Here is a 56,181-nt window from a genome sequence, read left to right as displayed (position 1 = left end):
GAGACCGTCCCAGAGCAGGTCGACATCTTCCCAGACCTGACCTCCCGAGAAGGCAACCACCGGGCCTTCGGGCGCGAACTGCTCGCGGCGTTCCCGTGCGCGTGAAGCCAGATAGTCGCGGGCGTCGACCATCGAGGCGGTCAGAGCGGACGAGACCCGGCTTCCCCGGACCGGCGAGAAGGGCTTGCCGGTTTCGACGCGGTAGACCTCGGCGGCATGGTCGCGCATGCACTCCATCGCCTCGCGGCACCCCTGCAGCGTCTGGCAGAGAAGCTGCGTGTCTTCGAGTTCGAAGGCGTAGCTTTCCGAGGGGTCGTAGTTACGCGCCAGGTCACCGAGCTTCTTGGCGGCGTCATCCTCGCGGCCTTCGATCCGCTTGGCGACGACATGGAAGCTGTTGGCGAACCCCCAGGCGAGATCGCGGGCGAACTCTTCCATCCGGGTGTCACGCAGCACATCGAACATCGTGGCCATCATCATTTCGACGGCGACGCGAACCTGATCCGGATCGGGCATCTCAGCCTTTTCTGCCGGATCGACGATGGTCATCTTCGCCATTTCATCATGCTCGAGGAACGCACCCTCGTAAGTTTCAACCTGGGCATCGTTGCCGCGGCTCGCTGCGATGTGGCTGGCAAGGTCTGCGAAGTTCGTGAAATTGGTCATGATAGCCTCCGTTGGATCTCATCCACTCGATGAGGCTCTCCTCAGGACGTGCGGTGGTCGGGGCAGTCAGGGACGTTCACCGGGAAGCCGGCGCAGCCGGACCCCGGTTAACGCCGCGCCAGCGGGGAGCGGGGGAGCCGATTTTCTCGGGTCTGGTGCGAAGCGAAGCGGAGGACCGGGCGCGTGAAAATTGGGGGGACCGCTCATCCTTGACGGGCTCGGATTCCGCACGTCATATCTAGGAAGTCATAAGAGAGAGATTTTTTAGGGCACTCCCCTCGCCCCCGGACCCCGCAAGGTGATCGTCACCCGGCAGGGCGGAGACCCGGAAACCGGGGCTCCGGGAGCCGCAGGCGAGTAGAGCGCCGGGCCCGTCCAGCGGACGGGATGCCCCGCCTCTTCCCCGGTTCACGCTGGTGCAGCGAATGTTGGTCGAACCCTGCCCACGAATCTGGCAAGTGGCGGACATGACGACGAACAATCCCTTTGGGCCAGGAAGCCCTCTCAACGATCTCTACAAGCGCCAGCGCGAAATGGCCGATTTGCTCAAGCTCGCGCGGGGGCCAGGCTATGAGCTGGAACAGCGCATGAAGGCGCTCGAAGGACCGTTGGCGGCCTATCGCGACCTGGAGAAAACGGGTGTGCTGGCGCAGATCGCCAGCATTCAGAACAGCGGAGTGCTGAGCAACCTGCTTTCGAACAGTACCTTTCATGCGGCCAATATGGCCGCGCTGCAGGCCCGCTCGACGCCCTCCTGGATGCTGGCGCTTCAGAGCACCGCGCTGAGCGTGGCGCGCAAGGATCTCGCCATCCTCAAGACCCAGCAGCTCCTGGCCGCGTCGACGGGCGCCGATATCCTCAAGCTCGCCGGTCTGGTCGACACCAACCGGACCTTTATCGAGAAGATGATGGCGGGCTCGAAATGGACCGAGCAGTTCCGCGCTCTCTCGGATCGGTTTGCGCCGAACCTCGCCGGCATCAAGCTGGCCGCCGAGCAGGCCCGCATGCTCGATATGATGACATTGCGTGCCAGCGCGGAGGTCGTCGCCAGGAGCACGGTGGTGATCGTCGCCGAACAGGTGCTTGAGGCGCACGGACTGATCGAGGCGATCGGCCATGCCGACAGCCAGGCGCAAAGCATCGGCCTGTTCGCACAGCTCCTGTCGCTGGTCGGCACGATCTTCTCGGGGCTGCAGGAGAATACGCTCAAGGAGATCAAGGGTGTCGGCGCGATCAAGCTGATCGAACTGGTGCTGATCGCGATAACGATCTGGCACTTGATGGTGCCTGCCGACTTGTCGCCGGCCGAGCAAAAGGCGTTCACGGAGATGAACGTCAAGATCGAAGCGGTGCAGGACAAGCTCGACAAGATCGTGACGGCCAACGAGGCGGCCGACGCATCCTATGTCGAGGGCCTGCCGCGGGCCGAACTGAAGCGCGACGCGGCGATCCGCCGCGAGCCGCAAGGAAAGGCCCCGGTGCTGATGCGCGGGGTCGAGGGAACGCAACTGGCGGTCAAGGAAGCCCGCGGGAAATGGCGCCTCGTGGTCTACCGAGATCTTCTGACCGACCAGCTCTCCGAAGGCTGGGTCTATGCGCCCGCGGTGCAGATGCTGGACGAGCCCGCTTCCTGACGAAAAGGTGGATGGGCGGCGCCGGAGCGCCGCCCTTACTGGTCAGAAGAAGTCGATCTTGTCGGCCCGGATCTCGCAGCCGTAGCGGGTGATGCCTTCGCGATCCTCCCAGCTCGAATAATGCAGGCTGCCGCTGATCGCGACAACGTCACCCTTCTTGCGGGAGGCGCCGGACCGGGCGAGGCCGTTGAAGCAGGTGACCTTGTGGAATTCGGTCTCCTTGGCGGTGTAGCCGGTGGCCTCGTCGACATAGGTTTTGCCGTCCTTGAGCTTCACGCGGTCGGTTGCGACGATGAGGGTGGTGACGCTGCCGCGGGTCTCGGGATCCTTGGCGACACGGCCGGCGAGATTGACGTTGTTCATGGTTGTGCTCCTTATTGGTCCAGCGGCCTTCCCGCCGGTGACACCGAAGAGCGGCGTGCGGGATCGGCGCGCACCGCAGCGCAAGCGAAGGGGAACCCCTGGAGGGAGCTGGCGCGGGCAGCCGCGTAGCGGCAACACGGGCGACCGGACGGGGTTGCGGGCCGGGACCGTTCGCCGCAGGTGTCGGGAACAGGCGAAGGAAGGACGCTGGACTCAATGGGGCACCGGCCCACGACGCATCGATCGCCGGCAGCGCATGACCAACCTGGAACCTGGCTGCGCTTCAGACCCCGGTCATGACGCCGGGTGGACGAGGATGGTGACTGGCCTCCCGAGGAGAACCCCGGCTCAGCCGGGGACGATCGTCCACAAGGACAATATGCCGTCCTTGCCCTCCCAGTCGCTACCGACCCGGGTGAAGCCGGCGCGCTGGAGGTTGTTCCTCATGGTGTTGCTGGAGGTCGTCGCGAAGGTCGGTTCGGCGATCTGCGCGACAATGGCGTCCACGAGCCCGCCCGAAAGGTGCCTGCCGCGCATATCGGACGCGATCACGACATAGCCGAGTTCGGGCGCAGCCTCGAACCCCGCGATCGGCACGGCGGCCGCGGCGAAGCTCTTGCGCCGATAGGTCGCGGCCGGGGTCTTCCATGCGGCGGCAGCGACGATGCGGTTGGTGTCCGTCTCCCGTAGCAGCGCCACACAGCGGGTCCGCTTTAGGCGCATGAGAAGGTCATCGACCGTGCCAGTGACGGCTTTCCCTTTCACGACAAGCTCGGCGACCGCGCGCTGATCCATCGGATCGAGAGCGTTGAAGTCGCCGGACCAGGGATAGGGATCGTCAGCCATGCACGTTTCTCGGTTTCTGGGATGGTAGCAATGCCGGTTATGTGGTGGGCGCGTAGTAGATTGCATCGAGCATGGCGACGCGCGCGTCCCACAGCTCCATGTCGCGGCCCGTGGGCCGGGCGGCATTGTACCAGGGCGCTTGGCGGATCGGCTCGATCACCCAGTCCCAATAATTGTCGAGCGTCAGCATCGTGGGACGAAAATCGAGCGCCACGGCCAGGCCGGGCTTGTTGCCGCCGTTGACGCAAACGAAGACGTCCGGGCGTTTCATGGCAAGCAGACGGGTCGCGGGCCCGAGCCGGGCGGTCCGGGACGAGCCGGAAAAGGCGTCGGTGAACGCCTGGACATAGTCGCTGAACTGGGTTTGCGTGACGGCTCCGCGCTTGGGGATCGAATCCAGCGCCGCGGCGAGGGCCGCGTTCTGCTGGCCGATCCGCTCGGCGAATGTGCCGGCGCCGCCCATGGATCCGAACCAGCCCCAATCGAAGTCGTCGAGACCGGCGGCCTCGGCTTCGATCCCGCCAAGTACGCCGGCGATCCCCTTCCATTCGGAGACGGAAAGATCGGCGAAGGACGCACTCTTGGCGAACATCTGCTGGATCTCGCGAACGAGCTTCATGCGTTTTTTGAAGTCGTGGTGCGTGTCCTTGCGGGCGAGCTTGACGAAGTCCCGCCAGGACATGATCGCGAGCGGCGAGGTGATACGTGCCCAGTCCTTGGCCTCGGCGGGCAGGACCGGGTTCTTCGGCCTCGGCGCTTTGCGCGCGGCCTCGGCCTGAAGGCGATAGCTATCCGCGAGCTTGCGGGTGATCGGCAGATGAAGCGGCGCATAGCCCGCGAGCTGGTCACGCACCTGTTCGAAGAAGGCATCGTCGGCCGGGCCCTTCACATGGACGCTGGCCTCATGGTTCGGTCCGAGACCTCCTTTGGTGAAATTGGCGCTGCCGACGATCGCCTCGGCCTTGGCGCCGGATTGAAAGTAGAAGATCTTCGGATGGAAGCAGCCTGGCCGGTTCTTGGCGACGAAGGCGCCCGGAACATCGACAAGGCGGTCGATCAAATCGGGATCGGTGGCCGAGAAGTCGGCGCCAAGAAGGACGGACTCGAACTTGGCCTTGGCGGCGAGCAGGCTCTCGGCGACATCGGTCAGGTCGCCCCACGCGACGGCAATGGAGATCCGTTCATGCTTTTCGATGAGCGCGGTCAGACGGCGCGCGATCTTCTTTGCGTCCAATAATGCGATTTGCATGCCCCGCCCTGTACCCCTGCTCTATTTGGTTCGTACTTAGCCAGGTGTTGGGGACACGCATAGAAATTCCCGGAGATTTACCGGGATCGGGCCAATCAAACGAAAAAAGGGCCCGCTTCGCGAGGAAGGCGAAGCGGGCCCGAGAGAGGAGCGGTTGGCGAGGGTCAGTCAGCCATTTCAGGCGTGCGACCACGGCGACGACCGCCGCCAGCCGGTGCCTCGCCGCCGAAAGCGCCTTCGGCCGAGGACTCGCCCAGACCGTCACCGGAGGCGGGCGGAGCGGTTTCGCCGGCACCCGGCAGCGGCGGCAGACCGTCGTCGGCGGCAACCGTGTCGGTGGGCGCGTCGCGCCGGCGGGTGGGACGGGACCAGACGACGTTGTACGAGCCGTCCTCCTGGCGGAAGGCCGAGATGTAGAGCGGCTTGTCGAGGCTGGGATCCTCGATCTTGCCGTTGAGGAAGCTCTCGCCGGTCGAGTTGGACGACAGTTCGAACAGCGATCCGACCTGGACCCACTGACGGGCGGCCGAGAGCGCGAGAATCTCGAATTTGGGAGCGCGCGGATTGGCGGACTGGACGGTGCGCAGCGCGATCACGATGGCGAGAGTGAGGGTCGAAATCTTGCCAGTGTAGGTGCCGCTGGCGTTCTGCGTGATGGTGCCGATGTTCATGGGTCGTCTCCTGAGAAAGTTCGCTCGAACCCCTTGTCCGAACACCTTCTCTCACCCCCCTCCTCTCCTCGGCCGTTCGGCCGAGCAAGGCGCGCCAGCGCCGCTCCGATTGGCGCCACTGCGGCGCCATCGGGTTGTTTCAGGTCACCTACGAGCTGTCCCGGGTCTCAGGTCCCTGGCCGCGATGCCGGCGAGCGCCACAAGGCGATGATGTCCTGCATCTCCTCGGCAAATCCGAGGCTATCGATATAGACCGCACCGCGATCGTTCTGGCCCAGGAAGCCGATGACGGTCGTGATGTCGTTGGCGATCGCGACGTCGAGCCCAAAGATATCGGCTATCTGGAAGTGGCCGAGGTCGGGTCCATTCCACCAGGCCACGAGAAAATCGGCGACGCGCTTCGACTGCCCGGTGTCGCTCATCGCGATCGGGATCAGCCGGGTCAGCGCGGCCCGCGCTGAATCATAATCGGTCGCAACGGTCGTCATCGACGGTCTCCCCGCTGTGGCTCAGACATCTTCGTAGTCGATCGAGAGACTGGCCGCGAGCTTCTGGATCTCGTCATGGCAGACGGGATCGGCGATAGCGCGCTTGCTCAAGCCATCCAGGATATTGTCCGGCACACGATCGCCGAACAGGAGCACCGCGAACTCGGGACCATATTGGTAGGACGTGTAATAGAGCCCTTGGGCGGACGGACAGGCGGCGTGAATCTTTTCCGCCCAGCCCCGCGTGACCGGATAAGTGCTCCTTGGACCAGCCAGGAGGGCGTTGCCATTTACGCCGATCTTGCGTTGACCCGTCGTCGTGATGCTGACCAGGTTGAGGTCATGCTTCGTGCGCACATGACTGTGGGCGTGTAGCCGATAGTCATGGGGATAGACGATCTCGGGGGGCGCGACCTTCGTGCGATTGCGCTGCGGGCTGTCAGGGCAGCGCAGGATGATCTCACATGCAGCACATTCGAACGATTGCGCCGCATAGATGGTCGGGATGATGGCGCCGCCAGCATCGCGGATCGGCGAGAAGCGCGCATTCCCCTTGTTCGTGCCGTTGAACTCGGCCGAGCCGAATTCATCGAGATGAACGCGATGCAATTCGGTCCCGGCCTTCAAGAGATGATAGTCCTCCTTCCCAACCTTCATCGTGGCTGGGTTGGGGATTTTCAGGCTGATCCTCATCAGCCATGGACCTCGGGCTCGATCTCACGCTCGAAGGCTGCGATCACGGCCTCGGGTTCACTACCAAGCGACGCGCCAGGCGAGTCCTCGAAATCGAGATGAGGCCGGGTTAGCCAATGGAGCAGCCGAAAGTTGGTCCAATGGTCGGGCTTCCTGGCGATGATTTCGCTCAGAGCCGGATAGATCCGGCGACCCTCGACATCGAACTGCAGCAGCGGATAGGCAGCTCGACCATCGATTGTGAAGCGGAGCAGCTCGTTCTTCTCCTCCTTGCGCTTCATCGTGGCCGAGGGATTAGCGCCGGAGAGACCGAGCAGCTCACAGGCCTGGGCCTGATCCGCCATCTGCGTGCTCGCGAGGATCCGCTCCTGAAGGCGAGCCCGATTGAGCGCGGCCTTGAGTTGCGCGTCGTCACCCGTCGCGAGATTCTCGCGGAGCATCAGCCGATATTCCGAGATGAGTTTTTCGAACTCGGTGGAGAATTTGTCCTGGAGATAGCGTGTGGCAACATTCTCGAATGCTGTGACAAGAAGCTTGACCGCAGCTGCAGGCAACTTGGCGCCGCTCGCTTTGGGCGCGGCCTCGGACGCACTCAAAGCGAGTGCTTCCCTGAGAACGACGAGATTGTCTGGATCCTGTCCAATCGAGAAATCGACCACGACGTGACCATTGTCGGCTGCCGCGGCGATGCGCGGCGACGCGTAGAAGGCGCGCTTCTTGCCGCGCGCCCGGCGCGGCGTGCCGACACGGGCCTGTGTATCGAGAGTGGATGCGGCTACCATCGGTGAAATCCTAGTTTCGCTATATCGTGTAATCCATATAGCATAAATAGCAGAGATTGCGAGTCCATTGTAATCGGCGACATGGGACTGACCATCGTTCAACCGGCAAGACGTCTCGCTAGTGGACCGATCCGAAGAGGCTACGCTTCGCCGCGGCCTGGTGGGATCCGTCCTTGACGCCGATCGTCTCGCGCATCTCGGCCCCTAGCCTGACGGCGAGATTTTCCGGGACGATGGCATGCGGCTCGACAATCGCGATCGCGGCCTCTGGTGTCAGCAGCTCGCCAGGCTCGGTGCCGATCCAGATGAGAGCCTCCCCTTCCTCGGGCTCGTCCTCCGTGACGAAGAAGACCTGCGCGAAAAACGTCTGCAATGGCCGGTCCCAACCGATGATGGCGCGCACGACATGGGGCTGATCGGCCTTGGGCTGGAGATGGTGACGGCTCATCCACATGTCCTCCGAATACGAAGCTGAACATGACGCGCAGCGCCCTCGGCGCTGCTGATCGCCTTGCCTGCGGCCGACGCAGCCTGACGGGCACCGGCCTGGCGCAACAAGGTACGGGCTTCGCGCAAACGCTCAACTGCAATCGCTATGGCTTGCCCATGCTCGGGCGTCGCCGGCGTGATCCGACGCATTGGATTTCTCCTGATAATCTGTTGGAAGGGGGAAACGAGGCAACCTAGTCGTCGCCGGGAAGCATGATCGTCATGACCCGTGTGGTGACGCTGGGGTCGGCCGGGTTTTCGGACCCCCATTCGAGCGCCCGATCGTAATAGTTGATCGTGAAGCGGACGGTTCGGCCTCGAAGGATCAGCTCGCCGCGCGCGCGCTCGGGGCCGTCCTGAGGCGCGAAAGCGTAGCGGCGAACGGCCCCAAGCACCTCGGCCTGGGCGAGGACCTCTGCTTCGCGCCCTTCGGCATCGGTCAGTGCCGCGAGACAGGTGGCGGTGATGACGGTCCTCGCCGTGCGGTCAAGGCCGAGCCGACAAAGATCGTTGAGCTCGGCGATGCGGGTCGTCTGGTCGGTCATGCTGCCTCCTTGAGCCGGCATTGAAGGTGTCGATCCAGGCCTCCACGGGCTAGCCAGGTGTCAGTCGAGCAGGGATCGAAGGGCGAAATATTCTCGGCACGGATCGTATGCTCGGCCTCCTTCGACGTCAGGCAAAGAGGCGCATGGGCTGTTCGACCGGCGAGGTGAGGCGCAGGTCGCGCACCAGGCGGGCGGCGAAACGGTCGGGCGCCATGAGGTCATTGACCGATGCCCAATGATTGCGATCGCCGCAGTGGTCGTCGCGGCCGCGAACCCGGCGATAGAGGACTTCCCGGCCTTGGCCCGAACAGCCCAGCGAGAGCTGCACCCAGGCCTCCTCGCCATGGAGCGTGATTTCGCCGGAGACCGCGGGGCCGCCCTTGTTGGAGCGAATGTCGTAGCTTCCGTCAGAAAGACCCAGGGCGTCGGCCAGGCGCCGCATCGCGGAGCGGCCTTCGGAATGGAAAAGCCGCTTGGCAGCCTCGTCATAGCTGACACCGCGATAGGCCAGGTTTCGTAGTAACGGGGTCCGGCGAATTTCGGCGATCTGGTCGATGCAGGTGCGGCGAAGCTCCAGGCTGGACGGCCGATCCTCGCACACCGCATTGAGATGGCGAACGAGCAGGATCACGGCAGGATCGGTTTCGGCATCCTTGCCAGCGTTGCGGCAGTCCTTGATCGCGGCGCCGATGGCGTGGAGAGTGGTGCCGACCGTGATCAGCGAGCTAGGATCAAGCGCTTGCTGGTGGCGCATGGCAACGTCGTAGGTCATGGGGAGGATCTCCGGTCTCGAGCACAAATCGGCTCAACCGCCCCTCCCCCTCTCTCCTTTCTCCCCGGTCAGCCGGCGAAGCCGTCCCGGTAGATGTCGGCCGCCCATTGCTCGATCCACGGGAAGGTCAGCTCATCATGGTCGAGATCGCCGGACTCGATCAGGGCGCGGATTTCTGCGCGGGCTTGGGCAATCGCCGCTTCCCACGGATCGCTCGGCGTCACGTCGATCGACAGATGCCCGATCGACGGAAGGCGTCGCGGCCGCCGTGAGAGCCGGTTGTGCTGGGCGCCGACCCAGTCTTCCAGGTGTTGGGCGACAAAGCGGTCGGTCTTCGAGACTCCGGCCTTGCGTGCCGACTGGCGGGCGCTGATGCCGTAAGCTTGGCTGTCGATCGAAGCGACCCTGTGGCTGAACGGGAGAAGGAAGGGCAGAACCTCGCCCTTGGCGCCGAAGACATGAAGACGCACGCCCACCGGCAGGATCTGGTCGAGATGATCGATAACGGCGATCAACCCTTCGGGTCCGTGAACGGGCCGGCGGCACATGCTGCCGACCCCGATAAGGGCGCCGGGTTTCATCGCCATCCATAGAGCGTCGACACAACGCCCATAGTCCTCGGGCAGACGGCCTTGGATGACAGGCATCAAGGTCGCGCCGATACCATGATCTTCGGCGAGTCTGCGACAATCGCGATTGGCACGGATGGTCCGCGAAATGCGGTCGATGACTTCATCGCGATCGCGTGCGATCTCGGCCTCCACGCAATAATCGGCGCTGGCCCACCAGCGGAACGGGTAGGCCGCGGCCAGCGCGACATAGTCGCGAAGCGACCAGGGAAACCCGCCATAGCGGGCGGTGGCGACGAAGCCGGCGGAATCGAGACAGAGTGCCGCGAGACCATCAGCGTTGGCGAGGTCGCGCAGCCGCCATCCGATCCATTCCCGCCAGCCCCGTTTCTCGGACCAGCGCGAGAGGCAGTTTGCGGAAATGAGAGCGGCTTGGCGCAACGACCGTGTCCGCGCAAGGATTGGGCCCTCACCGAGATGCGGAAGTCCGACGATGATCTCGATCGACATGGGGTGCTCCATGGAATGGCGGTCGCGGTTGACGGCCTCGTCTGTTCACGTTACGTTCCATCGCGCAGGAGATTCGCCATGAGGACAGACAAATTTCGCGACCGCTTCGACCTCGACATCACGCTGCGTGACGCGGCGCTGGATGCCGAGAACCGGCCGACGCGCCGGATGATCGCAAACGCGTCGATTGGCATGGACGTAGAGGACGCCTATTATTCAGTGCGCGAGCTGCGGCAGGCGGTGGCCTGGGTCCATGAGGGCGAGCCCTCGGGCAAGGCAAAGCTGACTGCGATCCTCGCGAACGACGGGGCGGACGATTTCCAGCGCTGCGTCTATTTTTGCCTCGCGGGACGGGGCGTCGTCGCGATGCTCGACGATCTCGAATGGCTTGAAGACCTTCTTGAGCGCCGTGGCCGGGTCGCGGGCGAGCAGAAGCGGCGGAAAGGTTCGCGGATGCCGCTGACCAATCCCTATGTGGGCGATTCGCCAGACGGGCCGATGGTCAAGTTGGATGCCGATTTCGAGCAGGGCCCGTCCTGGTGGGCGGATCCCGCGCTGATCGACTGAATCGTCAGCGCTCGCAGCGCAGCCTTTCGCCATGCCGCCAACGGGACGGTTCGAGCCACGTCCCGGCAAAGGCGCCTGCCCTGCGGGCTTTCGCCTGGGTGAATGCCGACTGATATCGCGCCGCCCGGGCCGAATCGCCGCGCAGATATTGGGTCTCGGGCACGGCGAGGCCGGCACGGATCATCCGCTCGCCAAGATCCTGTCCATCGACGGTCACGATCGCGACTGGGCGGCCGTAGCTGGATGAGGGCGTCAGCTGGATCGTTGCTTTCTTCGAGCGGAGCGCAATTGCCGCGAAATCCTGTGCGGACTTGCCGCATTGCCAGCAGCCGGCGACCTTCTGACAGAGCTGCCGGCGCTCGAACGCATCAACCCCAAGCAGCCTGAAATCGACCGCGACCGTATCGCCGTCGAGGGCTCGAGCCTGCGCATCGAAAGTTTGCGGCCTCGCCGGCGAGCCCGCGGCGGACATTGCAAGCACTGCAAGCATGAGGCCGGTCGTGTGCCGCATCACGAAATCAACTCCACCTCGACCATGTCGGTGGCCGACGGCGAGCTGCAGACGCGGAAGGGTTGGAGCGGATTGACCGTGCGCACGATGCTCAGCGGCTCGCACCGCTCGTCGAACAATCGCGACGCCACGCGGTTGGCGTTCTCTCGGCTGCAGAGCAGGAAACGCTTGGGTGACAAGCCGTCAGTCTGGGCGAACATGGGTGCTCCTCGTCGATGGACGCCTGATACAGGCTAGGCGCCTCAGGCAAAGATGGTCTTATGGACCTTGGTCACCGGGACCAACTGCCATGCCAGGTCACGGAAGCCCGTGATCCGGTAGCGTTGGCAGGTCTCGGGATCACGGAAGCTGAGCCGTCGGCCGCGCTTCTCGACGATGAACTCCGACCCGGTATGTCCGTCGACGAACTTGAGCGGCGTTTCGAGCCTGATCCGGTCGCCATCCTCGATCTTGCGGGAGCGGCGCTCGAGCCGGGCGCGGCAACGGCGACGCCAGTCCTGGGCGTGGTCATTCTCGGTCGGGGTCAGGAGATCGAGGATGCTCCGCGGACAATCGTCCTCACAAGGGCCCATGGATTCCTCCAGTCGGGTAGGATTGGTGCTGCTCATGGAGTCAGCCCTGATCCCCCCGCCGAACCGCACGTGCAGCTTTCACCGCATGCGGCTCTCCACTGTGACGAACCATCACTTTGCCGTAGATCGGGCAGGCGGCCTCTGTGAGTATCCCAGTGGCATTGCTCGCACAGGACCACCGTCCTGCGGGCGCGTGCCACCTTCATTCTCACGACAAAACCGCGGTGCGAAACATCGGCCATCCCCCGGATATGGTGCACCTGACACGGAACATCGGATCGACCGCAAGCCTCGCATTGCTTGGCATTCTGACGATCAACCCAGTCCGTACGTGAGTGGGTGAACACCTGCGTCCAAGGCTGGATATCAATCCTGGACGAGGTGGCCGGATCACGTTTCAGATGAGCCAGTTTCCAGACTTTGACCGATCGGGGCTGGCCATCGACGTCGTAGCCGATGGTGAATTCCTGCCCCGTCCTCATGCGGGCCACGACCGCTCGCACATTGGTTTTGTGCTTGCTGGCCAAGGTCTTGAACAAGCTCCACCGCTGGAGAAACTCAAGCCTGTTCAGCTTGAAGCTCACATCCTTGGCGAGAGCATAGTAGTTCGCAAAACCCCGCAATTCGGCGTTGTAAGCTAGGACGATCTCAACGTCGCTGCAGCTGAGCAGCAGGCTACGATGACGCGGCTTCAACACCGACAGATCACCATAACCTTTTGCAGAAGCGAACGCGTGGACCTTCTCCCAAGGGACATGCAGCTGCATCACTTCCGACGGCGGCCTACGAAGGAAGCTGACGGAACCTTGTCGGCTCCGGACAACCCGTTGGCGTGTCGTATATGTGCGGACCTCATATCCAAGGAAGGCGGCTCCATCGCTCGCCTTGCGGATACCGCTTTTCTCCTCGGACACCGTGAGCGCCAGCGCCTCGGTCAGGAATGCCCTGACTTCGGCGAACACGCTTCGTGCATCCTCCTTGCTACCGATAACCCCAATCATGAAGTCGTCCGCGTAGCGACAGTAACGAAGTCGGCGATAACCGGGGTCCATCGCGTCTCTCGACGGGATGGACCGCTTTTGCGGCAGTAAGGTTTGGATTTTGGCCAAGGAGGCCGCAACCTTCACCTCGTCGACATTGTCTTTGGCCCGCAGCATGGTGACGCGCTTCCGTTGTTTCTGGATGCGCCCAGCCAGTCGCCCATATTCCGGGTTCGTGGCACGGACCTTCCCCCTCTCGAAAGCCGCGATCCGTTCCGCCATGAACATATCGAGTTCATGGAGGTAGATGTTGGCCAAGATTGGAGAGACGATACCGCCCTGCGGAGTGCCGCTGTAGGTCCGGGTGTGAACCCGGTCTTCCATAACACCCGCCTTAAGCATGCTGCCGATCAAGCCGATGAATTTCTCGTCATCGATCCTTTTCCGCAACAGCCGCAGGAGGATGTCGTGGTCGATGTTCTCGAAGAACCCCGCGACATCCACATCTACGAGCCATTTCACCCCCGTCCATACGGCTTTGACGTGTTCAAGCGCCGTATGACACGACCGGCCCGGCCGGAATCCATGGGAGGCGTTCGAGAACACCGGTTCATAGATCCGTTCGAGCAGTTGCCGCGCCACTTCCTGAACGAGGCGGTCGTCGCGCGTGGGAATGCCCAGCGGACGCCGTTTGCCCTTGCCTTTCGGGATAAACACCCGACGCACTGGTTTGGGATCATAGGTCCCTGCCGTCACGCTGGCGATAATCGGGTCGAGGTCTTCCGGTCCGAAGTCCGCGAAGGTCTCGCCGTCAATACCCGGCGTCATCGCACCCTTGTTGGATCCGATCTTCTGGAGCCCCTCCTCCCAAAGGAGGCGAGACCCCATCAGACGATAGAGTCCATTCACCCTTTTGCCCGACGCAACGAGCGCCGGAATGGCCTCCAACCGGCCTTTCACAGTTTCTGGCAGCATCAGCACACCCCATGATCGGTGGTTGAAGAATCACAGCTGCCGCCCTTCCCCCGGTCTTCCCCGCTTTCGGCCCGATCGCTCGAGACCTTATACAGTTGCACCGCCGCCTCCGAAGAGGTCGATGTCCCGGGCATTACCCCGGGCATTTGAGTAATATGGCGGCTCCGTACCCATGCAGGCCGGCAGAAGCCGCCTGTTTAGGGCATCCCGTAGTTACGCTGAATGGAGATGCGGCGCGGTTAGGTGTCCCGTTCGTCCACTAAACCCCTCGACGAGAGGCGCACCGGATGGGCTGAGAAACAGGCGGCCAAGACATGAGACCGCTGTCATCATCCGGACCTGGCGTGACAGTCGCTTTCGCCAGTATCGCTATATAGATTGCTGCAGACTGGGATTTAAGCAGTGTAGCCTTCACCATACGCACCTTGCCCTGACCGTCATCGCCTCCATTTGCGACTAAGACGCATCTGGCCTTTTCCGAACATGCTATTGTTCCCCGTCCCTTTCGGGATTTCAGACCTTGTGAGGCCCGAGGTTAGTCCGGCGAGCAGAGGCATTCTCAACTTACCTCATCATCACTGATACTCCATTTCAGCGCCGCAACGGCGCACTGTCCTTATAGCCGAACTGTTCGCCGCTCTTGCTGCCGGGGCACCAGTGGATCTTGCAGACGATAGCAAAGATCTCGCCGCCGACGCCATTGGTCATGACCTGGGTGGCCGCATAATAGGTGCGGTTCTGGGGACAGGATGAAGCCAGAACCCGCAGTCCTTTGGAGCCGCCATCGACCTCGCGCGTGTAGGTGAATTGGGCATCGAGATAAGCCTTGGCGGTGGGGTGTCCGCCCATCGAGGCGAAAGGCATGGTGAGCCATCCCATGGCTGAACTCCTTGTCGATCGGATGAAGGAAGGCGCCGCGTCAGGCGGCCTCTACGAGTTGCTCAGCGGCCCCGGGCCGAACGTCCGCGGAAACGGTTCCGACCCCGGTCGCCCGGAAGGCGCGCAGATAGTTGAAGGCCTGCTCGGCTTTGGAAGCGGCGTGGATGATCGCGGTCTTGTCGGCGCGCAGGATGCCGAGCCAGTGGGCAACATAGCTGGCATGATTGTCATGCAGCTCGTTCGGTAGCCCGAGATGGGCGCAGACGAGGCCGCTCCCGATCTCGGCGACCAGCTCCTCGAAGCTATAGGCCCTGTCTCCGAACCGCCTTCCGAAGGTTCGGGCCAGACGGGCCGTCCCGCCCGACCAGTGGACGGTCTCATGAGCCCGGGTCGAGGCATAGTGGTCCATGGTTTTGAACGACCGTTGATGCGGCATCTGGACATAGTCGAAGGTGGGGTGGAAAAATGCCCGGTCTCCGCCATGGCGCACGTCCGCAGGGATCGCGTGGAAGAAGTCATCAATCTCAGCCTGGCGGGCAGAAGGATCGGTCGGTGCCGGATCTTCGTCAGCGGGATAGAAATAGGCCGGCAGACCGTCGATCTGATCGGCGTTGAAGACGATGTAATGGCGCAGGAAGCGGATGCTTCGCTCGGTCTCGGCGCCAGTAATGGGGTCAGCTTCGGTCTTCTTGAAGCTGGAATAGTAGACCGAGAGGGAGCCTTGCTCGCCTCGACGGACGTTCCCGCCCAAGGTTTCCGCCTGGCGATATGTCATCCAGTAGCGCGAGCGGTAGCCCTGCGCGTCCGCAATCGCCCAGAGATAGAGGACATTGATGCCGGTGTAGGGCGTGCCGCAATGACGGAGCGGACGGCCGCCGGCACCGCTCACCCGCCATGGGCGACTCCAAGGTGCAACGCCCTCTTCGAGCTTGCGGATAATCAGGTTGGTGATTTCGGCCGCGACATCGCGGCTCGGCTTCTGCTTCGTGGGCATGTCGGTCGATCCCATGGCTGGAAAGGAGGACCGCCGACGCTGGGGAGCACCGGCGGTCTGTCACTCAGTGGGGAAATGGCCGGCGGCGAAACCGGACGGCCCGCCGGGTCGGCACCATGATCGCGGATCAGGCGGCCACAGATTCCCCGAGCTCTTCGTCGGCGATGGGCGCTACCTCGTCAGTTGCCGCCCCGTCAGTGGCCGCCTCGTCCTCGGCCTCGGGAGCCTCGTCAGCTCGTTCTGCGGTCGGATCGACGGGGGTTTCCGACGTCCGATCGAGGAACCTCATCGCATTGGGCACCCAGGCAAGAGCGGCTTCCTTGACCTCGGGCTCGACGATCACCTCACCGGCGAACAGCTTCTGACAGCTCTCCGAGATCTCGGTTTTCTTGAGAGAGGTGTGACGAACGGTCAGCGCTGGACCGCCGATCTCCGTGAGCAGGCTGAGGATGCTGCCCTTGTTGACCCGGTCGAAGAAGTTCTCCGAGGTCGGCCGCCACCAGCTCGCGACGTCAATCTCGAGGATCGAAGCGAGGCGGTTGTGCAGCGCGATCTGCTCGTTCGAGTAACCGGGTTTTGCCTCGAGCGAGAGCGCGACGATGTATGCGAGCCAATTAGCCTTGCTGTCATCGTCGAGCGCCCGGAACGCCTCGAACCGCTCGACCTCGCACTCGGGCTCCGTCCATGCTGCGTCCAGCCCGTCCCGAGCCTCGGCGAGATAATCGCGGGCGCGGGACGCCGGCAGGTCGCCCGAGACCGGATCCTGAGGGCTGCTCGCGCGGATGGTGGTCCCATATTTGACCGAGCTGAGATAGCGCGACGCCGAGTTCGTTCGCGCGTCGACCATGACGAACAGCGCATAGTCGAGCGCGAGCGCCGGTTGGGCGAGGATACAGGACGCGAGGATGTCGCGGCGCTGGACCGAGAGCTCGTCGTAGAGCCGGGCGCTGAGCGGCTTGCCACCGGGCGCGACGGCCTCGGGTCGGTATTTCGGCTCGGAACTGCTGTTGCCCCGCTCGCGGGCGCCCTCGCCCTCACCGTCCCCCTGATCGTCGTCGTCCTCGCCGTCAGGTTCGTCGATCACCAGCTCCTGCTCGCTGTAATACTGGGTATCGAGCCGCATTTCGCCCTGCGGCGTGAGGAGCAGGAAGGCGCCGACATGGCCCTTCATGGCTTCAGGAAGGACCGGAGGACGGTTTTCGATCGTTTCCGCCTCGGCGATGAGGCGATCATCTTCCTGATCCAACAGCTTGAACGCCTCGTCGGAGAGGTCGCCCTCCTCCATCTCGGCTTCGAGCATGGTCCGCCGCTCCTCGATCTCGGCCAGGCGCGCTGCCTGCTCCTCCGTAAGGGGAGGCTGCTGCAGGATCGCTCGGTACAGCCCATGTGCGGCGTTGTGGGCATAGTTGCTGGCGATGGGCCGGATCCAGGCGAGACCGGTCTCCTCGCCGATACGCTTCGCTTCGGCTTCCATGATCTCGCCGGCAAGACGATGCGCGATCTCCGGATCAATCCAGCGGTCGTTGCCGTCGGTGAACAGATCGCCATCGATCTTGCCGCCGGCCTCCCGATAGCGCGCCTCGCCGACCAGGACTGCGATCGGATCGCTGGCCTTCATCGTCTCGTTCGCGATGACGCGGCGGATCGTGTCGGCCGTGACATAGTTCGTGTGATACCCATTCCAGACGAGGAGCTGCTTCTCCTGGTTCTCCGTCGAAGCATAGGCCTTGGCGATGTCGAGGGTGATCTCGCCGCGACTGAGCGCTTCGAAGATCGGCTCGGCGAGCGACGCCAGACGCAAGCGACCCTCGACGAACCGACGCGTGACGCCGAAGCGCTTGGCGACGGCATCGAGATCACCGGTCGCGCCGATGAAATGTTGGAACGCACGGCATTCCTCGGCGGGTGTCATCTTGAGCTGGTGGAAGTTGGTCGCGGTCGACTTCTCGGAGAGCTCCGCATCGTTGCCCGTCAGCACCATGACCGGGACGTCAAAGTCGGCGTCCGAAATCGTGCCGCGATCGGCAAGGAGGCGCAGAGCCCGCCACCGGCGGCCGCCGTCGAACACCTCGAACATGCCGCGCGGCTTTTTGGCCGGCGTGATGAGAAGGTTCTGCAGAACGCCTTCGGCTTCGATGCTCGCCGCCATCGGTTCGATCTGAAGCTGCTCGTCCGGCGCGGTGCGGACGTTGACGGGCGAGAGACGCAGTTTGTTGAGCTTGATAGTCCGGATCACTGGGGTCACTCCTTCTAGCGTCCGGCAAATCCCGGACACCATCCCAGCTCCCCCTTCCCTTTCTCTCAGGCCTGCCTGAGGACGACGATGCTCACGCCCCGCGTAGGGCGGCTCGAACCGTCAAACCTGGAGACCGGACTAGCCGGTCCCGGCAATAAGCCGCTCGACGACGTCGGCCGCGCTCGGAACGGGCAGGAATACCCGTGTGCGATACTGGATCACCTCGGTGAAACAGCCGAGCGACTTGAGCCAAGCAAGCTGGCTGGGCGGCGCGCCGACCAGTTCGATGCGCGACGAACCATTCACGAGCGCACGCTTGATGGTCATCGGGAACGGGCGCGTCAGATCGACGCTTCGACCAGACATGGCCGATTTGACGATATTGGGTGCCGGCAGGGTCTCGGCCTGACCGATGCCGAGTTTCGTGAAGAGCTGAACGACGTGCTCGTCGAAGACGAGACGTCCAAGCCAGGAATTGCCAGCCTTGTCGGCGATCCTGTTGACCACGAGATGATCGCTCGGAAGCGCGGACCAGATTGGAAGGAGAAGACCGGTAGCAAGGCGGATGGTTTCGGTGTCGACCGTGTTCGCGGCCTCTTCAGTTTCTTCGAGCCATTTCGCACAGAAGGCCTCGCGGTCGATCGGCGCCCAGGCGCTCTCATAGAGGTCGTCCTCGCGCATATATTCCCGGCGAGTCGGACGCGTGAGCTCGATGCGCGGAATGGGCGTGCCCTCCTTTTCTTCCATGAGCGCGCGGGCCCGCGTTTGTAGTGCCACCTTTCCGGACTTGGCGTTGACCATGAACTCGGCCGTGCCGTCGCAGTCTCCGATCCTGAGTATCCGGTCCAGTGAAACGGGCGTCCGGCGCCGGGCGATCTCGATCGTAAGGAGATGGGAGGTCGCGCCGCTTACCGGATCGGTCCGCAGCAAGGTGTCGTCGATCAGGGTTGCCGTGTCGACGAGGATGGTCTCAACGCCGACATCCAGGCGACCGGCCTCGCGCGCGGTGGAGACACGGGTCTCGACGAGCGAGAGGAACTCGTCGAAGATCCTGTTCTGCAAAGCGATCGGCAGCGCGAGTATCCGGTTGAGCCACCGCTGGATGGGCGGGAGATCGTCCTTCATGACGCCATCCTTGTCACAGAGCTCAAGGCCGGTGCGACGCTCGAACTCAGCGTGGGAGATGCTGGTCAGCTTTCCACCGACAAGCAGATGGAACCAGCTCACCAAGGCCGCGCAGGCATATTCGCTTTCAAGGTTGTCGGCGGGATCGAAGAGGTTCTGACCGCCGGTCTGGCGCTGCCCGCGCGTCAATGCGCCCAAACTGTCGAGGCGGCGGGCGATCGTGCTTGTGAATCGCAGCTCACCCTTGCAGTCGGTAGTCACCGGCCTGAACAGCGGTGTGCTCGCCTGGTGGGTGCGATGGGTACGCCCCAGGCCCTGGATCGCGCGATCGGCACGCCACCCCGGCTCGAGCAGCAGATGAACACGCTGCTCCTGATTGGGGACATCGCGCGAGGCGTGATATGAGCGCCCCGTCCCACCGGCATCCGAAAAGACGAGGATCCGCTTGCGGCCCTGCATGAACGCGGCAGCTTCGGCCTGGCTGGTCCTGGCTGAGCGGTTTTCGAGCTTCTGCCGCCCGTCAGCGGTCGAGACGAGACGCTTGGTTCGTCCAGTCACCTCGGCGACGTCGTCGTGTCCGAACTGCTCGAGGATGCCATCGAGCGCGGAGGTAATCGGCGGCAAAGCGCAGAGATGTTCGATAAGGCGAGCTCGCGCGGCCTCGGCCTCGGGATTGTAGACAGGATTGCCCGCGTCATCCTCCATCGGGAGCGAGCGCTGCGCGCCGGTATCGTCCGTGAACACCCGCATCTGCCGTGTCGGAAAGGCGCGTTCGAGATAGTCGATCACATATTCGCGGGGAGACAGATCGATCTCCAGTTCGGCGCGTTCATCCGGACTGAGCGAACCCAGGCGCCGGTCGAGGATGGATTCGGCGGTGGTGACGAGTTGCATCACGACCGACTGGTTCGCCTTCAGGTGCTCCCGGACGGCGGCAATCACGGTTGGCAGCTTCATCGAGAGCAGCACTTGGCCGAAGAAGCGCTGCTTGGTGGACTCGAAGCGCGAGCGGGCGGAGGCTTTGGCCCCGCTATTAAGTGTCGCATTTTCCAGTCCGTCGACCACGCCCGTCAGTTCGAGCGCCCGCTCCATGTTCTGATGGATGATCGACCAGGCGTCGGCGTAGGTGTCGTAGATCTCGATCTGGGCGGGGGTCAGCTCGTGCCGCAGGATCTCATACTCGACGCCAGCGAAGCTGAGGGCCCGGGCCACATAGAGACCCGTCGCCTTGAGGTCGCGCGCGACAAGCTCCATCGCTGCGATACCGCCTTTGCTGATCCCGCTGATGAATTGCTCGCGATCGGGAAAGGCCGTGCCCGGTCCCCATAGCCCGAGGCGCACGGCATAGGCGAGATTGTTGACGACCGACGCGCCGGTGGCCGAGGCATAGAGAATCCGTGCCGCCGGTAGATGGTTCTGTAGCAGCACCCCGCAGATGCCCTGCTGGGATCCGTCCTTGGCGCCAAGAGCCCCCTCCCCGCCTGCGACGCCGCCCATCTCATGAGCTTCGTCGAAAGCAATGACACCCTCGAAGTCAGCGCCGGCCCAATCGATGATCTGCTTCAACCGCGTCGAATCGCCCCGCATGGAGCGCAGGGTCGGATAGCTTACGAACAACACACCCTGATCGAGGGCGATCGGCTCATCGATTTTCCAGTTGGAAAGTGGCTGAATGTCACCGCTGAGCCCACCCAACGCCGTCCAATCGCGGCGCGCATCTTCGAGGAGAGGGGCGTTCTTGGAGACCCAGATATTGCGGCGACGGCCCTGCAGCCAGTTGTCGAGTATGCAGGCCGCAATCTGGCGTCCCTTGCCGGCGCCGGTGCCGTCGCCAAGAAAGAATCCTTTGCGATAAGTATGACCGTCCTCGGCGAGGATCAGGCCGACGCCCTCTTTGTCGGGTTTGAAGTTTCCGGGGATCCATTGAGCCCAGGCGTGGCCCGCATAGACAACGGTCTCGAGCTGCGAGGCCGATAGAAGACGTTCGCTGACGGTCCGTTCGGGGAGAGATGGCACGTAGTCCGGGATCGGTGCCGGGATCGACCCCATCGCAACGGATTCGACGAGGGCTGTCGGATGCTCACCAGCCTTGGCGAAGCTAATGCGGCTCGGGCGGTAGGGTAGATAGACGCCGGTCTGCTCGAGCAGCGGAGCAGCAACCTCGAGCTTCGAATATTCGACCGGTAGGACGTTGTTGCGTGTCGGGGCGTGATAGGCACGAGGCCCTGGTCGGCTGCTCTTGACCGCGCGGAAGAGGGCCACCCCCGTCGATCGCTTCGGAGCGGGCACCGCCACATTGGGCCGTGCGGACGATCGTTCGGGAATGACGAGGACATCGATGAGATCGGCGATCGACGCGCGCTGGATGACCGCGGGCGGCGATTTGCCCGGGACCTTGTCGATGACGAAGATGCGAACCGCGATCGAGGTCCCGTGCTTCTGGTAGCATTTTTCCAGGCGAATGGCGCTTCGGACGGTCACGTCGCGCAAAACGGTTTCGTACTGGTCGCGCATCCGGGCGCCCGGGCCAAACCAGTCGGGCATGATCGCAACCAGTCGGCCACCCGGGACCAGGCGACGCAGTGCCGCCTGCAGATGGCGAACAGCGGCATAGTCGTCAGCTCCGCGGCCGATGGACCGTGAGAACGGCGGATTCATAAGGATCAGCGTTGGCCGATCAAACGAAGCGAGTGTCGAGTTGATCGTTGCTCCATCGTGGCCTGTGACGATTGCCGAGGGGAAAGCGGCGTGAAGCCTGCCTCGACGAAGCGGGTCCAGTTCGTTGAGATGGAGCGCCTTGTGGGTCGGGAGCTGCGCGACCAGGAGCCCGTTACCGGCGCTCGGTTCGAGGATGACATCCTCCGGCTGCACGTCGGCCAGCAAAGTGAGGATGCCCGCGATATCAATCGGGGTCGAGAATTGCTGCCATTCGATCTGATTTTCGCTGCGGACGGTCTGGGTCGGCAAGCGCTCGGAGAGGGCGATCAGGGGACGGATATCCGCCATTCCGGAGAGAATTGACCCGCTTGCCTGCAGATGGATGGAAAGCGCGTGCTCGAGGAGTTCAAAGCTATCGCGCTGGGTCCAGTGACCATCGGCATCGGACCCACCGAAAGCCGCCGACATCGCTTGGTTTAGTACCCGGCGGTGGACGGGATCGCCGGACTGGAGATGAGGAAGGAGGAGGCGGACAGCCTCGCGATCAGCCTGGGCGGCCGTGTCGAAGAGATTGGACATTTTTAGAGGCTCCTGCGTGGCTGCACCTTCGGCAGCGACACATTCCCGGTCCCCCTCCCCTTTTCCGGCGCTCGGCGCCTAGATGCGGCGAAGCCGCTCGTTAGCATCAAGCGCCTTGGCCCAATCCTTGTAGATGGATGGTGGCGGCGCACGTTCGATCGAGAGACCTGGCCGGATGTAGCGCTGTTGAGCGTTGGCCGCGGCTCGCCGTCCCTCCAGATCGTTGTCTTCGGCAATCAGGAGCGTGGTGACGCTGGGAGGAATAATCAGTTGGTCGAGGCGGCGGGCCCCGAGCGATGCCCAGCACGGGATGTCGTGCATTCGGCTGAAGGCGTCCGCCGTTTCGAAGCCCTCGGCGATGGCGAGGATCGAACCCCCTGCCCTGCCCCGCCACGCGCCGCTGCCCGGGACGCCAAGCATGACCTTGCGCACATAGTCGGCGGACGCGGGGTCGAGGAAGATCCGCTGAATGGCGACGAGCTGGCTGATTTCGCGCACCGCGACGAGCAGAGCCGGTTGATAGACCGTTCTCGGCTTCGGCATATAGGGGCATCGCGGGTGATAGCGGACGTCGGGCGGCGCCGGAAGCAGATTGCGTCGATCCAGATAGCGCTCAGCAAGCGTTCCGGTAATCTCGAGAGCCTGGTCCCAGATGCGCGCGCCGGTCGAGGGTCGGTGGTACTGGCCTTCATCGGGAATCGGATAGTGATGGCCTGATCGTACACGCCTGAGTTCGCGGAGCACATCTTCACGGGCGCAGCCTGCGAAACAGGTCACGAGGATTCCGCGATCACCCTGTCTGATCGAGAGGCTTGGGTCGCTGTCGTTATGCGCGGGGCATCGGCACATAGCGACATAGCCGGACCATTTGCCGCCGAGGGTTCCGACAAGGTCGACGAGTTCTTGGGTCGGGCGCTTTGCTGTGAGGGGCATGGTTCATCCTCCTTGCTCGCCCACGGCAGCCCCCCTCCTCTCTTCCATCTGGAGCCATGGGGTCATCATGGCCTATCCTGAGGCGCGATCGTGGAGGTGGGGCGAGTCGGGGAGGCGTTCGCCGACTCACTTCTTTCAAATCACATTTTGAAAAACGCCCGGCGCGCCAGCGGCGGGGTGATTCTCAGATTCTAATGATTCATAGATTCAGGGAGAGCAACTGATTGTATTTGTTAAGGGAATTGACGTCATTCCTGACCTGATGGGGGCAATTGGCTGCCTTCTTGGGGGCTTTATCCTGTCGGCATGGGGGACTTATCCTGTCCCCTTGGGGGCTATCCTGTCCTCTTGGGGGAGGCCTTTCCAGGCACGGTAATGTGGGTATTTTCTTGCTGTTTGACCTGTCCAATTGGGGCGTGCCCTTCGGATTGTGCGACTCAGCAGAATCGCTGGAATTTCGACCGAGTCTGACAGCGATTCTATCCTGACCTCCTGGGGGCGATTTCCGCCAATTAGCCTGTCCTGACTTGACGAGCGAGGTCAGGACAGGCAACTTTCCCCGCAGATTGGGGTGAATCGCATGGGAGAACCAGCGGAAAACGAGCAAGACGTTGGCGGCGATGAAGTTTCGACCGCCCGGTCTATGCGCGTGGCCGCTGCCCTCGCCCACAAAGGCGGCGACGAGTTCGTCAAACCCGGTAGGCTCGTCGAGGTTCGATTCGTCAAGGGCCAGTCTCTCAGTCTCACCTCCTCGCGCCTGCTGGCGCTGATGATCCTGACGGCGGGCGGCGATGCGTGGCAAGACATAACCCACCGGATGCGAAAGGCGGATATCCGCCGCGGCCACAAGGGCAACGAACGCATCGGCGATATGCTTGAGGAGCTTCATCGCACGCTGTTTGCCGAGGACGACAAGTCTTGGCGCGGGAAGCGGACAACCAAGCGTTTCAACCTGATCCAGGCTTCCTGGGAAGAAGTCGAGGAGGTGGGAGACGGCGGTAAGGAGACGGGCTGGATCGAATGGCAGTTCACGCCGGATGCTCGCCGCCTGATCCAGGAGTCCGAAACCTATGCGGTGATGAACCGTCAGGCCGTTCTGGGTTTCCGGTCGGCCTATGCGCTCAAGCTTTACGAGGAGGGTGCGCTTCGTCTGCATCGGCGTCAGCCGGTGTGGAAGGTCGATATGGTCGGCCTGCGTGCGGCGCTTGGGATCGATCCGGATAAATACGGCGACTTCGCCCAGTTACGGCGAAAGGTCCTGACCGTTGCCAAGACAGAAATCGATCAGCTCGCCCATTACACGGTGGAGTGGCAGGAGATCCGACGCGGCCGCGCGGTAACCGAGATTGAGTTCCGTTTCGCGCCCAAGGACGCGCCTGCGCAGATCGCGACGGTCGATGAACTTGGTCGGCACTCAACCGGGCGGAAGGCGCGCCGGGAGGATGCGGTCGAAGAAGTCGTTGCCATTGAGAGCGCCCTCCCCCGCAGCGACGCAGTAGATAGTGCGGCGGTGGCTGACGTCCTCAAGCGCGTGACCGCGTCTCTTGCCACCCCAGAAAGTTCCGCTGGGGTGAACGCTGAGCCATGGGCGCGTTTCCCGCGGGGTAAGCTGCACTTCGGCGTGACCGAGAATGCGGCGCGCGAGATAGGGTTGCGCCACGGCGGTGGATGGGACGTCGACCTGATCGCAGACGCATACCGTGAGCATATGGGGGATCGTCTCAACACGCTCTCGGGGTCGAAACTCGAGAAGTCTTGGAAGGGATTCTGCGAGGCCTTCCTTACGCGCCGGGGACGGCCGAGCTAGGAAATTGCACGCGTGCAATTTTCCCGTAGCCCCCACCGAGTCAGGATAGGGCCGCAGGAGGGCGAAAATACACGAATAGCGGATGCTCACTTTCGCAATTCGCGATTTTCTTGACCGAAAAGCGCAAGTTGAAGTACCATCTGCTTGATTGCGAAAGGTGGGCATGTGTCTAACGGACTCGATATTGAGGAAGCCGAACGTCTCGTCTCGGTTGCGACGCTTGCCGCGCGAACGTCGTCGGTGCTGGAAAAGCTGAGGGATTCAGCGCGTAGCGCTCGAGCTGATGACCGGCGTGAACCGACTTTCACTATCAGCAAGGCTGCGGAACTGGTGGGCCGCACACCGGCTGCGATTCGCGACGCAGAGAAGGACGGTCGCCTGCCAGAGCCGTCGCGCGGCGATAATAACCGGCGTGAACGCTATACGCTGGCACAGCTGAATGACATGCGGGGGGTCTTCGGGACCCGGCCATATCGGGCACCAGGAGATCCGGCCTGCGTCATCGCAGTCCAGAACTTCAAGGGCGGCGTCGGGAAGTCGACCGTTGCTGTCCATCTCGCCCAGTATCTCGCGATCAGAGGCTATCGGGTGGCGCTCGTCGACTGTGACAGCCAGGCCTCCGCGACGACTTTGTTCGGCTATGTGCCTGACCTCGATCTGACTGAAGATGACACGCTTTATCCGTTCCTCCGGGAGGATGAACGGACCTCACTCGATTACGCGCTCCGCAAGACTCATTTTGACGGTTTGGAGCTGATCCCGGCCAATCTGAGGCTGTTCAATTCCGAGTATGAGCTTGCTGCGAGGATGGCGAGGGGAGGGTTCGATGCGCTGTTGAACCGCCTCAAGGTCGGTATCGACAGTATTGCCGATCGCTTCGACGTCATCGTGATGGATCCACCGCCCGCGCTCGGGGCGATCTCCCTGTCCGTGCTTCGCGCCGCGAACGCGCTGGTGGTGCCGGTCCCGCCGACGGTCATGGACTTCTCCTCGACCGCCGCCTTCCTTTCGATGCTCGACGAGACGATCGAACAGCTTGCAGAGCGAGGTATGGCGCCGCAGCTCCAGTTCCTCCGATTTGTTGCCTCGAAGGTCGACGAAAACAAGTCGATGCAGAAGGAGCTGTTACAGTTGATGCGGACCTTGTTCGGCCACGCGATGGTCCGCACGCCGCTCAAGGATTCGGCCGAGATTGACAATGCGACCGCACGGCTCATGACTGTTTATGAGCTCGACGGACCGGCCACCAGTTCGGCCGTTCGTAACCGATGCTTGGGTTATCTCGACGGCGTAAACAGTGAAATCGAAGTCGATATTCGGTCGATGTGGCCGAGCCACCAACCGGCTCTGCGAAGGGCTGCGCTGGCATGAAAATACCGAATTGCACGCGTGCAAGATCGGAAGAACGGAGAAAATTGCACGCGTGCAATTTCGGTGAAGGGAGGCTCGCTTGAGCAGGAAAAACAGTGGCTTTGCGGCCGATCTGGCGGCAGGGATCGATCTGTCGGATGAACCTGCGCCGCAGCGCCGGACCGGGATCGCATCAAACGTCCTGACCGGCCGATCGAACCGGCTGTCAGACCTCGCGTCAGGGGCGATTGTAACCCGAACCCACGAGTTGGTGGACCCTGCGCGCTGTCGCATGTGGATCGGTCATAATCGCGACTATGCGCTCCTCACTGAAGAACGCTGCGCCGATCTCATCGAGAGTATGAAGGCGCAAGGGCGCCAGGAAATGCCCGCGATCGTGCGGCGCGTGTCCGGCCACGCGGACTATGACTTCGAGGTAATCTGCGGGGCGAGGCGGCATTGGACGATTAGCTGGCTGCGCTCGCACAATTATCCGGACTTCAAGTTCCTCGTCGATATCCGGGAGATCGGCGACGAGGAAGCATTTCGCCTGGCCGACATCGAGAATCGGGCGCGCGACGATCTTACCGATCTTGAGCGGGCGAGGGACTATCTCCGGGCGCTGGACCTCTATTATGATGGGCGACAGCGGACGATGGCGGAGCGATTGAAGGTGAGCGAAAGCTGGCTCACCCGATATCTCGATCTTGCCCGACTGCCTACCGAACTGACGCGGGCATTTTCCAATCCACAGGACCTCGGAGTCCGCAATGCCATAGCGCTAAAGGGCCTGCTAAAGCCGGATGAGCGGAAGGCGAGGGCGTTCGCCGAAGCAGGCCGGATCGCGGATGCTCGGGAAGCCGGCGCTCCAGCCCAATCGATCCTTGATGTTATCAAGGCGCTAAGCCTGGCGGTCGACGCCCCCAAGAAGACAGGATCCCCCAAGAAGACAGGAAAGGCCGAGACGGTCTCGACCGCGGCCGGCAAGCCGGTGCTCCGGATCGAGAGTGCCGACCGCAAGGGCGTCCGTCTAACCTTGCTGAACAGGGGCGGAGCGACACGCCAGGATGCTGAGGAGGCCATCCGATCCCTCCTGGACCAGCATTGGCCTCAATAGCGGACTGTAACCGCCGATCGAGCCTGCGCGGCCAGTTTCGCCGCGCCTTGTGGAGATATGCCGAGCAAGCGGGCGATCGCGGGCACGCGCAGCCCGGGGTATGATGCCTCCAGGCGCATGAGTGTGGGCAACTTGCTCCGCCGCGTAACGCCAAGGTCTGAGGGCAGGGTGGCTACAATGCGCTCAAGCCTGTCGAGCTCTGTGAGCCCCAACGCGGCTGTGCGCCCGAGCGCGGCTTCGAGTTCCTCCGCTAGCTCGGCAGGGCCGCTCGACAGAAACTTTGGGAGCCACACAAAGGACGGAATATGCTGGAGCGTGAAGCCAGCGGCAGCCAGCGCGCTGGGGAGCATGCAGGCGAGAAGCCAGACCGTTCCGAAGCTTCTCGGATCGACGTGGAGCGTGCGCCCGTCGATGGTCGTGACGCTGCGACCCTCCGTCGGACTGATTTCCAGCTCCTTGTGGACTGCCAGGAGGCGCTCAGCGACTGATAGAAGGGTAGGGGAGGGGTATGGGACGCAAAGTCTCTTCCGGGCCTCTCTGAACGTCTGTCCGAACCGGACCAGATCATCTCCGCCCCACATCTCGGCCTGCGCGCGATCATCGAGCAAGGTGCGCAGCACATTGAGCGAGGCGCGGGCGACGGGATCGCTGGAATCGTCGGCGAGCAACAAGAAGTGCATGAGCGCGGCGATAGAGAGTGGATCGTTGAGGCCCTCGCTATGGCGGGGTGGAGGGGTTCGACTGCAAATCCAATCGAGGAGGGCCGCTGTATCGACCGGGACACCGGCGATGCCGGCGACCGTCGCCGCGGCCTTCACGCGGGCGCGGGCGAGCCAGATATCGCGCGCCGGGCTTCCTAGAAGGCGGCCGTCGAGCCGACCAATAAGCAAAAGGGGAGGTGCTGGGGCAGGGCGAGCCATGGTGTTTGCCTATCTCGTATCACAACCAAAGTCATCGGTTGGTTGTGGTCTCTCGTGTTCCCTGAGAGTGGATAGTTGATAATTGCAGTTATCACATAAGCGGAATTGACGCCTCTTTATAAGGTGCGGTACAGATGGCGCCGAGGAGCGTGGCGCATCATGGGCACCCAAACCGCCCGGGAAGGGCTTAAAACCGCTGTAGCGCTGCCTGACGCGACCCTGGCTGCCGTCAGAGCCCCGACCGACCTTGCCTGGACGATCGTGCAGATGCGCGTCGGCGAGCGCATCACCGTCGACGAGGCGCTGATCGTCGCCTATCAGGCTGCTTCGTCGCCCCACAGCATCCGCGCGCTCAAATCCGACGTCGAGGCGTTCGACGCCTGGTGCCGGCGCACCAACCGGATCGCCCTGCCGGCGACGGCCGAGACGGTGGCCGATTATCTCGATGCGCGGGCAGGGAAGGGGAGCCGGCCCGCATCATTGTCCCGCTACAAGGCGTCAATCGCGAAGATCCACCAGCTGCTCGATCTCAAGGATCCGACGCCGGCTCCGCTGGTCAAGCTGCGCCTGCAGGCGGTCCGGCGCGATAAGGGGGCGGCGCAGAAGCAGGCACGGCCATTACGATTCAAGGGGCCGGTGCGCAATGTCGAGCGCGACGCCCCGCGCGGGCTCAACGTGCGGGCGCTGCTCGAGAGCTGCGCCGAGGATCTGCCGGGGCTGCGCGATCGCGCCCTCCTGTCGGCCGCCTATGACACAGGACTGCGGGCTTCCGAGCTGGTCGCAGTCGCGGCCGAGCATATCGAGGAGGCGATCGACCCCGAGGCGCGGCTACTGCAGATCCTGCGCAGCAAGGGCGACCAGGACGGGGAGGGGGCCACCGCCTATCTCAGCCCGCGCACCGTCGCGGCGATCGCAGCCTGGACCGAGGCAGCCGAGATCACGGCGGGGCCGCTGTTCCGGCGGGTGCAGGTGCGGCGCTACAAGGCCCGCGCCGCCGTGCGCGGTCGGCCGATCGACAGCATCTCAGGCCGCGAGACGTGGGATTTGCGCAAGACGCTTTCCAGGCCCGCCGTGAAGGCGCGGATTGAATATGACATCGGCAACGTGGCGCTGCATCCGGGATCGATCGGGCCGATCTTCCGGTCGATCATCCAGCGGGCGTTCAATCTTGGGGCATTGCCCGACCTGATGGCGGAGGACCTAGCGCGGCTGCTCATGGGGATCAGTGCGCACTCGACGCGGATCGGGCTGAACCAGGACCTGTTCGCGAGCGGCGAGGATCTCGCCGGGATCATGGATGCGTTGCGGTGGAAATCGCCACGGATGCCGCTCGCCTATAATCGTAATCTGGCCGCGGAGCAGGGGGCCGCCGGTCGGCTGATGGCAAAACTCTGTTGATTGATAGATTGCCGATAGTGCGCCCGCGGCATCGATTTCCCGGGTGGACCTGCGATGTGATCAACCTAAGACGATCGATGAAAAAAGGGAAAGGCGTTGATGTAAGGTCACTCTTGCGGACGCGGCAAAGCGTAGAGCAGCAATACCGCCGTTAGCGAAAACCCCGCTCCGACGAGAAACGTCGCGTCCGCGCCAACACGATCCCAAACCAGCCCCGCGATCACACTCGCCAGAAGCAAAGTGATTCCGGTGGCCAGATTAAAGAGGCCGTAAGCGGAACCGCGCAGGTCGAAGGGAGAATGGTCAGCGACGAGCTTGGCTAGAAGCCCCTGCGTCAGTGCCATATGGGCACCCCAGAGCGCGATTCCGGCGAAGGTGCCAGCGATGCCCGGCAAGAGCGCCAATGTAAGGTCGGCGAGGACGAGGCAGGTCATTCCAGCTGCCAGGAGCGTTCGTGCGGGAACCCGATCCGATAATTTGCCGGCACGATAGGCTCCCAGTGCATAGACCAGGTTCATCACAACCAGAACCAGCGGCGCGAGCGCAAATGGAAGCCCTTCGGCGCTGGCTTTAAGGATCAGGAACGCTTCGCTGAAACGAGCGAGCGTGAAGACCACGCCGATGATAGTCGTTTCCCAGAAGGGGCGCGTAAAACGCTTCAGATCTACGACACGGATTGGCGGTCGCGCGGCGACCTCGGTATGAGAGGTCGGATTATCTTTAACTCCGATCACAACCAGCAACACAGCGATCATCGCCGGGATAATGGCGAACCAGAATACCGATCGGATGTTGTTGGCAAAGACGTACATAAGGCCAATGGCCAGTAGCGGTCCCGCGAATGCACCGATTGTATCCAGTGACTGGCGCAGTCCGAATGCCTTCCCGCGGATTTCGGAAGACGTGACATCTGCTACCAGTGCGTCTCGAGGTGCCCCCCGTAACCCCTTGCCGATGCGATCGGCGAAGCGCGCGCCAAGCACCACAGGCGCGCTCCCGGCGAGCGCGAACAGCGGCTTGGTCAGCGCGGCCATCCCATAGCCTATAAGGATAAGCGGACGGCGTTTGCCCATGCGATCCGAAATATAGCCAGAGAATACCTTGGTGATCGACGCGGTCGCTTCCGCAACGCCGTCTATCGCCCCAACGACCGCGACACTCACGCCGAGCGTCGTCGTGAGGAACAGCGGCAGCAGCGCGTGGATGATCTCCGACGACAGGTCCATGAACAGGCTGACGAACCCGAGCACCCAGACAGCGCGCGGCACCGCGGGCGGGCTCGGCTTCATGCAGCTGCTCCCTCAAGGTCACGATCGAACTGCCCGAACGCGAGCGCCAGCGTCGGCAGCACCAGCAAGTTGAGCACCATCGATGTCATCAGGCCGCCAAGGATAACGACCGCCATCGGGCCTTCGACCTCGCGTCCCGGGTCGCCCATGCCGACCGCGAGCGGAAGCAGGCCGAGTGCCGTGACTCGCCTGGTGATCGCCGCGTTACTTGTGATGACGAGAGCAGCCGCGCTGAAACACTCGACGGCCGCATGCGCCCCCTTGAGCAGCACACTGCCTTCGAAGATCTGGTGAATTCGGCGTTCTTTGATACGTCGCATGATAGTGAATGGCCTGGGGTTTACACGGCGGAGATGGTCGCAGCCTCGTTGGCTTTAGGCCGCTGCAGAGTCCGAGCCACCAGCGAACAAAGTGCTGCCCAGCTGGCACCGACGCACCATCCGCCAACGACATCGCTTGGCCAATGTACGCCCAGATATACGCGCGAGAAGCCGACCGTCAGGGTGAGAAGGATGGCCACGGCCATCAGGAATATTCTCACGGTTCGGTCGGCTTCCGCTCGCGCGAGGAGCGCGCCAATCGTCAAATAGGTGATCGCGGAGTTCATCGCGTGGCCGCTTGGAAAGCTCAGGCTGTGAACGTCGACCAAATGTGCAACGACGTCAGGTCTGGGCCGCGCATAACCAAATTTCAGTAACTTGCTCAAAAGGGCGCCGCCGGAGATAGCCAAGACCAGAAAAATAGCCGTTCCAGTCTTCCTCGAGGCAAGCAAATATCCAGCGGTCAGCACCGTCAGGAGCGTGAGAATCGTCACGCCGCCCAAAGCGGTGAGATCGATTATGGCTGTACGCAACCATACCGGTCCAATGGGGACCGCGGTATTGGTTGGCTCGCGGAACGCTTGAAGGATTAGCTTGTCGAGCGCGAAACTGTCCCCTTCCCGGATTTCTGATCCGAGGCGCAGAAAGATGAAGGCGCCGACCGCTGCACCCAAGAAAACGATCAAGATGCGGCTGTCGATGCGGTGGCGTGCGAAGAAAGGGGCAGAGAATAGGGGCATCGCTGTCCTCGCTTAATGCGTTGGGAGGTTTGAAGGTCACGCGCGTGGGAGCGCAAGCTTTGTAAGAATAGGCATCGCAATCAGAACCAAAGGGTATTGGAGCAGCAAGCCGGCAATGATTGCGATCGCCAGCGGTTGCTGAATGCCTGATCCTTGGCCGATCGCGAGCGCGAGCGGAAGCAGGGTCAGGATCGCCGCCAGCGTCGTCATCGTGATCGGCCGCAGCCTGTTGCGGCTCGCCTCGCGCGCGGCGTCGCGGGCTGGCATCTCGTGGGACAGCTCTTCGACTTCGGACATGTAAAAGATCGCCATCTCGGTGCCGATGCCGATGATCATTGTCATTCCCATCAATGCGGTGATGTTCAGCTCCACGCCGGTTGCCCACAATGCCGTGAACACGGCGGTGGTGGACAGCAGCGAGCACACGATGATGATCGTCGGCCGCCAGAACTGGCGGTAGAGGATCAGGAGCAACACGAACTCCGCGATCAGGGCCGCGATGAAGACCTTGGCGAGGCCAGCGAACGCGATCTGCTGCTGTTGGTAGAGGCCGCCCAGCTCATAGCGTATCCCGGGCGTCAGCGAACCAGGCGTGTCGAGCAGCGCCTTCACGTCGCTGACCGCCGCGCCAAGCCCGCGGCCTTCGATTCGGCCGGTGACGGCCACCATCGGTTCCAGATTTTCGCGTGTGATCTGCGGTTGCCCGGTTTCCCTCTTCACATTAGCTACGCGGCTGAGCGGGAAGACGTGACCGTCAGGCGCACGGATCGGCAGTTGCGCGAGTTCGGCCTCGGTGATCGTCATCATGTTCGGAAGTCGCACCCGCACGTCCACCACCTTTGTCGCCTGCGGCAGCGACGTGGCGATTGAACCCGTGAGCGCGGTGTTGAGCGCCGCTTCGATATCGGCGGGAGCCATACCTTCTACGCCAGCGCGAATTGGATCGACACGGATGTTGAGCGCATCGCCTGCAAGCTGGACGCCGCTCTTGACCTCGACCACGCCATTCAGCTTGGAAATTTGTGCGGCGGTTTTCTCTGCCTGAGCACGAAGCGCGGTCGGGTCGGACGAGAAAAGCTTGATTTCGATCGGCTGCGGGACCGAGGTCAGATCGCCGATCAGGTCTTCCATCAGCTGGCCGAGCTCGACCTGTACGCCGGGCACCTTGACCTCGATGGCGGATCGAACGTCGCTCATCACATCATCGGTGGTTTCGGTGTGCCCGGGTTTGAGGCGCACAAAATAATCACCATGGTAGCTTTGACCGAGACCTCCGCCGAGATCGGTGCCCAACCGCCGCGAAAAGGTGAGGACCTGGGGGTGGTGGCTGACGATTGCGTCGACCTGCGCGATCTGTCGGCTCGACTCGTCGAGCGAAGTGCCGGGGACGGTATAATAGTCCATGTTGAAGCTGCCCTGATCGACCTTGGGCATGAACCCAGTCGGGACCTTCGAGTAGCTCAGATACCCAAGCGCCAGCAGGGGAACGAGCGCGATCGCGAGCACCCACGGCCGGCGTGCGAGCCCATCGAGAGCCCGATCGTGTTGCCGGGCCAGCCAGCCTTGACCGGCACCGCCGGGGTCGCGCCATTTGCTAAAATCGACGATCCGGCGGGTCAGCACCGGCACCACGAACGCCGTCATCGCCCAGGAAATGCCCAGGGCCGCCGCCATCGTGATCGACAAGGCCTTGGAAAAGGCGCCGGTCACGCCGCTCAGGAAAGATAGTGGTAGGAAGACGATTAACGTGGCGAGGCTGGAGCCCGCGAGAGGAACCATGAACTCGCGCGCCGCGGGCAGCACGGCGGCCTCTCCGGTCTCCCTGTGTTCTTCGTTTGCGCCCGCTCGTCGGGCAATGTGCTCAACCATCACGATCACGTCATCAATGAGCAGCCCCACTGCCGCAGCGATCCCGCCAAGCGTCATCAGGTTGAAGCTCATTTTCATCATGCTGAGTACGAGAACGGTTGCTGCCAGGGTCGCAGGAACGACGATTACGGCGACTAAAGTCACACGCCAGCTGCGCAGGAACATCAGCAGCACGCCGGCCGCGAGCACCAGGCCGATCAATACCGCGTCGCGCACGCTCGACACCGATTGTGTGACGAGCTCGCTCTGATCGTACCAGTTGATGAGCTTCACCCCCGGGGGCAGGTGATAGTTTGCAAGTGTCTGCGACACGGTCTTGGCGATCTGGACCGAGTTGCCGTCCGGTTGCTGGTAGATGTTGAAAAGCACCGCTGGGCGTCCGTCCTCAACGACGCGTATCCATTGCGGCACCACTCCATCTTGAACAGTCGCAAGGTCGCGTACGCGAACGATGCCGGCGGGATCGGATCGAACGACGATATCGCCGACCGCCGATGCGCTGATGATGCTGCGATCGGCTAGAACCAGCGAAAGCCGACCGCGATCCTGAATCTTGCCAACGGCGCTCAGCACGTTCCCGGAGCTGATCGCTTTCGTTAGGTCACTCATCGCCAGACCGTAGCTGGCGAGCCGGTTTGGATCGGCCAGCACTTGTACTTCCGCCTTGTCCCCACCCTGAACCTCGACGCGGGCCAGCCCAGGTATAGATGACAGAAGCGGGGTGATTTCGTACCGGGCCAGATCTTGCAACGCGACCGGCGAGATGGACTTTGAAACGAGCGCGTAGGAGATGACCGGGAAGACCGTGGGGTCCATCCTTCGCACATTGTAGTTGGTCCCAGGCGGAAGCGAGCCGATCGTGCGCGCAATGGCCGTGTCGACCAGGAGCGTACTGGCCACCATGTCGCGACCCCAACCGAAATCGATCGAGATCTGGGCTGAACCGCGGGTCGTTTCCGAGCGAACGTCGCGAACGCCAGGGATGCTGCGGATTGCCTCCTCAACGGGGCGGGTGACGATAAGCGCCATCTGATCGGCGGGCCGGCTGCCAGCATCGAGATCGACGAGCACGCGCGGGAACGATACTTGCGGGAACAGGCCGAGCGGCAGCGATAGCGCAGCAGCAATGCCGGCCAGCGCCATAGCCATAGCGATCAAGACAAACGCGCGGGCTTGCCGGCCAAGTAGCCTTTCAAACATCAGCGCGCGATCGAGCGGACGGCTTGGCCGTCCTGCACTTGATAGGCTCCGTCCACGATCAGGGGACGGTTACGAAGGATTGGCCCTTCGACCACATCGATCTGCTCGCCCGCCAAAAGCAGATTGACCTTGATGAGGTGCGCTTTGCCGGCGACGAGCTGGAAGACGCTCGTTGGTCCGTTGGCGGTGACGACAGCACGGTGGGGTACGATCCATCCGGCGACATCGCCCACGGCGATATCGCCGCGCAGTGCCTCATTCGGAAGCACTGCGCCTGCCGGTAACGAGAGGTCCACATTGATCATGTGCGTCTTCGGATTGAGCACTCCGTCTACCCGGACCACGCGAGCAGGTATTGGAGGGCCACCATTCAGGCGAACAACCTTGGCGCGTTGGCCCACTTGGACGCGGCCCGCTCTGGCGGGATCAAGCCCGACGGTCGCAACGATGCTTCCCGTTCGCGCCAACGTTACCAACGGTGCGCCGCTCTGGGTTCGATCACCTTGCGCGACCGAGACTGTGGTGACAACGCCGCCGAACGGCGCGGTAAGGATTCGTGTCGGCTGTCCCGCACCCGATTGGCGCAAGGCCGCAATGGCGGCTTGAGCATCGCTGACGGCCTTCTCCGCCTGAACAAGTTGATCGCGCGTTGCGAGTTGCTGCGTGAGCAGCTGAGCGGTAGTTGCCCGCTGTTTCTGGGCTGCGGAGAGCGTCGTCACCGCCTGCTGATAGGCACTTACCGACGAAGGGTCGGTGGTGAACACCACGAGCACTTGTCCCGCGCGCACCGTCGAACCTGGCGTCACCGCGAGGCGCGAGACTTGGCCTGGTTGGGGAACGCTGATGGTGTCCGAGCCGCTGACCCCCGGCGCGGCGCTGCCATAGGCCGTCACCCACTCGGGTGTGGAGCCCCGCTCGATCTTTTGCAGGCTCACGAGCACCGAAGGCGTTGGAGGCGGATCGGACGGGGATGAACTACCGCACCCAGTCAGCAGTACCAGAGGTAGGAGGGCGAGCGTCTTCATTGCCGCACCTTGGCGTTGTCCAGACCTGGCAAGATTTCAACCGGCGGTAGCCCGGCTCCCACCAGAGTTTGTAGCGCCACCTGCCGGTCGAGCAGTCCCAACTCCAAAGTTACCACTTCCTGCTCCTTGGTGTAGCGATTGACGACGAGATCGACATAGCTGCGCTCGTCGAGATTGGAGGCGCCGAAGGCAGTGGCCGCGCGCTTCGCGGCGAGCCGTGCCGCCGGAAGATCACGCCGCAGGATTACAAGTTGATGAGACAAGAGATCCATTTCGGAGAGGAGAGCGCCGACCTGACCGGCGGCTGCCGCCAGACGCGCCGAATAATCCGCATGGAGCTGCGCCCGGGTCGCATTGGCGATGGCGACATTGCCTTGATTGCGATCGAAGATCGGCAATCCGATCGTCGCTTGCGGCCCGCCATTGATGACGCTGCTGTTGTCGCTGCTGGCGGTCGCCCCGAGAATCAGATCGGGAAACTGCGACAGGATTGCAACCCGGACATTGGCGTCCTGGGCATCATAGCCAAGCCGGAGCGCGACCAGGTCGGGTCGGCGATCGGCCAATGTTGTCAGATCGACACGGATCGTGGCGGGATTGAACGGAGGCAGATCGATCGTGGCCTCCAGCGGAACAACGGCATCGGGCACGAGGCCGAGCAGTGCATTGAGCTGATGCCGGAGCGAGAGTTGCCGCTGATCGAGCGTTTGCAAGGCGGTCCGCGCCGATTGCAAGGCGACGAGTGTGGGTGCCGCCGTGACCAGAGTGACGTTGCCGGCAGCGAGCGCTTGCTGGAGAACGGCATTGCGGCGGGAGAGCAGGTCGAAAGCCTCGGTCAACATGGGCCGACTTTGCTCACCTGCGATTAACTCTACCGCGAGTTGCCGCGCCTGCCCGGCGATCTGCCATTCCTGCCAGATGATTTCGGCATCGATTTGTTGGGCAGCAAAGCCGGCAGCCCGCCGCCGCGCCCGGTAGGTGATGAGCGATTTGATATCCTGGGTCAGGCCGACATTCCACGCCGTCACGGTGCCGGCTCCCGAGATCAGCGGGAGTAACGCGCCGGCAAACGAAGGGTTCGGCAGGATGCCGGATTGCAGGAGTTGTGCTTGCGCGAGGCCGTGCCGTGCGCGCGCTGCGCGCAGATCAGGATTGTTTTGAAGCGCGAGCGCGGTGACTTTAGCGACACTAAGCGGCGCTCCCGGCACGAAACCGGGGAGCGCCGCTACCGAAGGCGCCAGAGGGGGCGTCTGCACCAACGGGAGGGAGGAATAATGCGCGCAGCCCGCCACCACCAATGGGGCAAATACTAGCAGGGAGCGCGCTAGAGCGGCCCGGTTCGTCGGCAGTGGCAGTGACATTGGTCCTCCCGTTCAGCGCCGTGCCTTCGACCCGGGCCTCGCAGCGTGCAATGCTGCGATCAGCTATAAGGTGTGCTCAGTCGGGGTGCGCACCTTCGGCCTGGTTCTCCAGGACCCTGCCGGTTGTCGCATCGACGCCGACTTCATAGGTCTTGCCATGGCTCACCACATCGAAGGAGTAACGCAGACCCGTGCCGCCCGCTTCCTTTTCCAGCTCCTGGTCCGTGATCCTGCCGGGCCGCGCGTGGAGCGCTGTTGCCCGCGCCGTCGCCAAGGACACCTTCGCCGTCGACATAAGCTCGGACCCTGCCATGTGCCTGGGCGCCGCCTGCGCGCCGCTCGCAACCAGCGTGGTAGCGGCCAGCGCGATGAGATAGTTACGCATCGTCATTCTCCTGAGGCTTCATTGCCTCTGTGATCCGGACTACACCCTTCTACATTCGCGGAAGCTCAATTGGACATTAGGAATTCCTAACTTGTGCGGCGAAGATTCATTAGCACCATAGGCGCACTCGCTTAAGGAAGGCGGCCCTGACGATGAAGCTGCTGTTACTCGAGGATGACGATGCGACACGTTCGCATATTGAGAAGGCTCTGACCGCGGCCGGCCATGTCGTCGATATATGTTTGACCGGACTGGATGCAGTATTTCTTGCGAGTAGCAACGAATACTCGGTCATCATTCTTGACCGCATGGTGCCAGAACTTGATGGCCTCTCCGCGTTGAAGCAGCTGCGCGCTCAAGGCGTCTCCACGCCTGCCATCCTGCTGACCGGAATGGACGGCATCAGGGATCGGGTCGAAGGCCTCGAGGGCGGAGCTGATGATTATCTGGTGAAGCCCTTTGCGACCACCGAACTTGTCGCCCGCGTGGCGGCGCTCGCCCGGCGCCCGCCCTCTGTCGATGCCATCACGATGCTGAGGGTGGGAGACCTGGAGCTGGACCTCCTGAAAAGGACGGTAAGCCGCGCGGGACGCCGCATCGAGTTACAGGCCCAGGAGATGAAGCTCCTCGAATATCTCTTACGCCACAAGGGCGAAGTCGTGACCCGAACGATGATGCTTGAAAATGTGTGGTCGTTTCACTTCGACCCACAGACGAATCTTATCGAGAGCCACATGAGCCGTTTGCGGGCGAAGATCGATCGCGGGTTTGGCGCGGACCTCATTCACACGGTTCGCGGCTCCGGTTACCGGATCGAAGCGTCGCCGCCATGAAAAAATCAAGCTCCTTCAACAGCGCCGCTTTTCGCTTTGCTTTGCTGATTGCAGGCCTGTTCGCTGTGGGGTCGATCGTCTTGCTGACGATCGTCGAACATTCGCTTCGCGCCTATGCGGCCGAGGCGACGGCAGTTGGGCTTCGATCTGAAACAGCCATTCTGACCGAGGATTGGCCAGATGGTGGCAAGCAGGAGGTGATCGATAGCATCCGCCGTCGCCAGCGATCAGCTTTCGAGCAACCGTTTCACTTTCTGCTTCTAGACGCGGGCAACAAGCATCTGGCGGGGGATTTGCCTTTGACGGCCGCCCGGAAGGGTTGGGGGCAGGTGACTTTTGTGGACGACAAGCCTCAACCTGGTGAGTCGGGCGATCCCGAGACGTTCCAGACCCTAGGGACGCGGCTGTCGGACGGTTCGCTGCTGGTGGTGGCAACCGATACATTCGACGTACAGCGGGTTCGGCAGCGCCTTGTTGCATTCACGATCGGATCGAGCATCGCCTTGACCGTCCTGGCGCTGATCGGCGGCTATTTTATCGGGCTGATGTTCCTGCGCCGGCTTGATCGCGTTAACGGCGCGGTGGCCCGGATCATGTCGGGAGACATGGCCGAACGCTTGCCCGCGATCGGCATGAGTGCCGAGTTCGATCACTTGTCCACGAACCTCAATGCGATGCTGGACCGGATCGCCGCGTTGATGGAAGGGCTTCAGCAGGTATCGACTGATGTCGCCCATGACCTGCGGACGCCGCTTACCCGCCTTCAACAGCGCCTGGAGGCGATGCAGGGCAATAATTCCGAGGCTGCCTACGAGGCTGGCATCGCGGGGGCTTTAGCTCAGATCGACGAGATACATGTCATATTCAGGGCCTTGCTTCGAATTGGCCAGATTGAAGGCGGTGAGCGACGCGACCTTGCTCATATTGATCTTTCCGAATTGTTGGGTCGAATATCTGAAGCGTACCAGCCCGTCGCCGAGGACGCAGGCAAGTCGTTGCGAGCCTCGATTGATGAGGGTGTTGCGGTCCTCGGTGACGCCGAATTGCTTGCCCAGCTGCTCACCAACCTGATCGACAACGCGCTTGTCCACACGCCCCAAGGCACGAATATCACGATCGCTCTTCACCAGGAGGCTGCGTGTGCGGTTGTTACCGTCGCGGACAATGGGCCGGGCGTACCTGCCGATCAGCGTGGCAAGATTCTCCGGCGATTCTATCGCCTCGACCAAAGCAGGCATACGCCTGGCGCGGGCCTGGGACTGGCGTTGGTCGCTTCAATCGCCGCGTTGCACGGCGCAGAGCTGATGATCGAGGACAACGAACCCGGGTTGCGGGTTCGGCTACGGTTCGCCGCCGTCGCGTGACCATACAAGTAAATTCGACTGTCAGGGTACAAGGAGCCATTGCGTGAAATCTTCGATCATCGCCGTCGTGTTTGCCGCAACCGCGCTGGCTGGGGCCGCCCATGCCGATGCGGTTTTGGACTATTCGTTGACGAACAGCATCGCGCTCGGGTCTCCAGACCGGTGGGATTATGCCGTGTTCGATGGTCCTACGAAGCGGGTCTACGTGGCGCACGGCGATTGGCTCACCGTTCTCGATGCGCAGACAGGAGTGGTTATCGGACAGGTTGAGGGGATAGCGGGCGGCACCCATGGCACCGCTATATCGGCGCGCGATGGCTTCGGCTTTACGGACGACGGCGAGAAGGGGGAGGCTGTCGCGTTCAACCTCAAAACGTTGAAGGTAATTGGCCGTATCCCCGCGGGGGCGGATGCCGATGGCATGGTCCGTGATCCCGCTACCGGGCATATATTCGTGATCGAGGGCGACCCAGGTACCGTAACCGTGATCGATCCGGTGCAGCAGAAAGCGATTGCGACGATTAACGCAGGCGAAAAGATGGAATATGCCGCTGCGGACGATCAAGGTCACGTCTTCGTGGCGGGCGAAGCCAACAGCGACGTTCTTGAGATTGATGCGCGCACCAATAAGATCGCGGCGCGCTGGCCGACGCCGAATTGCAAGAGCCCGCATGGTCTTGCGCTGGACAAGGCAGGGCAGCGCCTGTTCATGGGGTGCGCTAACGCCCGGATGATGGTGGTCGATGCGCATACCGGGCATGTCGTTGCGGATCTTGCTATTGGCGCAGGAAGCGACGCGGTTGCCTTCGATCCCGTACGGATGCGGGTGTTCAGTTCAAACGGACGCGATGGGACGGTCACTATCTACCAGCAAACCTCCGCTGACGAATATACTGCGCGCGCGCCGATACATACGGCAGTGAGCGGCAGGACGATGACCCTCGACCCGGCGACAGGACGGCTGTTCGTTATCGCCGCCGAGACCGATCCCAGCGCGACACCGGGTGGCCGCCCGCATGTGCGGCCGGGAACCGTTCGCGCGCTCATCTATGATCCAGTTAAGTAAGCATGGATCAGCCTGCCACGAAGGAGCCACATGGCATGGCGAACCAAACCGACGCGCAAATTGCCTTGAGCAAGGTACCAGAAGTCACACTGACTTTCTGGATGATCAAAATCTTGGCAACGACGCTTGGTGAGACCGGCGGCGACACGGTGAGCATGACCATGAAGCTCGGCTATCTGGTCGGGACTGCGATATTCGCGACGCTTTTGGTTGTCTTTGTCGTGTGGCAGATCAAGGCGACACGTTTCCATCCCGCTCTTTATTGGGCGACCATCATAACCTCCACCACTGCGGGAACGACGATGGCCGACTTTGCCGATCGGTCTCTGGGCATCGGCTATCCCGGTGGTGCGACTCTGCTCCTCATCTGTGTGTTGGGCTCGCTCGCGGTCTGGCATTTCACGCTCGGATCGGTCTCGGTGGACACGGTTCGGACGCCGAAGGCGGAGATTTTCTACTGGGTCACCATCACCTTCTCCCAGACGCTCGGCACCGCTCTGGGCGACTGGATCGCTGACGCCGGGCTCGGTTACGAGGGTGGGGCGGTGGTGTTTGCCGCCGGGCTGCTGCTGCTCGTTGCCGCCAATTATTGGACAACCGTGTCTCGGGTTTTTCTCTTCTGGGCAGCGTTCATTCTTACCCGGCCGCTTGGCGCGACCGTGGGTGATTTGCTCGATAAGCCCCTCAACCAAGGCGGGCTTGCGTTCAGTCGTCCGCTCGCGTCAGCTGTCCTCGCCATTGTCATTGTCGGGTGTATCCTGCTGCTCCCGCAAAGGGCGGGGCGCCACCCCGGCGAAGAGCGAAAGACAGGCTCGTAAGCACTTCGCTGCCCAGTCCATCGGTGGCAACACTTGGCCTGGAAGCTCACCTTCAAGAGGCGGTGTCGTTTCCCATAGTGCTGGCGCTATTGCTCCCAATTGGAGTTCTAATCATGATCAGGCCGTACGAAATTCGAGACTTTTTTGTGATTTCAATACTTGCGATGACTCTTACAGGGTGCGTTACAGCAGCGGCTCATGATGACGCCATCCGGTTGGTATCAAATGCAGATATAGTAGTCGTGCGCGCGACCGCTCACCGCAAAAAGGACGGCATTCTAATTGGCGGAGACGTGCGCAGGACAAATGGTTATGCGGGAGCGGTGCCCGGTCATCTTGAAGTAATAGCACGTGACCGATCCGGGAGCATCATCGCGGCCGTGAAAGCGACTTGGGGAGAATTCATGACCCGCCGTTTTCGGTTGGCATATTTCTCGGCGTTTTTGAGAGTCAGTGATCCATCGGCAATAGCGACAATCAGCATCGAGCCTGTCACAGCGCGACCTGAATGACAGGGGCCCCTGGTGCGGGGCGCTACTGGACAAATCCTGGTGGTGTTTGGGCACGCATCCCAGCGTGGGTGCCCGCTCTCCGGTGTACGCCATCCGACGATGCTGAAGTCGCCGTGGTACGATGTCCCTCCTCATTCTCAAGCATGCGCATGACCGGCAGATCACAGGGAATCGGTTTCCGTTGCCATGTGCGAGTTCACGCAGTGGTGCGGGTGGGAGGTAGCGCTTTCATTCTGCGATCCGCAGCACCACTGGCAGGATGCCATGCATATTGGAGGCTGCAGTGACACTTAGGCCGCGGTCAAAGCGATATTAAAGCATCCTTTTGTTCGTGGTATAGATAGGGTAGGTAGGTATCCTATGGGACATCTGGTAATTAGCAATGACGAACTTCTGAAGCGGGTCCGCCGGATCGCAGGCCAGGTCAAAGCGATCGAGAAAGCGCTGGCGGCAGGCACGGATTGCTCGACGACGCTGCATCTCGTCGCAGCGACACGGGGCGCCATGAACGGTCTCATGGACGAGATTATTGAAGAGCATGTCCGAGCTCATGTAGCGGACCCTGACCTCTCTCCCGAGGATCGCTCTGCCGGCGCAGAAGAATTGATCGCGGTCATACGCCGCTACGCCAAATAAGGCTCAGATATTGACGACGACCCGCGACATTGATGCCTTTACGCACGACCATGGGGTCGGTACATAGAACAGACCCAAATATACGCTAAGCGCCGACAGCCCCGCTCCGGGTGTCGGGAAACACCCGTTTGTCGCGCATCTGCGATGGCGATAGGGTTTTCCGTCATCCCTGGTGCCTAGCGACGACTTTTGGGACAAAGCCGTCGTAGCAAGCTCAGCCACATTGAGTCGATCTACGGGAAAGGCTGTCTTGCACTCGGCGCCTCTTGCGCGACGGCATGGCGATCGCTCCCCCCGTCTAGAAAGGGATAGGCTATCGAAAGAGTCTGGGTGACATCGTCCAGCCAAACGATCAATTTCGCTATTGATTTCATCATGGTAGGCCGCTTGCATGACCGCATCCGATCGCGCCGAACAGAATCTAATCCTCCGCTGTCCGGAGCCGCTCAATGCGGAAACGCCTCCGGATAAACTGATCACGTCCTTCCTGACGCCGCAGGCGAATTTCTACATCCGCAGTCACGGACCTACGCCGGAGCTGGCCGACGATCATCGTATAGCGCTGGACGGCTTGGTCGACCGCCCGCGCTCCTACACGGTCGCCGAACTTCAAACGGCATTTGCGACCCGGACAGTGACCGCGACCATGCAGTGCGCCGGCAATCGTCGGGCACATCTTCAAGACGTGGAAAAGACTTCGGGCGATCCCTGGGACGTGGGCGCGATCGGCAATGCGGCTTGGACCGGCGTCGCACTGTGCGACGTACTCGCCGCGGCCGGCATCCAAGATGGCGCGTCGTTCGTCGGCACTACGGGGGCCGACGACGTGGATGTCGATGGTGAGACGGCGCCGTTCGGTGCCTCGATCTCGATCGCCAAGGCGCTAGAGCCGGACGTGCTCATCGCCTGGGGCATGAACGGCGAGGTGCTGGCCCCCGAACATGGCGCACCGCTGCGGCTCGTCGTGCCGGGCTATGCGGGCGTTCGTAGCGCCAAGTGGCTGACGCGCATCGAGGTGCGCGATCGCCCGTCCGATGCGCCGATCCAGGCCAAGGACTACAAGCTCTTTCCGGCGTCGGTAGCGAAGGAGGACGCGGATTGGGACCGGGGCCTGACGATCGAGGAGATGCCGCTCAACGCTGCGATCTGCGCCCCCGTGGACGGCGCGCATATCGGCGCCGGCGCATGCGAAATCGCGGGCTATGCGGTCGCCTTCGGCCGAGCGGTCTCGCGCGTCGAGGTCTCCGTCAATGACGGCACCGACTGGCTGCAGGCGGAACTGACCAGCCAACCGGATTCACCCTGGAGCTGGACGCAGTGGCACGTCACGGTCGATCTCTCGCCCGGGCTCCACGTCCTGGTCGTGCGCGCCGTCGACGGTGCCGGGCAGATGCAGCCCGAACGGCCCGAAGCGATCTGGAACTTCGCCGGCTATCTCTCGACGGCTTGGCATCGCATCACCGTCACCGCCGGCTGATGGACGCGCCGCACGACGCCGATCGGGCCCATGCGAAGCTGGCGGAGAGCGCGAGCGCGCTGAAGGACAGCGCAGTCCAGCAGGTGGACAGCGCTGATCGTCGCACGGAGCTTGCCGCAGACCGCACAATCCTCGCCGGTGAACGCACCTATGCCGCCTGGGTGCGTACCGGACTGGCGGCGCTCGCTTCCGGGATCGGCGCGCGCGCGCTGCTCAAGGACGTCGTGTTCCCGTGGCTGGCGACGGCGACCGGGACCATGCTGATCCTGTTCAGCGCCTTTTGCTTTGTCGCCGCGGTGTGGCGCGAGATGGGTGCCGGCGCCCCGCCGCCACGACCCGACATCAAGCGCCTGCCAGCGGCGTTGCTCCTGGTAATGAACGGGTTTCTTATGCTCGTGTCGCTGGCCGCGCTCGTCGGCATCTGGACGGCGCGCTCGTAGCGCAGCAGCGCTAACCACGCTACGGGCCGATCAGACCCGGCAGCGCATCGGCGGCTTTCGTGCGGTATCGCCCCTTGTGACGCAGCCCGAAAACGACGCGCGGGTCGAAACCGATCGGTCCCGCATGTAGCGTACCCGGGTCGGTCCATATAACGGGCTCAGATAGACCCTGGCGACTGACAGGTCCGAGCATTTGCCCGACCAACATGCCCATTGACGGTTGGGGCCAACGTCTCATACATCGACCTCGGCAATGGATTTCTGCCGGGCAATTTGGCCGAACCGCTCTGACATGAGCTGATGATTCCTACTTGGCGCCGTCAGGCAGCAAGGAGGAATTGTGCGCGCTACCTTTCGCAATCTGGTCGACACGCTGAACGTTGCGGCATTTGTGCGCGATCGTCACGACCATGCGATCTCTGTCCTGCGCTGGGCGCTGATCCTGCTGCCCATGGCGGCACTCGTCGGGACGCTATGTGCGGCGTTCCTGTTGAGCCTCGATACCGTTACGCGACTGCGGTTCGCATCGCCCTGGCTGCTCTATCTGCTGCCGGTGGGCGGGTTCGTGGTCGGATTGCTCTACCATCTCACCGGGCGCTCGGTGGAGGGCGGCAACAACCTGATCGTCGAGCAGATCCACGAGCCGGGCGGCGGTGTGCCGCTGCGGATGGCGCCGCTCATCTTCTTCGGCACAGTGGTGACGCATCTTTTCGGTGGCTCGGCCGGACGTGAAGGCACCGCCGTCCAATTAGGCGGAAGCCTTGCCAGCGGTTTCGGCCGCGCGCTCCACCTCGATGCGGGCGGCACGCGCATCCTGTTGAAGACGGGGATCGCAGCCGGGTTCGGCGCGGTCTTCGGCACGCCGATCGCAGGAGCGGTCTTCGCGCTCGAAGTGCTGGCGATCGGCCGCGTTGAATATTCCGCGCTGGTGCCTTGCCTTGTTGCAGCGCTGGTCGGCGATTGGACGTGCCTCGCCTGGGGTATCCATCACGGTGTCTACCCGATCGGTGCGTTGATACCCGTCGATGCGCTGCTCGTGACGAAGGCAGGTGTTGCGGGGATCATATTCGGACTGGTCGGTCTGGCCTTCGCCGAAGCCAACCACGTGGTCGGGGGATGGCTCAAGCGGATCGTTCCCTATGGTCCACTACGTCCAGTGATCGGCGGGGCCGTCGTTATCGCGCTCGTCTTCCTATTCGGCACGCGCGACTATCTGGGCCTGGGTGTCCTGGCAGCGGGGCCCGACAGCCTTACCATCGCCAGCTTCTTCGGACCGGACACGCATCCGTGGAGTTGGGCGATCAAGCTGCTGTTTACCGTCGTCACGCTCGGCGCGGGTTTCAAAGGCGGTGAAGTCACGCCGTTGTTCTTCATCGGCGCAGCGCTCGGTAACGCGCTGGCGCCTTTCTTGGGCGTGCCGACGGGCCTGTTCGCCGCGATCGGCTTTGTCGCGGTGTTTGCCGGGGCCGCCAATACCCCGCTCGCCTGCACCTTCATGGGAATCGAACTGTTCGGCGCCGCCTATGCGGTGCCGATCGCCGTCGCCTGTTTCGTGGCCTATCTCTGCTCGGGCCACAACGGCATCTACCTGTCGCAGCGCGTTGCGATACCCAAGGTGCCGGCAGACGGTCTGGCGCCCGATGCGACACTGCGCGAGACACGTACACGCCGCACAGCACTTCGCGCGCAAAACCGCGTGTCGTGAGTTGATGGCTTAACCTGATCCTCCAGATACGTCGGGCGCAGCCTTCGGATCGGGGTCCTGTGCCTTGCCCTTCGCGGAGCCCGGCTGCTTCGTGCTCATGGCAGTCAGATAGGCGACGATCGCCGGTACGTCGGCTGCGGCGACGGGTGCCTTGTAGACCTCGCGCATCTTGGTGACCTCCGCGGTCCACTGGTCGCCAGAGAGTGGTGGCTGGTTCAGCGCCATGCTCGCCGAATGACACGACGTGCAGTTGGCATTGATGACATCGGCATGCGGGCCGGCGGGATATTGACCTTCGTCGGTCGGAAGATCGACCGAGGTGGACGCCAGCGAAAAGCCGCGCGCCGAGACGCTTGGCGGCGGTGGTGCAGTCGGGGCCGCAGGCGGCGGGGCGACACGGCTGTTCGGGGAACCGATCGCAAGCAGCAGAACGACGGTCGCGCCGACGAACCCGAACGACAGCGTGCCGATGGAAGGCGTTTTCACAGGCGTTGCTCCTCAGCCGACGACGATGTTGGTGGTTTCGATGTTGCCGCGCATGAAACCGCCCGGGTTCCAGATCGGCGTCATCGGCTGCGCGAGGCCGGCGGTGTTCCAGCAGCGCGACATCAGCCTGGTCGGGCCCGCATGGGTGAGCGGAACCTGCGCATCCCAGCGGCGGAAACTGTATTTGCCGTGATCGGGGCCGAGCGTCGTCTTGTACCAGGTCTTGCCGTTGTCGGTCGACACATCGACCTTGGCGACGCCGCAATCGCCCCCCATCGCAATGCCGCCCAGCGGGATCGAGCGGTCGAACGCGATCGCCTGCCCTTCGTCGAGGCTCGTGACCCAACTGCGCGGGATCATCTTGTTGATCGGAACGGCCGGGAAATCCTTCTGGCCCGGCCGCACGTTCGCGCCTGGAGTGTCAGGGATTTTGTAAGCCTTGGCCATCCAGTAACCGTCGTCGGGTGCGGCGAGCACCTCGATGTCGTTCAGCATCTTGACCCAATAGGTCGAATACCAGCCGGGTACGATCAGCCGGACCGGGAAGCCATTGAGGAGCGGCATCTGCTCGCCGTTCATTCCGAACGCCAGCATCACTTCGCCGTCGCGTGCGTGGTCGATCGACAGCGACTTGGCGAAATCCGGTGCGCCCGTGACCACCGGCTGGTCGAGCGCACCGAACCGTACCGCGACCGCGCCCGGCTTCACGCCGGCGATGTCGAGCACGTCGCGTAAGCGAACGCCGAGCCATTTGGCGTTGCCCATCGCCCCGTGACGCCACTGCGCACCCGCCACCGGAGGCTGGAACAACGCCCGCGAATTGCCCGAGCATTGGTTGATTGCCGCCAACTCGACGCGCGGCAGCTTCAGCAGTTGCGCGAGCGAGATCGACAGCGGACGCGTGACCGCGCCGTACACCTTGATCCGGAACGCCTCGACATCGATCGCGGTCGGGATGTCGGCCCAGTGCCAGCGGACGAAGAACTGGTCGTTCGGCGTGAAGACGTCGCCATTGAACACGCTCATCGGCGTTTCCAGCAACGGCGGGTGGATACGCTGGAGGATCATGTTGCCCTTGCCGGGGAACGCGTTGGTCATGGGCCGTTCCGATGGGCCACCTGGCAGATGCAGATCGACCATGCTCTGCGCCAGCGCGGGTGCGGCGATCAGCGCGCCGCTACCGATCGCGGCTTCTGAGAGAAAGCGACGGCGGTTCATCGCCTGCGCCAATTTCATATCCAGGCTGTCCACCAGCATTCTCCCTTCGATGTCATGCTTTTATGCGCGACCCGTCCGCCGGTCTACCCGGTACGGGTCGATCGGATGCGACGGTTCGATCCGACAGGACGATCAGTTCGGCCCATCAATTGGCTTGGGCGATGCAGGGCGACACGAACAGGTTCCCGCGCCAGCCGCCCGCGACCGTCTTGGCGCCGACCAGCAGCCACATTGCTGCGAGCGCCACTGTGAGGACAGTGCCGACGATCCCGAAAAAGCCGAGCTGAAGCGTCGTGCCGAGCTTGAAGGTGGCGACCGTGGAGACGCCAAGCGGGAAGGTATAGCCCCACCAGCCGAGGTTGAACGGAATGCCCGCGCGCCAGTAGCGGATCGTGATCAGCGTCGCGAGCGCCAGCCACCACAGACCGAAACCCCAGAGCAGCAGCCCGGCAATCGTGCCAATCCCCTGCGCTACCGCGCCGATCTGCCCCAGGCCGTTGGCGGCGAGGATCGCGGGCGCGTTGCTGCCGAGCACCAGCATCCCAAGCGCGCCGGTGCCAATCGGACCGAGCGCGAGCCAGCTCGAGGCGGCCATGCTCTCGTGCGGCAGCTTGTGCAGTGCCATCCGCAGGATCAGGATCGCGAGGATGCCGAACGCGACCGGCACTGAATAAGCCCAGAGCACATACGACGTTGCGAGCACGACGAACTGGTGATGCGCGTCCGCCAGATGCGGGGCGAGCAGGCCGCCGCTCGCACCTGCGACCTCCGCCGCGACCACCGGCAGCAGCCACACCGCGGTCATGCCGTCGAGCGAATGTTCGTGCCGCGTGAACATGAGGTAGGGGATCGCCACACCGCAGGCGAGCGACATCGCGACGTCGATCCACCACAATGTCTCGGCGATCGGGATCACGCCGGCGCCGAACCGCGGCAGGCCGAACGCCAGGAACCCGTTGATGATCGTCGCGAGGCCCATCGGGATCGTACCGATGAACATCGATACGGTGTTGTGCCCGAAGATCCGCCGCGCCTCGTGCCCGAAAATCGTCCAGCGCGCGGTGTAGAGCCCGGCGAACAGCGTGAAGAGCGCGATGTTGAAATACCACAACACCTCGCCGACCGGGTGCAGCGATGCGCCGACGCCCGGCACCTGCGGCAAGGCGAGCGCGAGAATGCCGGTGCCCATCGTAGCGGCGAACCAGTTGGGGGTGAACTGCCGGATCATCTCGCGCGGGGAGTCGAGCCGGCTGAGGGGCTTCAGGCCATCGAAAACGGGTTTCAGATCGGCGGTCACTTGCCAGTCTCCTTGATGAGATCGGTCAGCGCATCGGCCGCCCGCGTTCGATACCGCTCTTTATGGCGCAGCGCGTAGAACGGACGCCGCGGCAGACCGAGCGGTAGATCGTGCAACGTGCCGGCCGCGATTGCAGGTGCGACGACATGCTGCGACAGCACCGCGACGCCCGCCCCGGCCTCGACCGCGCTACGTACCGCCTCGTTCGATGGTAGCATCAGCGCCACGGTGAGGTCCGACGGATCGACGCCGCGCTGGCGCAGCACCTCCTCGAACGACCAGCGCGTGCCCGATCCCTGCTCGCGGACGATCCAGCGTGCGGCGCGGATCCAGTCCTCGTCGATCGTGTCGGCTGCGCGGTCGCTTACCAGCACCATGCGGTCGTTCGCGACCGTCCAATGCGCGAGCGCGGGCTCGTCGATCACACCCTCGACGAAGCCGAGCTCGACCGCACCGTCGAGCACGCGCGCCGCGGCCCCCTCGGTGTTGTCGATCGCCAGTTCGATTGAGATCGCGGGGTAGCGCGCATGGAACGCGGCCAGCTGGCGGGGCAGCCAATAGCCCGCGATCGTCTGGCTTGCGACTAGCCGCAGAGTGCCGCGCTCCAGTCCTGCATATTCGGCCAGTGCAAGTTCCGCGCTGGCGGCACGGCCAAGCACTGCGCGTGCGTCGACCAGAAACATGCGGCCCGCTTCGGACAGTTCGATCCCACGGCCGACCCGGTGGAACAGCGGCACGCCGTGCCGGGCTTCCAGCGCGGCGATGGCAGCGCTTGCGGCTGACTGCGTCACATTGAGCGCTTCGGCCGCGCGCGTCATGTGCTCGCGCTCAGCGACACCGACGAAAATCCTGAGTTGTTCCAGGGTCATGCCCGATCTCCTTGCCCCAATGATAGGGAAAGGAGATCAATCGCACCAACCAAAGATTACGGTCATTCCAATCAGATATACCGATCGGTCATTTCAGAATGTCGATAACCGCCTCACGTTCATCGACCAGTTCGGCAATCGTGCGATCAAGCATCGTTCGCTGGAATGGATCGAGGATCAGTCCTTCGATACGCGCATACCCACCGCTTTTGCAGTGCACCGGCACGCCGCACACCAGCCCTTGCGGGATACCGTAGGAGCCATCTGACACCACGCCCATCGACACCCAATTGTCGCCTGCGCCGTGCACCCAATCGCGCAGATGGTCGATCGCCGCATTTGCTGCCGACGCGGCCGAGGACGCACCCCGTGCTTCGATGATCGCGGTTCCGCGCTGCGCAACGGTGGGGATCAGGGTCTCGCGGTACCAGGCCTCGTTTCCGATACGGTCGGCAAGCTTTTGGCCATCGAGTTCGGCATTCCCCCAGTCGGCAAACTTCGTCGGCGAATGGTTTCCCCAGACGACGAGCTTTGTAATCGCATCGACACCGACACCCGCCTTGGCCGCAAGCTGTCCCTGCGCGCGGTTGTGATCGAGGCGGATCATCGACGTGATGTTTTCGGCAGGGAAACCCGGTGCGCTTTGCGCAATGATCCAGGCATTTGTGTTGGCGGGATTACCGACGACCAGGATCTTGGCGTCGCGTTTGGCCACTGCGTCCAGCGCTGCGCCCTGCGTCTTGAAGATCGCTGCGTTGGCAGCGAGCAAATCACGGCGCTCCATGCCCTTCGAGCGGGGACGAGACCCGACCAGCATGGCCGCATCGATGTCCTTGAAAGCCACCATCGGATCATCAGTAATGATCACATCTGCCAGCAGCGGGAACGCGCAATCCTCCAGTTCCATGACCACGCCGCGTACTGCGTCCAGCGCCTGCGGCACGTCGAGCAGTTGAAGGATAACGGGCTGGTCCGGTCCGAACACGTCACCCTGCGCGACCCGGAAGAGCAGCGAATAGCAAATTTGTCCTGCGGCACCGCTGATCGCGATCCTGACGGGGGGCTTGGTCATTTTGGAAAGGGCTTTCGTTGGGAGATTACAGACGGTGTGAGACCGATCAACGCGCCGTCAGGGCAAGCGCCGCATCGCGCCCGGATGGCACCAGATTGGCGAGACCTTTTCCTGATCTTACGGCACCAGGAACGTAGATCAGGCTCTGCGCATCCGTACTGATCGGGATCGTCGACACGGTGGTGTACGTCAGCGTGTCGATCCCAGCGACCTTGTTGGTTCCGGCCAGGCTGGCATAGATCCTCGTACCATCGCCCGACGGCCAAACCGCACTCGGAGCCGCTTGTAGCGGGACGGTTGCCACAGCCTCCAGGCTGTCGGTTCTATAGACCTTGATTGCAGGTTGATCGCCGCCAACGCTGACATAGGCAAAGGAATCGTCTGCGCGCTGGGCGAAGTTGACCGCGCCCGTTGCTGGACCAGTGTTTATCACTTCGCGTACCGCAAACGGCGGTTTGGCAGCAAAGACCGTGGTCGTGCCGCTCTCGCGGCGTGTTGCCCAGATCTGTTTGCCATCTGGCGAGACCGCGATTGCTCCCGCACCTGCACCGTTGCTGGCAACGTGTCCGACGACGCGCCGATGCTCGACGTCGACAACCAGGATGGACGGCCTTTCAGTAAGCGATACAAAGGCATAGCGTCCGTTTGGCGACAGGATGGTCGCGCCCGCTCCGCCACTTGCTGGTACGCGGGTGATCTCCCGCGCTGTCTTAGGATCCACGACCGCGATGGCATGTTCATCGCCGAGCGAAACCCAGAGTTCGTGCCCATTGGGCGTAAACGCGACGGCGGTAGGCGACGTCTGGAACACGGTCCGGCCTCGTTCCGTGTTCGTGGCCAGATCTACGAGCGTCACACTGTGCTGCGCTAATGCCGATACCGCCAGGGTCCGCCCGTCACGCGTTGCAGCCAGGTGCTGGACTTTGGGGCTGGAAAAGCTGGGCTCAGCTATCGCGCTTTTGGCGAGGTCGATCCGTCCCAGTTCGTTGCCCGCTGCAGGATCGATGACAACGATCTTCGTCGATGTAGGGTCAGACACATAGATCCGGTCATGATGGCTGAGGTCGATATCAGCCTTCGACCACGGTGCCTGAACCGCCTTGATATCGTAGGGAAAGTCGTCCGCCGCAGGTGCAGCCCAATAGGCCTGAGCGATCGCCGGGACTGGCGCTACGGAGGCCAACATCGCGGCAACCAGAACGATCGCAGCTTTCATCGTTTGATCCTTATCACGGACCCGGCGGGTGATCGTGCCGGTCCGATGCCGCTAGATCGACCGATATGTCCCTCGCGTCCAACGCATGGTCGCGATGATTTCAATACGAAAACGCGATTATAGATCGCCGACCGTTCCTGTTAAATGATTGGAATGACCGTGGTTATGCGTTGGACCGACCGCCCCGCCGCAATCATCTATCCTGTCACGCTCGGCATTCATCGAGACGCGCGGAGACTTCCTCATGGCAACACAGCCGATCTACGATCTCGCTACCGAGACACTCGTTGCTCCTAAGCCTGTGCGTCGACATCTCGCAATCGTGCCGGATGCAGGCAATTATGACGAGCTGGAAAGAACGGCTCCAGGCATCGCATCGCGCGGCGTCCATCCTGCCACGTTGGGCTTGCTCGTCGGCGTGTATGCAGCAATGTTGCTGACTTTCTGGACCTTCTTCGCACGTGATGCAGCTACGGCGCTCGTCCTGACGGTCGTGTCGGTCTTCATGATCCTGTATTTCGGTCTGATTGCTGGCGGCATCGTACTCAGCGATACTCCCGCCCCCGGCGAACCCCTCCGTTCGTTCTCGGAGTTCATCAAGGGCCCGGTCGATATCTTGACGGGCACGATCACAGGGCGCGAAGCGGCTATACAGATGCTCTTTCTCCCGGCCTGCATGGCCGTGCTAGCAACGATTATCGGCATCATCGCTCGCGTGTCGTAAACAGGAAAACTAGGGACAGGACGATGAGATCACGCATGACCTTGCTGATGGCGATAGGCTTGTCCGTATCGACCGCTGCTATCGCGCAAACGGACGGCTTCGCGTCCGCGATGGATGCGGCGATGACGCGGATGCACGGCGCGATGATGACCGGCTATTCAAACGATCCCGATCGCGACTTCGCAAGGATGATGATCCCGCATCATCAAGGTGCGATCGACATGGCTGAGATCGAGCTGCGTTACGGCAAGGACGAACGCCTGCGCCGGCTTGCGCAAGGGATCATCGTCGAACAGCGTCAGGAAATCGCGGTGATGCAGGGCATCCTATCCGAAGGCGGCGCGTTGCCACGTCACACCGGACCGACCGCGACTGGTCACCCCCATCACGGAGACCGTCCATGAAGCGTTTCACCCTAACCGCCTGCACCGCCTTGTGCTTTTCAGGCCCTGCGTTTGCCCAGCAAGTGCCCAATGCGACCCCCGACATCCCTGTCAGCGCGCAGGACCGGTTCTACACGTCGGACCAGTTCTCCAACACCGTGTCGGTGATCGACCCATCAACCAACACGCTGCTCGGCGTCATCAAGCTCGGCGACCAGACCCCCGCCAACCTCAGCCCGCTCTACAAGGGGCAGCTGCTTGTCCACGGCATGGGCTTCTCGCCCGATCGTAAGACGCTGGCGGCGATCTCGATCGGTTCGAACTCGGTGACGTTCATCGATACCGCGACCAATGCCGTGAAGCACACGACCTATGTCGGGCGCTCGCCGCATGAGGCGTTTTTCCGCCCCGACGGTCGCGAAGTCTGGGTCGCGGTGCGCGGCGAGGATTATATCCAGGTGCTCGACGGCAAGACCTTCGCGCCGACCACGCGCATCCCCGTCCCCAACGGCCCCGGCATGACGATTTTCTCGCCGAACGGGAAATACGGCTATGTCTGTTCGAGCTTCTCACCCGAGACCGTGGTGATCGACACCGCCTCGAAGAAGATCGTCGGTCGCGTCAAGCAGGCAAGCCCGTTCTGCCCCGACATCGCCGCGACGCCCGACGGCAAGCAGGTCTGGCTGACGCTGAAGGACGTCGGCAAGGTCATGGTGTTCGACGCCAAGCCACCCTTCGCAGTGCTGAAGACGTTCGACACCGGCGCGATCACCAACCACGTCAACATCGCCCGCACCAAGGCCGGCCAGTTCGCCTATGTGACGGTCGGCACCGAGAATGTCGTGAAGGTGTTCCGCACCACCGACTTCGTGCAGGTCGCGAGCATCCCGGTCGGCGCGCTGCCGCACGGTCTGTGGCCGTCGGGCGACGGCTCGCGGATCTATGTCGGGCTGGAGAACGCCGACGCTGTTGCGGCGATCGACACCGCCAGCAACACCGTCATCGCGACGATTCCGATCGGTCAGGGGCCGCAAGGCGTGGCCTATGTTCCCGGCGCGGTGCCGGTAGGCGAAGGCCGTGCAAACCTGATACCGCTCGCACAGGCCGGCATGAAGATCCAGCTGACCCTCGCCGGGACTGGCCGCAGCCAGGTCACGCTGTTCGATCAAGGCCAAGTCCAGATCCTGCAGGCGGCGGTTGCGGGCCTCAGCCCAAAGATGCCCTATGTCCTTGGGCTATCCTCCCGCGCTGATGGTGGCGGCGTGATCCAGCCTCTGGCAAAGTTCATGACCAATCCGGCTGGCGGCGCGATCGTCAACACGCTCGGACCGCTCCGCCAGATCGTCAGCGACGCGAAGGGCGACATGCGCCGGTACCTCGTCATTGCGTCAGGCGACCCGATGATGCCGAGCGCTGTCGTTCAGGTGCAGAAATGAGGGTTCAGGTGAACCCTGCGATCTCCTGTCCGTATCCAGTATCTTGGTCATGACGCCGGTATAGGTTGCCGCAGCGTCTTGAGACTGTCGGAAAACACATGTTTTCGGACACCCTTGGGTGATCCCTCGGCTTTGGTCGGCAATCCTGCGCCTGAATAGTCGACAAACCCTGTCGCTTTGATGTAGTGTACGACAAAGTGGTTTTGAGGGTTTGTCGTACATGCTGGTCGGATATATGCGGGTGTCATCGGCCGATGATCGCCAAACTGTCGATCTTCAGCGCGACGCTCTGGTCGCGGCGGGTGTCGATCCGCGTAATTTGCATACTGATAAGGCATCGGGAGCACGCGACGATCGACCGGGCCTGAAGGACTGCCTCGATTATCTGAGTGCGGGCGATACGCTGATCGTGTGGAAACTCGATCGGCTTGGGCGATCGTTGCCGCATTGGCTCTGTTGCAAAAATCGTGAAGCTTGAGCATGCTTGGCGGAGATTGGACGGACGGAACGATGACGGATTTCAAGTGGCGCCATTTCCAGGGTGATGTGATCCTGTGGGCGG

55 protein-coding genes, 2 pseudogenes and 1 riboswitch (1 of these 58 only partly in view) are annotated in these 56,181 nt (G+C 62.7%); of the genes and pseudogenes, 21 read left to right on the top strand and 36 right to left on the bottom strand.

Annotated features, from left to right (window positions below):
• On the bottom strand, positions 1–666 hold the 5' portion of the coding sequence (locus FFS35_RS16090; protein ID WP_100239896.1) for a DUF2493 domain-containing protein. It extends 309 nt beyond the left edge of the window; only the first 666 of its 975 coding nucleotides appear in the window; its start codon is at positions 664–666; its stop codon lies beyond the left edge, outside the window.
• 467 nt (positions 667–1,133) lie between these two features.
• Between FFS35_RS16090 and FFS35_RS16085 the strand changes: the two genes are divergently transcribed.
• Positions 1,134–2,300, top strand: a complete 1,167-nt coding sequence (locus FFS35_RS16085; protein WP_137787982.1) for a hypothetical protein — start codon at positions 1,134–1,136, stop codon at positions 2,298–2,300.
• A gap of 42 nt (positions 2,301–2,342) precedes the next feature.
• Here the strand turns inward: FFS35_RS16085 and FFS35_RS16080 are convergent, their stop codons facing one another.
• The 3 genes from FFS35_RS16080 to FFS35_RS16070 all read right to left on the bottom strand — a co-directional run bounded on the left by FFS35_RS16080 (position 2,343) and on the right by FFS35_RS16070 (position 4,398).
• Entirely contained in the window at positions 2,343–2,663 is a 321-nt protein-coding gene (locus FFS35_RS16080; protein ID WP_062769707.1) for a single-stranded DNA-binding protein, read from the bottom strand.
• 348 nt (positions 2,664–3,011) lie between these two features.
• Positions 3,012–3,509 (bottom strand): hypothetical protein, encoded by a 498-nt coding sequence (locus tag FFS35_RS16075; RefSeq protein WP_137787981.1) that lies wholly within the window; start codon positions 3,507–3,509, stop codon positions 3,012–3,014.
• A gap of 37 nt (positions 3,510–3,546) precedes the next feature.
• On the bottom strand, positions 3,547–4,398 hold the full coding sequence (locus tag FFS35_RS16070; protein WP_349290333.1) for a hypothetical protein: 852 nt from the start codon (positions 4,396–4,398) through the stop codon (positions 3,547–3,549).
• On the opposite strand from FFS35_RS16070, the gene FFS35_RS20390 reads away from it, so the two are divergent.
• A complete protein-coding gene (locus tag FFS35_RS20390) occupies positions 4,399–4,746 on the top strand; it encodes a hypothetical protein (RefSeq protein WP_249341693.1) in 348 nt (115 codons plus the stop codon).
• 176 nt (positions 4,747–4,922) lie between these two features.
• On the opposite strand, the gene FFS35_RS16065 is transcribed toward FFS35_RS20390, so the two are convergent.
• From FFS35_RS16065 to FFS35_RS16045, 5 genes are all read right to left on the bottom strand, one after another.
• Positions 4,923–5,429 carry a DUF736 domain-containing protein gene (locus FFS35_RS16065; protein WP_010124607.1) on the bottom strand — a complete coding sequence of 169 codons (507 nt, stop codon included), beginning with the start codon at positions 5,427–5,429 and terminating at the stop codon, positions 4,923–4,925.
• Positions 5,430–5,596: 167 nt separating this feature from the next.
• Entirely contained in the window at positions 5,597–5,917 is a 321-nt protein-coding gene (locus FFS35_RS16060; RefSeq protein ID WP_137787980.1) for a hypothetical protein, read from the bottom strand.
• A 21-nt stretch (positions 5,918–5,938) separates the two neighbouring features.
• The gene (locus FFS35_RS16055; protein WP_137787979.1) at positions 5,939–6,610 is read right to left on the bottom strand and encodes an RES family NAD+ phosphorylase; all 672 of its coding nucleotides are present in this window, start codon (positions 6,608–6,610) and stop codon (positions 5,939–5,941) included.
• On the bottom strand, positions 6,610–7,392 hold the full coding sequence (locus tag FFS35_RS16050) for a hypothetical protein (RefSeq protein WP_137787978.1): 783 nt from the start codon (positions 7,390–7,392) through the stop codon (positions 6,610–6,612). Before FFS35_RS16050 ends, FFS35_RS16055 begins: the two co-directional genes overlap by 1 nt.
• 118 nt (positions 7,393–7,510) lie before the next feature.
• Positions 7,511–7,840 (bottom strand): hypothetical protein, encoded by a 330-nt coding sequence (locus tag FFS35_RS16045; protein ID WP_029624402.1) that lies wholly within the window; start codon positions 7,838–7,840, stop codon positions 7,511–7,513.
• A gap of 29 nt (positions 7,841–7,869) precedes the next feature.
• Here FFS35_RS16045 and FFS35_RS20080 point away from each other — a divergent pair, with 29 nt between their 5' ends.
• Complete coding sequence (locus FFS35_RS20080; RefSeq protein ID WP_010124613.1) at positions 7,870–8,079, top strand: hypothetical protein; 210 nt, start codon at positions 7,870–7,872, stop codon at positions 8,077–8,079.
• Here FFS35_RS20080 and FFS35_RS16035 read toward each other — a convergent pair.
• From FFS35_RS16035 to FFS35_RS16025, 3 genes are all read right to left on the bottom strand, one after another.
• Complete coding sequence (locus tag FFS35_RS16035; RefSeq protein ID WP_137787977.1) at positions 8,076–8,426, bottom strand: DUF3768 domain-containing protein; 351 nt, start codon at positions 8,424–8,426, stop codon at positions 8,076–8,078. The genes FFS35_RS20080 and FFS35_RS16035 overlap by 4 nt on opposite strands.
• A 127-nt stretch (positions 8,427–8,553) precedes the next feature.
• Complete coding sequence (locus FFS35_RS16030; RefSeq protein WP_010124616.1) at positions 8,554–9,198, bottom strand: hypothetical protein; 645 nt, start codon at positions 9,196–9,198, stop codon at positions 8,554–8,556.
• Between the two features lie 68 nt (positions 9,199–9,266).
• Positions 9,267–9,962, bottom strand: coding sequence for a hypothetical protein (locus tag FFS35_RS16025; RefSeq protein ID WP_349290332.1), 696 nt, complete (start codon positions 9,960–9,962; stop codon positions 9,267–9,269).
• 393 nt (positions 9,963–10,355) lie between these two features.
• Between FFS35_RS16025 and FFS35_RS16020 the strand changes: the two genes are divergently transcribed.
• Complete coding sequence (locus FFS35_RS16020) at positions 10,356–10,844, top strand: hypothetical protein (RefSeq protein ID WP_137787976.1); 489 nt, start codon at positions 10,356–10,358, stop codon at positions 10,842–10,844.
• Positions 10,845–10,848: 4 nt separating this feature from the next.
• On the opposite strand, the gene FFS35_RS16015 is transcribed toward FFS35_RS16020, so the two are convergent.
• The 9 genes and pseudogenes from FFS35_RS16015 to FFS35_RS15975 form a co-directional block, all read right to left on the bottom strand.
• Positions 10,849–11,334 (bottom strand): thermonuclease family protein, encoded by a 486-nt coding sequence (locus FFS35_RS16015; protein WP_242443652.1) that lies wholly within the window; start codon positions 11,332–11,334, stop codon positions 10,849–10,851.
• 20 nt (positions 11,335–11,354) lie between these two features.
• Entirely contained in the window at positions 11,355–11,555 is a 201-nt protein-coding gene (locus tag FFS35_RS16010) for a hypothetical protein (protein ID WP_010124620.1), read from the bottom strand.
• 42 nt (positions 11,556–11,597) lie between these two features.
• Positions 11,598–11,963: a hypothetical protein gene (locus tag FFS35_RS16005; protein WP_212742225.1), complete on the bottom strand. Its 366-nt coding sequence runs from the start codon at positions 11,961–11,963 to the stop codon at positions 11,598–11,600.
• Entirely contained in the window at positions 11,960–13,882 is a 1,923-nt protein-coding gene (locus FFS35_RS16000; protein WP_024018999.1) for a reverse transcriptase domain-containing protein, read from the bottom strand. Before FFS35_RS16000 ends, FFS35_RS16005 begins: the two co-directional genes overlap by 4 nt.
• A 612-nt stretch (positions 13,883–14,494) precedes the next feature.
• Positions 14,495–14,761: pseudogene (locus FFS35_RS15995) on the bottom strand (hypothetical protein); the annotation flags it as partial.
• Between the two features lie 40 nt (positions 14,762–14,801).
• On the bottom strand, positions 14,802–15,755 hold the full coding sequence (locus FFS35_RS15990; protein WP_037495727.1) for a zincin-like metallopeptidase domain-containing protein: 954 nt from the start codon (positions 15,753–15,755) through the stop codon (positions 14,802–14,804).
• Between the two features lie 127 nt (positions 15,756–15,882).
• A complete protein-coding gene (locus FFS35_RS15985) occupies positions 15,883–17,991 on the bottom strand; it encodes a ParB/RepB/Spo0J family partition protein (RefSeq protein ID WP_137787975.1) in 2,109 nt (702 codons plus the stop codon).
• Positions 17,992–18,129: 138 nt separating this feature from the next.
• Positions 18,130–22,353 (bottom strand): strawberry notch-like NTP hydrolase domain-containing protein, encoded by a 4,224-nt coding sequence (locus FFS35_RS15980; RefSeq protein ID WP_137787974.1) that lies wholly within the window; start codon positions 22,351–22,353, stop codon positions 18,130–18,132.
• Between the two features lie 78 nt (positions 22,354–22,431).
• A complete protein-coding gene (locus tag FFS35_RS15975) occupies positions 22,432–23,097 on the bottom strand; it encodes a toprim domain-containing protein (RefSeq protein ID WP_349290331.1) in 666 nt (221 codons plus the stop codon).
• 832 nt (positions 23,098–23,929) lie between these two features.
• Here FFS35_RS15975 and FFS35_RS15970 point away from each other — a divergent pair.
• The 3 genes from FFS35_RS15970 to FFS35_RS15960 all read left to right on the top strand — a co-directional run bounded on the left by FFS35_RS15970 (position 23,930) and on the right by FFS35_RS15960 (position 27,560).
• Complete coding sequence (locus FFS35_RS15970) at positions 23,930–25,093, top strand: replication initiation protein (protein WP_137787989.1); 1,164 nt, start codon at positions 23,930–23,932, stop codon at positions 25,091–25,093.
• A gap of 165 nt (positions 25,094–25,258) precedes the next feature.
• The gene (locus tag FFS35_RS15965) at positions 25,259–26,464 is read left to right on the top strand and encodes an AAA family ATPase (protein WP_010124628.1); all 1,206 of its coding nucleotides are present in this window, start codon (positions 25,259–25,261) and stop codon (positions 26,462–26,464) included.
• 79 nt (positions 26,465–26,543) lie between these two features.
• Entirely contained in the window at positions 26,544–27,560 is a 1,017-nt protein-coding gene (locus tag FFS35_RS15960; protein WP_029624404.1) for a ParB/RepB/Spo0J family partition protein, read from the top strand.
• On the opposite strand, the gene FFS35_RS15955 is transcribed toward FFS35_RS15960, so the two are convergent.
• Positions 27,554–28,480: a hypothetical protein gene (locus FFS35_RS15955; protein WP_132884437.1), complete on the bottom strand. Its 927-nt coding sequence runs from the start codon at positions 28,478–28,480 to the stop codon at positions 27,554–27,556. The two genes, FFS35_RS15960 and FFS35_RS15955, sit on opposite strands and share 7 nt — an antisense overlap.
• A gap of 159 nt (positions 28,481–28,639) precedes the next feature.
• Between FFS35_RS15955 and FFS35_RS15950 the strand changes: the two genes are divergently transcribed.
• Positions 28,640–29,878, top strand: coding sequence for an integrase (locus FFS35_RS15950; protein ID WP_068075286.1), 1,239 nt, complete (start codon positions 28,640–28,642; stop codon positions 29,876–29,878).
• 107 nt (positions 29,879–29,985) lie between these two features.
• Here the strand turns inward: FFS35_RS15950 and FFS35_RS15945 are convergent, their stop codons facing one another.
• From FFS35_RS15945 to FFS35_RS15915, 7 genes are all read right to left on the bottom strand, one after another.
• Entirely contained in the window at positions 29,986–31,167 is a 1,182-nt protein-coding gene (locus FFS35_RS15945; RefSeq protein ID WP_068075283.1) for an MFS transporter, read from the bottom strand.
• Positions 31,164–31,487, bottom strand: coding sequence for an efflux RND transporter permease subunit (locus FFS35_RS20205; protein WP_068075281.1), 324 nt, complete (start codon positions 31,485–31,487; stop codon positions 31,164–31,166). The genes FFS35_RS15945 and FFS35_RS20205 overlap by 4 nt, the downstream gene beginning before the upstream one ends.
• Positions 31,488–31,507: 20 nt before the next feature.
• Positions 31,508–32,227 carry a phosphatase PAP2 family protein gene (locus tag FFS35_RS15935; protein ID WP_068075278.1) on the bottom strand — a complete coding sequence of 240 codons (720 nt, stop codon included), beginning with the start codon at positions 32,225–32,227 and terminating at the stop codon, positions 31,508–31,510.
• A gap of 36 nt (positions 32,228–32,263) precedes the next feature.
• A complete protein-coding gene (locus FFS35_RS15930) occupies positions 32,264–35,296 on the bottom strand; it encodes an efflux RND transporter permease subunit (protein ID WP_068075274.1) in 3,033 nt (1,010 codons plus the stop codon).
• Complete coding sequence (locus tag FFS35_RS15925) at positions 35,296–36,321, bottom strand: efflux RND transporter periplasmic adaptor subunit (RefSeq protein ID WP_068075271.1); 1,026 nt, start codon at positions 36,319–36,321, stop codon at positions 35,296–35,298. Before FFS35_RS15925 ends, FFS35_RS15930 begins: the two co-directional genes overlap by 1 nt.
• Entirely contained in the window at positions 36,318–37,682 is a 1,365-nt protein-coding gene (locus FFS35_RS15920) for a TolC family protein (RefSeq protein WP_084356049.1), read from the bottom strand. Before FFS35_RS15920 ends, FFS35_RS15925 begins: the two co-directional genes overlap by 4 nt.
• A gap of 76 nt (positions 37,683–37,758) precedes the next feature.
• The gene (locus FFS35_RS15915; RefSeq protein WP_249341689.1) at positions 37,759–38,067 is read right to left on the bottom strand and encodes a PepSY domain-containing protein; all 309 of its coding nucleotides are present in this window, start codon (positions 38,065–38,067) and stop codon (positions 37,759–37,761) included.
• Positions 38,068–38,219: 152 nt separating this feature from the next.
• Here FFS35_RS15915 and FFS35_RS15910 point away from each other — a divergent pair, with 152 nt between their 5' ends.
• From FFS35_RS15910 to FFS35_RS15870, 9 genes are all read left to right on the top strand, one after another.
• Positions 38,220–38,900, top strand: a complete 681-nt coding sequence (locus FFS35_RS15910) for a response regulator transcription factor (RefSeq protein WP_068075265.1) — start codon at positions 38,220–38,222, stop codon at positions 38,898–38,900.
• Positions 38,897–40,264 carry an ATP-binding protein gene (locus FFS35_RS15905; RefSeq protein ID WP_068075262.1) on the top strand — a complete coding sequence of 456 codons (1,368 nt, stop codon included), beginning with the start codon at positions 38,897–38,899 and terminating at the stop codon, positions 40,262–40,264. Before FFS35_RS15910 ends, FFS35_RS15905 begins: the two co-directional genes overlap by 4 nt.
• Positions 40,265–40,307: 43 nt before the next feature.
• Positions 40,308–41,330, top strand: a complete 1,023-nt coding sequence (locus FFS35_RS15900; RefSeq protein WP_068075258.1) for a YncE family protein — start codon at positions 40,308–40,310, stop codon at positions 41,328–41,330.
• A 35-nt stretch (positions 41,331–41,365) separates the two neighbouring features.
• On the top strand, positions 41,366–42,148 hold the full coding sequence (locus tag FFS35_RS15895; protein WP_068075395.1) for a hypothetical protein: 783 nt from the start codon (positions 41,366–41,368) through the stop codon (positions 42,146–42,148).
• 113 nt (positions 42,149–42,261) lie between these two features.
• On the top strand, positions 42,262–42,660 hold the full coding sequence (locus tag FFS35_RS15890; RefSeq protein ID WP_133722806.1) for a hypothetical protein: 399 nt from the start codon (positions 42,262–42,264) through the stop codon (positions 42,658–42,660).
• A 360-nt stretch (positions 42,661–43,020) separates the two neighbouring features.
• Positions 43,021–43,296, top strand: a complete 276-nt coding sequence (locus FFS35_RS15885) for a metal/formaldehyde-sensitive transcriptional repressor (protein ID WP_137787973.1) — start codon at positions 43,021–43,023, stop codon at positions 43,294–43,296.
• A gap of 391 nt (positions 43,297–43,687) precedes the next feature.
• The gene (locus tag FFS35_RS15880) at positions 43,688–44,773 is read left to right on the top strand and encodes a sulfite oxidase (protein WP_043150693.1); all 1,086 of its coding nucleotides are present in this window, start codon (positions 43,688–43,690) and stop codon (positions 44,771–44,773) included.
• Positions 44,773–45,213: a DUF202 domain-containing protein gene (locus FFS35_RS15875; RefSeq protein ID WP_137787972.1), complete on the top strand. Its 441-nt coding sequence runs from the start codon at positions 44,773–44,775 to the stop codon at positions 45,211–45,213. Before FFS35_RS15880 ends, FFS35_RS15875 begins: the two co-directional genes overlap by 1 nt.
• A gap of 240 nt (positions 45,214–45,453) precedes the next feature.
• Positions 45,454–45,530: riboswitch (Fluoride riboswitch) on the top strand.
• Between the two features lie 23 nt (positions 45,531–45,553).
• Positions 45,554–46,918 (top strand): voltage-gated chloride channel family protein, encoded by a 1,365-nt coding sequence (locus tag FFS35_RS15870; protein ID WP_043150688.1) that lies wholly within the window; start codon positions 45,554–45,556, stop codon positions 46,916–46,918.
• 9 nt (positions 46,919–46,927) lie between these two features.
• On the opposite strand, the gene FFS35_RS15865 is transcribed toward FFS35_RS15870, so the two are convergent.
• The 6 genes from FFS35_RS15865 to FFS35_RS15840 form a co-directional block, all read right to left on the bottom strand.
• On the bottom strand, positions 46,928–47,404 hold the full coding sequence (locus FFS35_RS15865; RefSeq protein ID WP_137787971.1) for a hypothetical protein: 477 nt from the start codon (positions 47,402–47,404) through the stop codon (positions 46,928–46,930).
• 12 nt (positions 47,405–47,416) lie between these two features.
• Positions 47,417–48,661 (bottom strand): molybdopterin-dependent oxidoreductase, encoded by a 1,245-nt coding sequence (locus FFS35_RS15860; RefSeq protein WP_200866904.1) that lies wholly within the window; start codon positions 48,659–48,661, stop codon positions 47,417–47,419.
• Between the two features lie 106 nt (positions 48,662–48,767).
• Positions 48,768–49,919, bottom strand: coding sequence for a TDT family transporter (locus FFS35_RS15855; protein ID WP_137787970.1), 1,152 nt, complete (start codon positions 49,917–49,919; stop codon positions 48,768–48,770).
• Positions 49,916–50,788 (bottom strand): LysR family transcriptional regulator, encoded by an 873-nt coding sequence (locus FFS35_RS15850; protein ID WP_068075249.1) that lies wholly within the window; start codon positions 50,786–50,788, stop codon positions 49,916–49,918. The genes FFS35_RS15855 and FFS35_RS15850 overlap by 4 nt, the downstream gene beginning before the upstream one ends.
• Before the next feature lie 88 nt (positions 50,789–50,876).
• Entirely contained in the window at positions 50,877–51,860 is a 984-nt protein-coding gene (locus tag FFS35_RS15845) for a malate dehydrogenase (RefSeq protein ID WP_137787969.1), read from the bottom strand.
• A 46-nt stretch (positions 51,861–51,906) separates the two neighbouring features.
• Positions 51,907–53,076: a hypothetical protein gene (locus FFS35_RS15840; protein ID WP_068075246.1), complete on the bottom strand. Its 1,170-nt coding sequence runs from the start codon at positions 53,074–53,076 to the stop codon at positions 51,907–51,909.
• 244 nt (positions 53,077–53,320) lie between these two features.
• Here FFS35_RS15840 and FFS35_RS15835 point away from each other — a divergent pair, with 244 nt between their 5' ends.
• From FFS35_RS15835 to FFS35_RS15820, 4 genes and pseudogenes are all read left to right on the top strand, one after another.
• Positions 53,321–53,800: a hypothetical protein gene (locus FFS35_RS15835; RefSeq protein WP_043150680.1), complete on the top strand. Its 480-nt coding sequence runs from the start codon at positions 53,321–53,323 to the stop codon at positions 53,798–53,800.
• A 35-nt stretch (positions 53,801–53,835) separates the two neighbouring features.
• Complete coding sequence (locus tag FFS35_RS15830) at positions 53,836–54,204, top strand: DUF305 domain-containing protein (protein ID WP_008828623.1); 369 nt, start codon at positions 53,836–53,838, stop codon at positions 54,202–54,204.
• Positions 54,201–55,619 carry a YncE family protein gene (locus FFS35_RS15825; RefSeq protein WP_037535052.1) on the top strand — a complete coding sequence of 473 codons (1,419 nt, stop codon included), beginning with the start codon at positions 54,201–54,203 and terminating at the stop codon, positions 55,617–55,619. Before FFS35_RS15830 ends, FFS35_RS15825 begins: the two co-directional genes overlap by 4 nt.
• A gap of 220 nt (positions 55,620–55,839) precedes the next feature.
• Positions 55,840–56,073 (top strand): annotated as a pseudogene (locus FFS35_RS15820) (recombinase family protein); the annotation flags it as partial.
• Here FFS35_RS15820 and FFS35_RS20200 read toward each other — a convergent pair.
• A partial coding sequence (locus FFS35_RS20200) for a hypothetical protein (RefSeq protein WP_212742226.1) occupies positions 56,001–56,181 on the bottom strand: 181 nt, incomplete at its 5' end. The pseudogene FFS35_RS15820 and the gene FFS35_RS20200 overlap by 73 nt on opposite strands.

The organism is Sphingomonas sp. 3P27F8 (genome assembly GCF_005502745.1).
GTDB lineage: Bacteria > Pseudomonadota > Alphaproteobacteria > Sphingomonadales > Sphingomonadaceae > Sphingomonas.
Note: the sequence above shows the minus strand (reverse complement) of the source record. Positions and strands in the feature narration are given on the sequence as shown.

What these genes read in the sequence shown, in the direction of transcription:
- FFS35_RS16085 (WP_137787982.1), top strand. Translation starts at nt 1,134, where the DNA reads ATGACGACGAACAATCCCTTTGGGCCAGGAAGCCCTCTCAACGATCTC.
- FFS35_RS16080 (WP_062769707.1), bottom strand. Translation starts at nt 2,663, where the DNA reads ATGAACAACGTCAATCTCGCCGGCCGTGTCGCCAAGGATCCCGAGACC.
- FFS35_RS16075 (WP_137787981.1), bottom strand. Translation starts at nt 3,509, where the DNA reads ATGGCTGACGATCCCTATCCCTGGTCCGGCGACTTCAACGCTCTCGAT.
- FFS35_RS20390 (WP_249341693.1), top strand. Translation starts at nt 4,399, where the DNA reads ATGGACGCTGGCCTCATGGTTCGGTCCGAGACCTCCTTTGGTGAAATT.
- FFS35_RS16065 (WP_010124607.1), bottom strand. Translation starts at nt 5,429, where the DNA reads ATGAACATCGGCACCATCACGCAGAACGCCAGCGGCACCTACACTGGC.
- FFS35_RS16060 (WP_137787980.1), bottom strand. Translation starts at nt 5,917, where the DNA reads ATGACGACCGTTGCGACCGATTATGATTCAGCGCGGGCCGCGCTGACC.
- FFS35_RS16055 (WP_137787979.1), bottom strand. Translation starts at nt 6,610, where the DNA reads ATGAGGATCAGCCTGAAAATCCCCAACCCAGCCACGATGAAGGTTGGG.
- FFS35_RS16050 (WP_137787978.1), bottom strand. Translation starts at nt 7,392, where the DNA reads ATGGTAGCCGCATCCACTCTCGATACACAGGCCCGTGTCGGCACGCCG.
- FFS35_RS16045 (WP_029624402.1), bottom strand. Translation starts at nt 7,840, where the DNA reads ATGAGCCGTCACCATCTCCAGCCCAAGGCCGATCAGCCCCATGTCGTG.
- FFS35_RS20080 (WP_010124613.1), top strand. Translation starts at nt 7,870, where the DNA reads ATGACGCGCAGCGCCCTCGGCGCTGCTGATCGCCTTGCCTGCGGCCGA.
- FFS35_RS16035 (WP_137787977.1), bottom strand. Translation starts at nt 8,426, where the DNA reads ATGACCGACCAGACGACCCGCATCGCCGAGCTCAACGATCTTTGTCGG.
- FFS35_RS16030 (WP_010124616.1), bottom strand. Translation starts at nt 9,198, where the DNA reads ATGACCTACGACGTTGCCATGCGCCACCAGCAAGCGCTTGATCCTAGC.
- FFS35_RS16020 (WP_137787976.1), top strand. Translation starts at nt 10,356, where the DNA reads ATGAGGACAGACAAATTTCGCGACCGCTTCGACCTCGACATCACGCTG.
- FFS35_RS16015 (WP_242443652.1), bottom strand. Translation starts at nt 11,334, where the DNA reads ATGCTTGCAGTGCTTGCAATGTCCGCCGCGGGCTCGCCGGCGAGGCCG.
- FFS35_RS16010 (WP_010124620.1), bottom strand. Translation starts at nt 11,555, where the DNA reads ATGTTCGCCCAGACTGACGGCTTGTCACCCAAGCGTTTCCTGCTCTGC.
- FFS35_RS16005 (WP_212742225.1), bottom strand. Translation starts at nt 11,963, where the DNA reads ATGAGCAGCACCAATCCTACCCGACTGGAGGAATCCATGGGCCCTTGT.
- FFS35_RS16000 (WP_024018999.1), bottom strand. Translation starts at nt 13,882, where the DNA reads ATGCTGCCAGAAACTGTGAAAGGCCGGTTGGAGGCCATTCCGGCGCTC.
- FFS35_RS15990 (WP_037495727.1), bottom strand. Translation starts at nt 15,755, where the DNA reads ATGCCCACGAAGCAGAAGCCGAGCCGCGATGTCGCGGCCGAAATCACC.
- FFS35_RS15980 (WP_137787974.1), bottom strand. Translation starts at nt 22,353, where the DNA reads ATGTCCAATCTCTTCGACACGGCCGCCCAGGCTGATCGCGAGGCTGTC.
- FFS35_RS15970 (WP_137787989.1), top strand. Translation starts at nt 23,930, where the DNA reads ATGCGCGTGGCCGCTGCCCTCGCCCACAAAGGCGGCGACGAGTTCGTC.
- FFS35_RS15955 (WP_132884437.1), bottom strand. Translation starts at nt 28,480, where the DNA reads ATGGCTCGCCCTGCCCCAGCACCTCCCCTTTTGCTTATTGGTCGGCTC.
- FFS35_RS15950 (WP_068075286.1), top strand. Translation starts at nt 28,640, where the DNA reads ATGGGCACCCAAACCGCCCGGGAAGGGCTTAAAACCGCTGTAGCGCTG.
- FFS35_RS15945 (WP_068075283.1), bottom strand. Translation starts at nt 31,167, where the DNA reads ATGAAGCCGAGCCCGCCCGCGGTGCCGCGCGCTGTCTGGGTGCTCGGG.
- FFS35_RS20205 (WP_068075281.1), bottom strand. Translation starts at nt 31,487, where the DNA reads ATGCGACGTATCAAAGAACGCCGAATTCACCAGATCTTCGAAGGCAGT.
- FFS35_RS15935 (WP_068075278.1), bottom strand. Translation starts at nt 32,227, where the DNA reads ATGCCCCTATTCTCTGCCCCTTTCTTCGCACGCCACCGCATCGACAGC.
- FFS35_RS15930 (WP_068075274.1), bottom strand. Translation starts at nt 35,296, where the DNA reads ATGTTTGAAAGGCTACTTGGCCGGCAAGCCCGCGCGTTTGTCTTGATC.
- FFS35_RS15925 (WP_068075271.1), bottom strand. Translation starts at nt 36,321, where the DNA reads ATGAAGACGCTCGCCCTCCTACCTCTGGTACTGCTGACTGGGTGCGGT.
- FFS35_RS15920 (WP_084356049.1), bottom strand. Translation starts at nt 37,682, where the DNA reads ATGTCACTGCCACTGCCGACGAACCGGGCCGCTCTAGCGCGCTCCCTG.
- FFS35_RS15915 (WP_249341689.1), bottom strand. Translation starts at nt 38,067, where the DNA reads ATGCGTAACTATCTCATCGCGCTGGCCGCTACCACGCTGGTTGCGAGC.
- FFS35_RS15910 (WP_068075265.1), top strand. Translation starts at nt 38,220, where the DNA reads ATGAAGCTGCTGTTACTCGAGGATGACGATGCGACACGTTCGCATATT.
- FFS35_RS15905 (WP_068075262.1), top strand. Translation starts at nt 38,897, where the DNA reads ATGAAAAAATCAAGCTCCTTCAACAGCGCCGCTTTTCGCTTTGCTTTG.
- FFS35_RS15895 (WP_068075395.1), top strand. Translation starts at nt 41,366, where the DNA reads ATGGCGAACCAAACCGACGCGCAAATTGCCTTGAGCAAGGTACCAGAA.
- FFS35_RS15890 (WP_133722806.1), top strand. Translation starts at nt 42,262, where the DNA reads ATGATCAGGCCGTACGAAATTCGAGACTTTTTTGTGATTTCAATACTT.
- FFS35_RS15885 (WP_137787973.1), top strand. Translation starts at nt 43,021, where the DNA reads ATGGGACATCTGGTAATTAGCAATGACGAACTTCTGAAGCGGGTCCGC.
- FFS35_RS15880 (WP_043150693.1), top strand. Translation starts at nt 43,688, where the DNA reads ATGACCGCATCCGATCGCGCCGAACAGAATCTAATCCTCCGCTGTCCG.
- FFS35_RS15875 (WP_137787972.1), top strand. Translation starts at nt 44,773, where the DNA reads ATGGACGCGCCGCACGACGCCGATCGGGCCCATGCGAAGCTGGCGGAG.
- FFS35_RS15860 (WP_200866904.1), bottom strand. Translation starts at nt 48,661, where the DNA reads ATGCTGGTGGACAGCCTGGATATGAAATTGGCGCAGGCGATGAACCGC.
- FFS35_RS15850 (WP_068075249.1), bottom strand. Translation starts at nt 50,788, where the DNA reads ATGACCCTGGAACAACTCAGGATTTTCGTCGGTGTCGCTGAGCGCGAG.
- FFS35_RS15845 (WP_137787969.1), bottom strand. Translation starts at nt 51,860, where the DNA reads ATGACCAAGCCCCCCGTCAGGATCGCGATCAGCGGTGCCGCAGGACAA.
- FFS35_RS15840 (WP_068075246.1), bottom strand. Translation starts at nt 53,076, where the DNA reads ATGAAAGCTGCGATCGTTCTGGTTGCCGCGATGTTGGCCTCCGTAGCG.
- FFS35_RS15835 (WP_043150680.1), top strand. Translation starts at nt 53,321, where the DNA reads ATGGCAACACAGCCGATCTACGATCTCGCTACCGAGACACTCGTTGCT.
- FFS35_RS15830 (WP_008828623.1), top strand. Translation starts at nt 53,836, where the DNA reads ATGACCTTGCTGATGGCGATAGGCTTGTCCGTATCGACCGCTGCTATC.
- FFS35_RS15825 (WP_037535052.1), top strand. Translation starts at nt 54,201, where the DNA reads ATGAAGCGTTTCACCCTAACCGCCTGCACCGCCTTGTGCTTTTCAGGC.